This window comes from Streptomyces sp. NPDC006510, assembly GCF_040611955.1.
Lineage (GTDB): Bacteria > Actinomycetota > Actinomycetes > Streptomycetales > Streptomycetaceae > Streptomyces.
This window is the reverse complement of record NZ_JBEXPH010000008.1, coordinates 1-56522: the sequence shown is the minus strand read 5'-3', so window position 1 is coordinate 56522 and position 56522 is coordinate 1. Positions and strand designations below refer to the sequence as shown.

Genomic DNA, 56522 nt, shown 5'->3' with positions numbered 1-56522 from the left:
GCCGACCGGCTGCGTGCCGCCCCGCACAGCCGTCTGCAGCGCGGAGCCGCTGCCGAAGGGCTTGCCGCGGCCCGGGAACTGGCGCTGCGCGCCCAGCGGATCGAGGCGCCGGACCGGGAGCCGCACAGCATGCCGGACGCCGGGATCTTCTCGATCGGCGACCAACTCGCCGTGGCGGGGCGCGATCTGGCGGTGGCACTGGAAACGGCCCCGTCGGCGGAGCTGGACGAGGCCGTGCAATTCGTGAACGAGGCCGCCGCGCGCGCGTTCGCGTAGCGGCGGGCAGCAGTCCGGGATGGCGGTCCGGGGAGTCGGCCCGGAGGCGGCGGCCGGCGAGAGCCGCTGTGCCCGGATGCCGGGGTGTCAGAACGAGGCGATGACGCGGTCGGCGAGGATGTAGACGTTCTCCTTGCCGCAGGAGAAGGTCAGGGCGTACGCGCCGGAGACGCCGGAACCGCCCAGCAGTACCGGGTGCTCACCGGCGAGCAGCGAACCGGCCAGACGCTCGGCCGTCTCGCGGTGGCCGGGGGTCATGCAGAGCGTGGTGCCGTCGGCGAAGACATAGACGTCGAGCGTGCCGAGTGGGCCGGGGCGCACATCGGCGAGTTCCGTACGGCTGTCGGCGAGCTCTTCGAGACGGTTCACGGTGCGCTCGTGGTCGGTGACGACCGGGGTCTGCACCGGTACGAAGTCGGGGTGCGAGGGGTGCCGTCGACGGGCCGCGGCCAGCTCGGGGGAGTCCTCGGCGAACTCCGCCGGTCCGGGCAGCTCGGTCACGTCCGCCAGCTCCGTCAGTTCCGTCAGCTCGTCGAGGGCCTCGGTGGCGTCGAGGTCCATCGCGTCGAGGCCCGCGAAGTCGGCCTGGCGGGGCATGTAGAACGGGGCCTCCTCGCCCACCCCGGTCAGGCCGCCCAGCAGGGACGGGGCGTCGGCGGCATCGCGCGCTTCCTGGGTGGCCCAGAAGGCACGGGCCTCGGCGAGCTCGCGCTCCCGCTCCTCGGCGAGTGCCTCGGCGACGGCCGCGCGTATCTCGGCGACCGGGGTGGCGGTGCTGCGGCTCTGTGCGGGCACGGCGGCGCCGTGGGCGCGGGCCGCGGCCAGCTCGGTACGAAGGGCCGTGACCTGCTTGCGCAGCCCGTGAGCAGCGTGCAGAGCAGCGGCGCCCACGGCCGTGGCAGCGGCGGTGGTCAGCAACAGGGCAAGAGACATGGCGCTCACTGACATACTCCCGGTTTCAATCGATCCCCCGACTTCCTACATCAGCTTGTCCCCTACCTGCGCCCTGTGTCAGTGCATTACGTCACGAATTGGACAGGTCTTTGGGCCCGGGGTTTAACCCTGATGTGGGTGTGACCTGCGGAAATGACTCTCCCCCAGGAGATAGGTCACATCCTGGGGGAGATTCGGTCACGGTCGGGGCTCGGAACCGGCCACCGGGTGGGGTCAGCTCAGGCGCTCGATGACCATCGCCATGCCCTGGCCGCCGCCCACGCACATGGTTTCCAGGCCGAACTGCTTGTCGTGGAACTGCAGGCTGTTGATCAGCGTGCCGGTGATCCGGGCGCCCGTCATGCCGAAGGGGTGGCCGACGGCGATCGCGCCGCCGTTGACGTTGACCTTCTCCAGCGGCAGGCCGAGGTCGCGGTAGGAGGGGATCACCTGGGCGGCGAACGCCTCGTTGATCTCGGCCAGGTCGATGTCGTCGATGGTCAGCCCGGCCCGCTTCAGCGCCTGCCTGCTGGCCTCCACCGGCCCGTATCCCATGATCTCGGGGGAGAGGCCGGAGACGCCGGTCGAGACGATCCGGGCCAGCGGGGTCAGGCCCAGCTCGCGCGCCTTGGTGTCGGACATGATCACGAGTGCGGCGGCGCCGTCGTTGAGCGGGCAGCAGTTGCCCGCGGTGACCAGGCCGTCGGGGCGGAACACCGGCTTCAGACCCTGCACGCCCTCCAGGGTGACGCCCGCGCGCGGGCCGTCGTCCTTCGCGACGACCGTGCCGTCCGGGGTGGTGACCGGGGTGATCTCGCGCTCCCAGAAGCCGTTCTTGAGAGCTTCCTCGGCGAGGTTCTGCGAGCGGACGCCGAACTCGTCCATGTCCTGGCGGGTGACGCCCTTGAGGCGGGCCAGGTTCTCCGCGGTCTGCCCCATCGCGATGTACGCGTCCGGGACCAGGCCGTCCTCGCGCGGGTCGTGCCAGTCGTCGCCGCCCCGCTCGGCGCGGGCCGCGGTGCGGGCCTCGGCGTCGGCGAACAGCGGGTTGTGCGTGTCCGGCAGGCTGTCGGAGTTGCCCTTCACGAAGCGGGACACCATCTCGACACCGGCCGAGATGAAGACGTCGCCCTCGCCGGCCTTGATGGCGTGCAGTGCCATCCGGCTGGTCTGGAGGGAGGACGAGCAGTAGCGGGTGACCGTGCAGCCGGGAAGGTGGTCCATCCCCATCTGTACGGCGATGATGCGGCCCAGGTTGTTGCCCTGCTCGCCGCCGGGGAGGCCGCAGCCGAGCATCAGGTCGTCGATGTCCTTCGGGTCCAGCTCGGGAACCTTCGCCAGCGCCGTCCGGATGATCGTGGCGGTCAGGTCGTCCGCGCGCAGGTCCTTCAGTGAGCCCTTGAAGGCCCGGCCGATGGGAGAACGGGCTGCAGAGACGATCACGGCTTCGGGCATCACGCGGCTCCATGAGGGCTGGAAGGCGGGTTCTGGCAGGTGCTGACTTGGAAGTTACCTGTACGTAGACGCTGGGTCACCGGGCAGCCCATGTGACGCGGACCTCTTTTCTAAGCAACCGCTCAGTCGACTGCTTTCTCCCCCGTCCTCCCGGGTGCCGCCTCTGCCTCCCCGGGCGGCTCTCCCGCCGTCTTCCCGGGCCGGCCCCCGTCCGCCGTCGCGTGCGGAACCTCCTCCGCCGCCGCGTGCGACTCCGGGTGCGGGTGGGGCTCCGTGGCCGCGGGCAGACGCCGCCGCCTGCGGTGCTTGAGGAGTGCCCAGGGCGCCCGTGCCCCGGTGACCTCCGTACCGGCCTCCCTGGCCGCCTGGGAGGCCGCCTTGGCCACCGGCAGCATGTCCTCGCGCCGGGCCCCGTCCAGCCGGTCGGACTCCGGCCACAGCCCCAGCACCGCGCAGAGCGTGGGCAGCACCGCCATCGCCGCCGTGGCGTACCCCTCCGCCGACGGGTGGTAGTTGTCCGGCCCGAACAGCTCCCGCGGATTCGCCTCGAACTCCGGCCCGAGCAGATCGCCCAGCGAGACCGTGCGCCCGCCCTGCTCCACCGAACCGATGGTCTGGGCCGCGGCCAGCTGCCGGCTCACCCGCCGGGCCAGCCAGCGCAGCGGCTGATAGACCGGCTCGATCGTGCCCAGATCCGGGCAGGTGCCGACCACGACCTCCGCACCCGCCGTCCGCAGCCTGCGCACGGCGGTGGTCAGGCAGCGCACCGACTGGGTGGCCGGCATCCGGTGCGTCACATCGTTCGCACCGATCATGATCACGCAGACGTCGGGCGTACGGGAGGTGTCGGCGAGCAGCAGCGAGACCTGCCGCTCCAGATCGTCCGAACGGGCGCCCGGCTGCGCCACGTTGCGCAGATCCACCGGCCGCTCGGACACCGCGGCGAGCCCCGAGGCGAGCAGTGCCCCCGGGGTCTGCCCGGCCCGGTGCACCCCCTGCCCGGCCGCCGTCGAGTCGCCCAGCAACCCCAGCCGCAACGGGTCCGCGGGGCCGGTGAACGCCACCCCGTACCGCCCGTCCGCGCTCGGCGGGACCGGTGCGATCCCGCCGCCCACCTGCCGTTTCGCCAGCTGGACCTCCGCCAGCAGTACGCCCACCGCCGCCGCACCGAGCAACCCGATGCTGCCGCCGCCGTAGGCCGCGCCCGCCGCGATCCGCCGTGCCACCCTTGCCCTTGACACAGTCCGGTCCACCTCCTCGTTGCCGTACCGCCGTACATACAGCTAACTGCCCCGTGGTGACCGTTGCTCAATCGCTTCGCCCAATCTCGTGCCCGTACGCATACCCTTGCCGCACCATCTCGGAGACCCCGGAGTACACGGTGCAATTCCACGATTCGATGATCAGTCTCGTAGGCAATACCCCGCTGGTGAGGCTGCGCAGTGTGACGGCCGGCATCCAGGCGACGGTCCTGGCCAAGGTCGAGTACTTCAACCCCGGCGGTTCGGTCAAGGACCGGATCGCCCTGCGGATGATCGAGGCCGCCGAGCAGAGCGGCGAGCTGCAGCCCGGCGGCACCATCGTCGAGCCGACCAGTGGCAACACCGGCGTCGGCCTGGCGATCGTCGCCCAGCAGAAGGGGTACAAGTGCATCTTCGTCTGCCCGGACAAGGTGTCCACGGACAAGATCAATGTGCTGCGCGCCTACGGTGCCGAGGTCGTCGTCTGCCCGACGGCCGTTGACCCCGAGCACCCCGACTCGTACTACAACGTCTCAGACCGCCTGGTCCGCGAGACCCCGGGGGCCTGGAAGCCGGACCAGTACTCAAACCCCAACAACCCGCGTTCCCACTACGAGACCACCGGTCCCGAGCTGTGGGAGCAGACGGACGGGAAGATCACCCACTTCGTCGCGGGCGTCGGAACCGGCGGCACGATCAGCGGCACCGGCCGCTATCTGAAGGAGATCAGCGGCGGTTCGGTGCGGGTGGTCGGCGCGGACCCGGAGGGCTCGGTCTACTCCGGCGGCTCCGGGCGGCCCTACCTGGTCGAGGGCGTCGGCGAGGACTTCTGGCCGAGCGCCTACGACCGCACGGTCACGGACGAGATCGTCGCCGTGTCCGACAAGGACTCCTTCCAGATGACCCGCCGCCTCGCCAAGGAGGAGGGCCTGCTGGTCGGCGGCTCCTGCGGCATGGCCGTGGTCGCCGCTCTGGAGGTCGCCGAGCGGCTGGGCCCGGACGACGTGGTCGTCGTCCTGCTGCCCGACAGCGGCCGCGGCTACCTCAGCAAGATCTTCAACGACGAATGGATGGCCGACTACGGCTTCCTGGAGGACACCGGCCCGTCCGCGCGCGTCGCCGACGTGCTCGACTACAAGGACGGCCCGATCCCGACCCTCGTCCACATGCACCCGGAGGAGACCGTCGGCGAGGCGATCGACGTCCTGCGCGAGTACGGCGTCTCGCAGATGCCGATCGTGAAGCCGGGCGCCGGTCACCCGGACGTGATGGCCGCCGAGGTCATCGGTTCGGTGGTGGAGCGGGAGCTGCTGAACGCGCTGTTCGCCCAGCGCGCCTCGCTCTCCGACCCGCTGGAGAAGCACATGTCGCCGCCGCTGCCCCAGGTCGGCTCCGGCGAACCGGTCGAGGACCTGATGGCGGTGCTCGGCGGCACGAACACCGCGGACGCGGCGATCGTGCTGGTGGAGGGCAAGCCGAAGGGCGTGGTCAGCCGCCAGGACCTGCTGGCCTTCCTCGCCAAGGACGCGACGGCCGGCAAGGCGTAGCGCGGCTGACCCGGGCTTCGTGAAAACGGTACGAGCGCGACACGTTCGCGCAGCACCGGCTTAACACGGGTCCGGCAGATTGATGGGTGTCGGCAGGGGAACCCGCCGACACCCGATACGGCGACACGGACTACGGAGCGGCTCCCGGACCTCCATCGTCGCCAGGACGCGGTGACCGGCCCTGACCCGGACCGTGTCCCTCGCGGGGACCGCCGTCGTCCCGCCCCCCGGGCAACCGGGGGTGCGGCGGTCCCCGCGACACACCCGTCCGGGGGCCGGGTGTTCCCGGGGCCGTTCGGCAGCCCCGGCCGTCAGTCCTCCCAGTCGGAGTCCGCACGTCCGGTGCGGTGCGAGAACCACGGCCAGTTGCGGGCGGCGTGCACGGCGTTGACCGCGATGATCCCGAGCCAGGCGACGACCAGGCCGCCGGTGTCGGCGGCAGCGGCACCGATCGCCGACAGCGGGATGGCCAGGATCAGCGAGATGATCCCGAAGCCGTAGCGCTCGCCGAAGTTCCCCAGCGGCTGCGGCGGGCGCGCGCCCCTGGCCACGCTCACCCGCTGTTCGGCGAGATGGCGCCGGACCCGACGGTCGAGCGTGCTGTCCAGCTGCTGCTCGACCTTCTCCAGAAAAGACTCCACGAGCGCGGGCTCGTACTCCGAACCCAGCTCACTACGGGCATGCAGGGCGGCATCGAGCTCGCTCTTGAGCTCGGGGTCACGGGTTTTCATGTCCTTTACGGTACGAATCGCGGCCGCCGCGGTCAGTGGGGCTAACCCCCCTCTTTGGACCGGGCGGTTCTTCGGGCCGGGCGACCCGGCGACCCGTGCCTTCGCCGGGAAGGTCGCCGCGTACGGTCTCAAGTCCGGGCACGCCGCCCCGGCCGTGCGGGGACGGCCCGCGGCCCGGCTGCATATGGACATGCAGACGCCTTGCTGGCTGAATGGATTTGTCGGCGCCGGATCGCGGTGCGCCGGATCTACCGAGGGGACAGCATGAGCGGGAGCAGCCCGGCCACGCGGTTGCAGCAGCTCTTCGAGGGGCGCCGGCTCACACCGACCCAGCGGCGCATCGCGCACTCGATGGTGCGCCGGGCCGGGGACGTCCCGTTCCTGTCGAGCGTGGAGCTGGCCGAGCTCGCCGGGGTCAGCCAGCCGTCCGTCACCCGCTTCGCCGTGGCGCTCGGCTTCGACGGCTATCCGGCGCTCCGCAAGCACCTGCGGGAGGTCGCCCCCGCCGAGCCCGTGCCCGGGGGCGGGGACGACGCGTACAACGAGTACCAGCAGGCGGTGCTCGGCGAGATCGAGAATCTGCGGCATCTGGCCGAGCTGCTCGCCGACCCCGGGCCCGTCGAGCGGGCGGGCAGGCTGCTGGCGGCCTCGCGGCCGCTGCCGGTGCTCGGGCTGCGGGCCGCCTCCTCGCAGGCGCGGGGCTTCGGGTACTTCGCGGCCAAGGTCCACCCCGATGTCCGGGTGCTCGACGAGGGCGGCAGCATGCTGCGCGACCGGATCGACGCCGCGCGACGCGCGGGCGCGTCCGCGCTGATCTGCTTCGCGCTGCCCCGGCATCCGAAGGAGGTCGTCGACGCCCTCGCGTACGCGCAGGAGCAGGGGCTGGCCGTGGTGTCGGTGGCGGACTCCGCGTTCGCTCCCGTCGCCAAGTACAGCGACCTGCTGATCCCGGCCGCCGTCGGCACCGGGCTCGCCTTCGACACGGCATGCGCGCCGATGCTGCTGGGGCGGGTGCTGCTGGAGGCGATGTGCGACGACCTGCCCGACGCACAGGCGCGGCTGGAGGAGTTCGACGCGAGGGCGGCGGCGCGGGGACTGTTCGTGGAGTGACGGTCGCCGATTCTCAGGCACCGCTCATCTACGGCCACTAATCTCCGGGCCGGAAAGGCTCACGAGGAGCTGCGGAGAGGGGTGCGGACGTGGGACGCGGAGCGCAGTCGTTGGCGAGGGTGGCCGTGATCGTTCGGGCCGGAGCCGCACCGCTGTGGTGGCTGGGGCTGCTGGCCACGGCGATCGGCGCGCTGGTGCCGGGGCTCACCGGACGCCGGATCGGCCTGTTGTCCGGGGCCGCGCTGTTCCTGATCACCGCGGCCGTGGTGGCGCTCGTCCGGGGCCGGAGGTACGCGGAACTGGCCGGGGGCGCCACACGCGCCGGGCGGTCCGACTTCCTCCAGGACCGGGCCGTGACCGTACGCAACTGGCGGCGCGGGCACCGGTGGTGGCTGCTCGGGGCGTTCCTCGTGGCGGTGGCGAGCGCGTTCCTGCTGCCCGGGACCTGCGGGCTGGTGCTCGCCGGGGCGGGCGCCGGGCTCTGGCTCAAGGCCGTCCGGATCGGGCGGCGCGAGCAGGCGGACGACGCCCTGTACTGGGTACGGACCGACTGGGTGGAGCGTGGACGGCCCGCGGGCAAGCAGGTCAAGGGGTATCGGACGACCGGGCCGATGGCGGGGGACGCCGCGCCCGGCGGGGCGCGGCGCCGGCGCTGAATCCGCCCGCCGGACCTCCGGCCGTCAGGGGCGGTGCGGCGGCGGGCCGGGCCGTGGAGGCTGCTGGGGGGAGGGGAACGGAGGCGCCGGACGGGCGGCGCGGTGCGCTGCGGCGTCGATCAGCTCGCCGATCCGGCCCCCCGCCCGGCGGCCGGCGAGATGGAGGTCGCCGACATCGATCCGGTTCTCGGCCAGCAGTGTGAGAACGGCCGAGGGGCCCGCGGCGTACGACGCGATACAGCCGGACTCGCCCCGTACGAGAATCTCGCCGAAGCCGCCCCGGCCGGTCGCCTCCGTCATCCGTACCGCGACGCCGAGCGCGGCCGCGGTCAGCGCGGCGACCCGGTCGGGCTCCACCCCCGGGATGTCATGGGCCAGCACGAGACCGTCGGTACCGGCGACCAGGGCGCCGGACAGGAGCGGGACCCCGGTCCGTAATCGCTGGAGTTCGGCCAGTAGATCCTGTTCTTCGGCCTCGGGGGCCATCGGCTGTTTCGTCCCGGCGCGCAGTCTGAGTGCTCGGATCACAGGGGCCTCCCAGGTGTCTCTGAGTCGATGCGGCAGAGCGGCTGCGGGCACGCGCGGACGCCCCTCCCGGCTCGGTGTTCGGGTGTGCTCCCGAGGCTATTCAAGGTGCCTGCCCCGAGTGGGAGTTCAGATACTTTCCATCGGCACATGCCGGAGGCGTACGGAGGCGCGGGGAGGGCGCGCGGCGGGGGCGTCGGGAGGGCTTGTGCGCGGGCGGGCGCGGGTCGCCCGTCTCCGTGCGACGGTGCGGGACTGTTGACTACGAGTATTCAGGCCATCAGGATGTGAATAGAAGACTTACAGTCGCGAGGAGGCATTGCCATGTCAGGACCCCGCCCCGTACGGGCACCGCGCGGTACCGAACTGAGCGCCCTGGGATGGCAGCAGGAGGCCGCCCTGCGCATGCTGCAGAACAACCTCGACCCCGAGGTCGCCGAGCACCCCGACAAGCTCGTCGTCTACGGCGGCACCGGCAAGGCGGCCCGCGACTGGCGCTCGTTCGACGCGATGGTGCGCACGCTGCGGACGCTCAAGCAGGACGAGACGATGCTCGTCCAGTCCGGGCGCCCGGTCGGCGTCATGCAGACGCACGAGTGGGCGCCACGCGTCCTCATCGCCAACTCCAACCTGGTCGGCGACTGGGCGAACTGGGAGGAGTTCCGCCGCCTGGAGGCGCTCGGGCTCACCATGTACGGCCAGATGACCGCCGGATCGTGGATCTACATCGGTACGCAGGGCATCCTGCAGGGCACCTACGAGACGTTCGCCGCCGTCGCGGCGAAGAAGTTCGGCGGGACGCTGGCCGGCACCATCACCCTGACGGCCGGACTCGGCGGCATGGGCGGCGCCCAGCCGCTCGCCGTGACCATGAACGACGGCGTCGCGATCTGTATCGACTGCGACCCGCGCGCCATCGAGCGCCGGATCGAGCACCGCTACCTGGACGTGCGCGCCGACTCCCTGGAGCACGCGCTCCAGCTGGCCACCGAGGCGCGGGACGCCCGCAGGCCGCTCTCCATCGGTCTGCTCGGCAACGCGGCGGAGCTGCTGCCCCGGATGCTCGCCGAGGGCGCCCCGATCGACATCGTCACCGACCAGACCAGCGCACACGACCCGCTCTCGTACCTCCCGCTCGGGGTCGACTTCGACGACATGGCCTCGTACGCCGCCGAGAAGCCCGCCGACTTCACGCAGCGCGCACGGGAGTCGATGGCCAAGCACGTCGAGGCGATGGTCGGCTTCATGGACGCCGGGGCCGAGGTCTTCGACTACGGCAACTCGATCCGCGGCGAGGCCCGGCTCGCGGGCTACGACCGGGCGTTCGACTTCCCCGGGTTCGTGCCCGCGTACATCCGGCCGCTCTTCTGCGAGGGCAAGGGCCCGTTCCGCTGGGCCGCGCTCTCCGGCGAGGCGTCCGACATCCACAGGACCGACAAGGCGATGCTCGAACTCTTCCCGGAGAACGAGTCGCTGCACCGCTGGATCAGGATGGCCGGCGAGCGCGTCCACTTCCAGGGGCTGCCCGCCCGCATCTGCTGGCTCGGCTACGGCGAGCGCGACCGGGCCGGCGAGCGGTTCAACGACATGGTGGCGAGCGGCGAGCTGGCCGCGCCGCTGGCCATCGGGCGCGACCACCTGGACTGCGGCTCCGTGGCCTCCCCGTACCGGGAGACCGAGGCCATGCTCGACGGGTCCGACGCGATCGCCGACTGGCCGCTGCTGAACGCCATGGTCAACGTGGCGTCCGGGGCCTCCTGGGTCTCCATCCACCACGGCGGCGGCGTCGGGATGGGGCGCTCCATCCACGCCGGGCAGGTGACCGTCGCCGACGGCACGAAGCTGGCGGGCGAGAAGATCCGCCGGGTGCTCACCAACGACCCGGGCATGGGCGTCATCCGGCACGTCGACGCCGGGTACGACATCGCGGAGTCGGTCGCCGCGGACAAGGGCGTGCGTGTGCCGATGACAGAGGACGGACAGTGAGCCTTCCGACCGTGAACGGGACGGGGAACGGGGCTGTGAACGGGACCGGGAACGGGAGCAGCGCCGGGGCCGGTGCCGGCGCCCGGGGCGGCGGCTCGTCGTTCCAGGCCATGTGGCGGGAGCTCCTGCCGATCGGCCGGCACCAGGACAGCGGGGGCTACCGCCGCTACGCCTGGACCGGGGCCGACGCCGACTGCCGTGCCTGGTTCCGGACGCAGGCCGAGGCGCGCGGGCTCGCCTACGAGGTCGACCGGAACGGCAACCAGTGGGCCTGGCTCGGTGACCCCCTGGCCGGGGATGCCGTCGTCGCCGGATCGCATCTCGACTCCGTACCGGACGGCGGTGCCTTCGACGGGCCGCTCGGCGTGGTCTCCTCCTTCGCCGCGCTCGACGAACTCCGCGGCAGGGGGGCGGAGTTCACCCGGCCGCTGGCCATCAGCAACTTCGGCGACGAGGAGGGGGCCCGCTTCGGGCTCGCCTGTGTGGGCTCCCGGCTCGCCGCCGGACAGCTGACCGCCGAGGCGGCGCACCGGCTCCGCGACGGCGACGGCATCACGCTGCCGCAGGCCATGGAGGCCGCCGGATACGACCCCGACACCATCGGCCCGGACCCCGAACGGCTCGCCCGCATCGGCGCGTTCGTCGAACTCCATGTCGAGCAGGGGCGCGCCCTCGACCTCACCGGCGACCCGGTCGGCATCGCCTCCGCGATCTGGCCGCACGGACGCTGGAGGTTCGACTTCCGGGGCGAGGCCAACCACGCGGGCACCACCCGTCTCGCCGACCGGCGCGACCCGATGCTCACGTACGCCGAGACCGTGCTGGCCGCCCGCCGCGAGGCGGAACTCGCAGGCGCCCTCGCCACCTTCGGCAAGATCGCCGTCGAGCCGAACGGTGTCAACGCCATCCCCTCCCTCGTCCGCGGCTGGCTCGACTCCCGCGCCGCCGACCAGGAGTCCCTCGACGCCGTGGTCACCGGCGTCGAACGGTCCGCCAGGGAACACGCCGAGCGGGCCGGGATCGACCTCGATGTCGTACGGGAGTCCTTCACGCCCGTCGTCGAGTTCGAGCACGCCCTGCGCGACGAACTCGGCAAGATCCTCGCGGACCGGGGCGGCCGGGACGGCGGCGGCGCCGACCGGGCGGTACCCGTCCTGGGCACCGGCGCCGGACACGACGCGGGTATTTTGTCCGCTTCGGTGCCTACCGCCATGCTGTTCGTACGGAACCCCACCGGGATCTCGCACTCGCCGGCCGAGCACGCGGGCGAGGACGACTGCGTGGCCGGGGTGATCGCACTCGCCGACGTACTGGAAGGTCTCGCGTGCAGCTGACAACGGAACCGACGGGCAGGCCCGCCACCGTGACGTACTGGTTGTCCCATGCCTGGCTCGGCACCCATGTCGAGCCGGGCGTCGCCCTGGACGTCTCGGGCGGGCTGATCGCGGGCGTCCGCACCGGCGTCGCCACCCCGCCGCCGGGCGCCACCGTGCTGCGCGGGCTCACCCTCCCCGGGCTCGCCAACACCCATTCGCACGCCTTCCACCGCGCCCTGCGCTCGACCGTCCAGGTGGGCTCCGGCACCTTCTGGACCTGGCGCGAGACCATGTACCAGGTCGCCTCCCGGCTCACCCCCGACACCTACTACGACCTCGCCCGCGCCGTGTACGCCGAGATGGCGTTGGCGGGCATCACCGCGGCCGGTGAGTTCCACTATCTGCACCACGCGCCGGGCGGCACTCCGTACGACAACCCGAACGCGATGGGCGAGGCCCTGATCGCGGCGGCGGGCGAGGCCGGTATCCGGATCACGCTGCTGGACACCGCCTACCTCTCCGCCGGATTCGGCAAGCGCCCCACCCAGTACCAGCAGCCCGACCAGCACCAGCTGCGCTTCTCCGACACCACCGCGGACGCCTGGGCCGAACGCGCCTCCCTCCTCAAGAGCGGCGACCACGCCCTGATCGGCGCGGCCGTCCACTCCGTGCGCGCGGTGCCCGCCGGGCAGCTGGCCACCGTGGCCGCCTGGGCCGAGGAGCGGCGGGCCCCGCTCCACGTCCACCTCTCCGAACAGACCGCGGAGAACGACGCCTGCCTCGTCGTCCACGGCTGCACACCCACCCGGCTCCTCGCCGACCACGGGGTCCTCGGCCCGCGCACCACCGGCATCCACAACACCCACCTCACCGGCGAGGACATCGCACTGCTCGGCTCCTCGGGGACCGGCACCTGCATGTGCCCCACCACGGAACGCGACCTCGCCGACGGAATCGGCCCCGCCGTCGCCCTCCAGCGGGCCGGCTCGCCGCTCTCCCTCGGCAGCGACAGCCACGCCGTGATCGACCTCTTCGAAGAGGCCCGCGCGATGGAGTTGAACGAACGCCTGCGCACCCGGGCACGCGGCCACTGGACGGCGGCCGCCCTGCTGCGCGCCGCGAGCGTCGACGGACACGCGGCGCTCGGCCGGCCCGAGGCGGGTGTCATCGAACCCGGTGCGCCCGCCGATCTGGCGACCGTAGCCCTGGATTCGGTCAGAACAGCGGGGCCGGTGCCCAGACTCGCTGCCGAAGCGGCCGTATTCGCCGCCTCCGCCGCCGATGTGCGGCACACGGTCGTGGCAGGCCGGCACATCGTCCGCGACGGTCACCACGCACTCGTCGGGGACGTACCCGCAGCACTCGCCTCGGCCATCGCCGCCCTGCACGGCTGACGCCGGACCACCGCAAGGAGAGCAGCCCCCCGATGACGACGACCGCCATCACCAACATCGCCAGTCTGGTCACCAACGACCCCTCCCTGCGCACGGATTCCCCCCTGGGCACGATCCGGGACGCGGCCGTCGTCATCGAGGGCGACCGGGTCGTCTGGACCGGTGAATCAAGCAAAGCACCCGCCACTGACAACGTCGTCGACGCGGGCGGCCGGGCGGTGATCCCCGGCTTCGTCGACTCCCACTCCCACCTCGTGTTCGCGGGCGACCGCACCGAGGAGTTCAACGCCCGGATGTCCGGCCGCGCCTACAGCGCGGGCGGCATCAGGACCACGGTCGCCGCCACCCGCGCCGCCACCGACGAAGAGCTCGCCGCCAACGTCGCCCGCTACCTCGCCGAGGCGCTGCGCCAGGGCACCACCACCTTCGAGACCAAGTCCGGCTACGGCCTCACCGTCGAGGACGAGGCCCGCGCCCTGCGCATCGCCGCCCGGCACACCGAGGAGGTCACCTACCTCGGCGCCCACATCGTCTCCCCGGACTACGCCGACGATCCGGCCGGCTACGTCGACCTGGTCACCGGAGCGATGCTCGACGCCTGTGCCCCGTACGCCCGTTGGGTCGACGTCTTCTGCGAGAAGGGTGCCTTCGACGGCGACCAGGCCCGTGCGATCCTGACCGCGGGCATGGCGAAGGGCCTGCATCCCCGCGTCCACGCCAACCAGCTCGGCCACGGCCCCGGCGTCCAGCTAGCCGTCGAACTCGACGCCGCGTCCGCCGACCACTGCACCCACCTCACCGACGCCGACGTCGACGCCCTGGCCCAGGGCAACACCGTCGCCACCCTGCTCCCCGGCGCCGAGTTCTCCACCCGGGCCACCTGGCCCGACGCCCGCCGCATCCTCGACGCGGGCGCCACCGTCGCACTCTCCACGGACTGCAACCCGGGCTCGTCGTTCACCTCCTCCATGCCCTTCTGCATCGCGCTCGCCGTACGGGACATGGGCATGACGCCGGACGAGGCCCTCTGGTCCGCCACCGCGGGCGGCGCCGCGGCCCTGCGCCGTACGGACATCGGCCGCATCGCCCCCGGCGCCCGCGCCGACCTGGTGCTTCTCGACGCGCCCAGCCATGTCCACCTCGCCTACCGGCCGGGCGTTCCGCTGGTGCACGCGGTCTGGCGGCGCGGCGAACGCGTCGTCTGAGCGCCACCCGGAACCAACCACGGTCCGGCACGGCATCCGTGATCCGGCGTCAGACATGCGGAAGGACCCGCCCCTTGCCTCAGGGGTGGGTCCTTCCGCACGGGTTCGCGGTACGTCGCTCGGATGTTCCACGGGCACGCGATGCGCGCCCGTTCACTCCTCCAGAGTCAGGCCCTTGCGGAGCTTGACCAGAGTGCGCGAGAGCAGCCGCGACACATGCATCTGGGAGATGCCCAGCTCCTCGCCGATCTCCGACTGCGTCATGTTGGCGACGAACCGGAGCGAGAGGATCGTGCGGTCGCGGCGCGGCAACGAGGCGATCAGCGGTTTCAGGGACTCGACGTACTCGATGCCTTCGAGCCCGTGGTCCTCGTAGCCGATCCGGTCCGCCAGCGCGCCTTCGTGCTCGTCCTCCTCGGGCTTGGCGTCCAGCGAGCTCGCGGTGTACGCGTTGCTCGCGGCCATGCCCTCGACGACCTCGTCGTGGGTGATGCCGAGGCGGTCGGCGAGCTCGCCCACGGTGGGCGAGCGGTCCAGTCGCTGGGCGAGCTCGTCGCCCGCCTTGGCCAGGTCGAGCCGCAGCTCCTGCAGCCGGCGCGGGACGCGCACGGACCAGCTGGTGTCGCGGAAGAAGCGCTTGATCTCACCGACGATGGTCGGCATCGCGAACGTCGGGAACTCCACGCCCCGGCTGAGCTCGAAGCGGTCGATCGCCTTGATCAGGCCGATGGTGCCGACCTGGACGATGTCCTCCATCGGCTCGCTGCGGGAGCGGAACCGGGAGGCGGCGAACCTGACCAGGGCCAGGTTCAGTTCGACGAGCGTGTTGCGGACGTACGAGTACTCGTGGGTGCCCTCTTCGAGGGATTCGAGCCGCGCGAAGAGCGTCTTCGACAGTGCCCTGGCATCCAGCGGCCCCACTTCGTCATAGGGCGGGATCTCGGGAAGTCCTTCGAGACCGTCACCCACGCCGTGGTCGTCGGCGCCGATGCGGTCATGGCCACCGATGTGGCCGGTGCCACTCGTGTGGCCGGTGTCGCTGATGTTGCTGGTGGTACCTGTGCTGCTGCGGGTGCCGTCCTTGGCGATCGCGGCAGGGGAGTCTGAGTGGGTCAGTCCCTGAGGACATGCTGACGTCGCGTTGTGGGGACGCGGTCCGTCGAGCCGGGGTGACATGGTCTCCTCCATCGTTCTCGGCATATGGCTGCCGATGCCCATACGTGTTCCTGCGGTGAAGCGGCGCCTCCGAAGCCGGTCGTGTTTTGGGTGTCCCCCTACCCTTACCCGCTCCGGACGGACAGTTACAAGCGCCAATTGATGCTATATGTCCGGTTTGTTGAGGTCTTCGGGTATCGCGTGGCGCACAGACCGCGTACTGTTTCAAGAACGTCAGAGACAGCACATACGCATCTGCGCACGCAGAGACGCAGGCAGTGACGAGCGGCGAAGAGGGACGGGCATGGACCGCGGGACGGTCGGCAGTGCGAACCGGGGTCGGCTTCAGGTCGAGGTCCGGACCGAAGGGCGCAGCGAGGTCGTGACGCCGGTGGGTGAGCTGGATCACCACACGGCGGATCTGTTGCGAGAGCCTCTGGGGCGCGCGGTCGAGCAGGGGCGGGTGCGCCTGGTGGTCGACTGCTCGCGACTCGAATTCTGTGATTCCACCGGGCTCAATGTGCTGCTCGGTGCCCGCCTGAAGGCGGAGGCGGCCGGGGGAGGGGTCCATTTGGCCGGAATGCTGCCGGTGGTGGCGAGGGTCTTCGAGATCACCGGGGCCGAGGCGGTCTTCACCGTCCACGACTCCCTCGAAGCGGCCCTGGACACCTGACCGCGACGCGTGTCGCGGCCCCGGGCGCCCTATGTGTTGCCCGTGTCACGCGATCCGCGTAGACGAAGTGGGTGTTGTCACGATTCGGCCGGGCAGAAGACATCCGGCGGAGCCGTGGGCGACCAGCACACTCTGTATCTGCACTTGTAACTGTTCGATGGCGACATGGTGAATCGGTGAGGTGAAGCGCTGATGAGCACCACCCGGCAGCCCCCGCCGGGCGACCTCGGCCGTGAGCCGCAGGACGCCGGCGTGGACGCGGACGCGGGCGCGGCCTCCCCCGAGTCGGCCGAGCGGCAGTGGCGCACCCTGTCGCTGCGGGGTGTCGGCGGCATCGTGCCGACCGCCCGTGACTTCGCCCGCCAGGCGCTGCACGAATGGGGCTGGCTCCCCGCGTCGAGCGCCGACGGCCGGGCCGCCGCCGAGGACGTCCTGCTGGTCGTCTCCGAGCTGGTGACCAACGCCTGCCTGCATGCCGACGGGCCCGAGGAGATGCGTATCGCCTGCACGGCGAAGGTGCTGCGGGTGGAGGTCGCCGACTCGGGCGCGGGCCAGCCCGCGCCGCGTACCCCGCACCGGGCCGGACGGCCCGGCGGGCACGGCATGTTCATCGTGCAGCGGCTCTGCCTGGACTGGGGCGTCCTGCGGGTGCCCGGCCGGCCCGGGAAAACCGTCTGGGCGGAGCTGGCCGCCCCCGCGTAGGCCGTCGGCCGGACCCCCCGGGGCGCAGTGCCCCGCCATTCGCACCACCGAGGAGCGCGCCGGATCGGCGCGCTCTTTGTCTTCCCTCCACAAGGCACCGGGCGTACCTTGAGCGCCCGATCTGATGTGTCGTCAGTAACTTGCGTCGGTGCGAACCGGCGTGCGGCGACTTCCGGCATGAGGGGAACTCAGGTGTCCTACCAGAAGCGAACAGCTCTCGCGCTGGCGTCCGCGCTGGCGGGCACGGTGGTGCTGATGGCCGCGCCCGCCGCCCACGCCACGGTCGTGGACGTCAACTACCAGTGCAAGACCCCGATCGGTGACAAGGGTGCCGTGTCTCCCATCGACATCAAGAGCGTCAGGAGCGGCAGCGGCTACCGGCTCACGATGTCCTTCCAGAAGGGCGTCTCGTCCAGCCCCGTGGAACTGGGCAAGGGCGCGATGAGCCCCAGCGCGGTCATCAAGGTGGGGGGCGCGGACCCGGGTCAGGTCAATGTCTCCGGCCCGCCGAACTCCGCGGCCATACCCGCCAACACCCCCATCAAGATCAGTGACCTGTCGGGTACGTACACCCCGAAGAAGAGCGGCAAGGTCGACTTCACCGCCGGTGTGCTCACCATCAAGGCGCTCGGTACGACCACGACCTGCACCCCCTCCAACAACCCGGGACCTGCGCTCCGGCTCGACGTGACCGCCGCGGGCAACGGGCAGGGCGCCCCGGACGACGACGGCGGACAGCTGCCGAAGACCGGTCCGCTCGACTCGGCCGTGGCACTCGGCACGCTGGGCGGCACGGTGCTGCTGACCGGTGCGGCCGGGGTGCTCTGGCTGACCAGGCGCGGACAGGGGGCTGTTGGCCGATAGGGCGATTCCCGCCGGACCCAGCCGCCGCCGTCACGCACCAGGGAGCCGCCCATGCCGTCGCCGACCGGTCACGCCGCCCGACTCGCCCTCGCCGTACTGCTGTGCGCCCTCGCCATGACACCGGTGGCCGGTGCCGCGACGCGGCCTCCGTCGCAGCCGGGCGCCGCTTCGTGGACGGCGCGGCCCGCGGTGAGCGGTTCCGGCACGGACGGCAGACCGTACTTCTATCTGGAGGGCCCGCCCGGCACCGTTCTGCAGGACCGGATCTCGGTCACCAACTCCGGCCGGTCCCCGGTCACCGTGCGGCTGAGCGGCGCCGACGCGTACGACGCGAAGGGCAGCGGCTCCGGCGGCAAGGGCGCCACCGGGACCGGGCGCTGGCTGCGGACCGCCGCCACCGAGGTGACCGTCCCGGCCCGCACCCGGGCCGATGTGCCGTTCACCGTCACGGTGCCGGCCGGTGCGACGCCCGGTGACCATCCCGGAGCGATCGTCGTGCGCGGCGGCGACCGCTCGGTGGGCGTACGGATCCGGCTCCGGGTCGGCGGGCCGACGCTGGCCGCGCTCACCGTCGAGGACGTCAGCGTGTCCGGGCGGGCCATCCACTACACACTGGTCAACCGCGGCAACGCGGTCCTCGCCCCGCGGATCGCGGTCCGCGCCGACGGGGTGTTCGGGACGCTGCTGCGGCGCGGGGCCCGCGCCCTGCCGGTGGAGGTGCGGCCCGGACAGCGCGTCAGGCTCACCGAGCCGTGGCGGGACGTCCCCGCGCTCGACTCGGCGACCGTACGGCTGCGCGTCACGGCGGCGGGCGGGGCGCACGGCGAGGCGACGGCCCGTGCGGTCTTCGTCCCGTGGGCGCCGTTGACCGCCGGCGCACTGCTGGTCCTGGCCGCCGCCGGCGCGGGCACGTACGCGTACCGGCTCAGGCGGTCGTGCGACCGGCGGCCGGACGACGAGGAACGGCCCGGACGGTCACCGGGCAACCAACAGCACTCCGGGAGCAGGCACTTGGCGAAGGCGGGAGCGGAATCGTGACTGGACAGGCCGGACCGGCAGCACCCCGCAGCGGCGGCCCCCGGTGGGCCGGCGCGCTGTCCGTCGCGCTGCTCGTGGCCCTGCTGCCCGCCCTGCTGACGCTCTTCGCGACCGGGGCCGACGCGGCGGGTACGAGGGCCGCGGACGCGAAGCCCGTGGTCACCCTCTCCAAGCAGCAGGCGGGCAAGGGCGGTGAGATCACCGTGAAGGGCAGCGGCTGGCGCCCGAACGCGCTGCTGATGATGCTGATCTGCGGACGGTCCACGACGGACCGGGGCGTGATCGGCGGAACCAACTCCTGCGCCAACGCCGAGGGCCGGGCCGTCACCACCGACGGCCGGGGCGCCTTCCGCAAGAAGATGCCGGTCGCCGAACCGCCCGTGCCCTGCCCCTGCGTGGTGCACGTAGCCACCGTCACCGGTGAACAGGCCACCGCCGACGCCGTGTTCGTCGTCGCGGGCCACCCGCTCGCCCCGCTGCCGAAGGAGACCGGGGGCGGCAGGCTCGCGGTGCTCGCCACCACCAGGCTGGAGGGCGACAGCGGGATCCTCACCTGGTTCGGCGCCCCGCCCTCCCGGCAACTGGTCCTCACCGTGGGCAACCTCGGCTCCGCCCCCGTCAAGGACCCGGTCTTCGAGGTCGGCACCGCACACGGCGTCTTCGCCCCGCAGTGGGAGGAGCGGCAGTGGCGCGGCACCATCGGATCCGGCCGCAAGGCGCAGATCAAGCTCCCGGTCGAACTGACGGCGGGCGCCCACGGCGACTACCAGGTCTCGCTCAGGTACGGCGGCAAGGTGCTGGCCGAACAGCCGTGGGGGGTCGGCCGCCCCTGGGGCGTCACGCTCTTCTGGATCCTGCTGTGTGTCGTCGTACCGGCCGCCGTGTTCCGGATCGGCATGGCGATCGTCGACAAGGTGCGGCCCCGTACCTCGCGCGCCCCGGGCCGCGCCCGCCGCCGCCCCTCGCGAGGGGCGGACGCGACCGCGAGGACCCCGAAGCGGCGCCGTGCACCGGGGCCCGCCGAGGGCCCCGCGGCCGCGCCCGCCGACGGCCCGTCCACCGCCACGGCCGCGCTGCCGTGGTTCACACCCGATTCCGCACCGTCAGAGAACAGACCGACGACGAAGGGACATTCGTGAGTACGCAACGCAGGACGGTCGCGGCGGGAGTCGCGATGATGCTCGGCGGCGCGGGCATGCTGCTGGCCGCGAGTCCGGCCCGGGCCGCCGACGTCTCGTACCGGACGGAGTGCATTCCACCGCCCATCTCCGGGCTGCCGGCCGTGCAGGGCACCACCAAGGTGCAGCTGACCGCGCCCGCCGAGGCCAAGGTCGGGGACACCGTCGAGGTGGTGTGGAAGACGGTCGAGGCCGCTTCCAAGAACCCCGACGTGCTCGACCTGGACAAGGACACGGTCAAGCCGACCGGCACCCTCAAGGTGGGCGGCGCCGCCACCGGCACCGTACAGATGGAAGGACCGCGGCAGAACCCGCCGATCCCCAAGAACAGTGCCATGGTGCTGCCCGACATGAAGGGCACGCTGAAGCTGGAGAAGGCCGGTGAGATCACGCTGACGCCGGACGCGTACAACATCAACGTCTCCAAGCCGATCTCCACGGACACCAAGTGCAGTCCGAAGGAGACCGTGCAGCCGGGCGCGACCATCAAGGTCACGGACGGCGGCGGATCCACCACCTCGGGCGGCACGACGAGCGGCTCCACGAGCGGCTCGACGACCGGTTCCACCACCGCGGGCGGCACCACCTCCGGCTCCACCACCGCGGGCGGGACCACCGCGGGCGGTACGACCGCGGGCGGCAGCGACTCCGGCGGCGCCACCTCGGGCTCCGGAGGCGGCGGCGGACAGACCGACTTCCCCGGCAAGGAGGTCGCGGTCCACTTCACCTGTACGTCCCCCGGACCGGCCGGCATCGCCTCCAAGGTGACGATCAACGCCAAGAAGAACGGCGGGAGCTACGCCCTCACGGTCAAGACGGCCAAGGGCGTGATGGACAGCCCGGCCGCGCTGCCGGCCGGTGCGCTCAAGCCGTCCATGGACATCACCATCGGCGGCGCCGACAAGGGCTCGGTGAAGGTCACCGGACCGGCCAACGCCGAACCGCTGGAGCAGGGCAAGCCGGTCGACCTGTCCGACATGACCGGCACGTACAAGCCCGGCGCGTCCGGCAAGTCCACGCTCAGCCCCGGCACCCTGACGATCGATGTCACGCTGGGCGCCTCCAAGATCAACATCCCGTGCAAGGTCAAGGGCTCGGTGACCCCGTCGCTGGAGCTCGACACCACCGCCCAGGAGGGCGGCGCCTCCGGCTCCGCCACCTCGGGCTCCACGGGCGCCACCGGCTCCACGGGTGGCGGCACGGCCTCCGGCGGCGGACTGGCCGCCACCGGGGCCGAGGACAACGGCACCCTGCGCGCCCTCGGCCTGGTCGCGGGCACGGCGATCCTGCTGGGCGGCGCCGTGTTCACCTTCACCCCGTGGCGCAGGCTGCGCGGCACCAGGTGAGCCGGCTCCCGTAACAACGGCACGAGGGCCGCCCCACCGGTCGACGGTGCGGCGGCCCTCGTGTGCGGGCGGTACGCGTCCAGCTGTGCGGGCGGTACGCGTTCGGTGCGTCAGCGCATCCGCGCGCCGGCGCATCGGAACATCAGCGCACGTCGCCCATGAGCTGGGTGACCTTCTTGCGGTACATCCAGATCGCGAACGCGGCGACGATCGCGAGCGCCGCCTCCAGACCCACCATGCCGGTCTTGTTCAGGTCGACTCCCGCCAGCGACAGCAGGCTGGTGGTGCAGTCGCCCGCGGTGACCGCGAGGAACCAGACACCCATCATCTGGCTGCCGTACTTCGCGGGCGCCATCTTCGTGGTGACCGACAGGCCGACCGGGGAGAGGCAGAGCTCACCGACGGTCTGCAGGAAGTAGATCGACACCAGCCACATCGGGCTGACCTTGTCGCCGTCCGTCGTCATGGTCAGCGGCAGCATGAAGACGAGGAAGGAGACACCGACCAGGAAGAGGCCCGAGCCGAACTTGACGACCGTGCTCGGTTCCTTGCCGCGCCGGTTCAGCGCCAGCCATATCCAGGCGACGACCGGGGCCAGCGCCATGATGATGACCGGGTTGACCGACTGGTACCAGGAGGTCGGGAAGTGCAGGCCGAACAGGCTGTTGGTGGTGGAGGACTCACCGAAGAGCGACAGCGTGGAGCCGCCCTGGTCGTAGATCATCCAGAACACGGCCGCGGCGACGAAGAACCAGATGTAGCCGGACATCTTCGACTGCTCGGTCTTCGAGAGGTCCCGGTCCCGCTTGATCCGCACCAGCACCGCGACCGGGATGAGCAGACCGGCGACGGTGATCGGGACGAGCGCCCAGTTCAGCGTGTAGACATCGGTGGCGACGAGCACGCCGTAGAAGACGACGGCGGCTATCAGCCACAGCAGACCCTTGCGCAGGGTGGTACGGCGCTCCTCGGCCGACAGCGGCTTCGGGACGACGCTGCTGCGCTCGCTGAGGTGGCGCGTACCGATGAGGAACTGGGCCAGACCCAGCGCCATGCCGACCGCGGCGATGGCGAAGCCGAGGTGCCAGTTCACCTTCTCGCCGACCGTGCCGATGATCAGCGGCGCGGCGAAGGCACCGAGGTTGATGCCCATGTAGAAGACGGTGAAGCCACCGTCGCGACGCGGGTCGTCCGGACCGTTGTAGAGGTGGCCGACCATCGTCGAGATGTTGGCCTTCAGCAGACCGGATCCGAGCGCGACCAGCGCCAGACCGGCGAAGAAGGTGCCGGAGCCCGGCAGCGCGAGCGTCAGGTGGCCCAGCATGATGACGGCGGCCGAGATGGTGACCGTCTTGCGCGGCCCCCAGACCCGGTCGCCGAACCAGCCGCCGGGCATGGCGAGCAGATACACCATCGCCATGTAGATGGAGTAGATCGCGGTGGCCGTGGCCGCGTTCATGTGCAGGCCGGTACCGGAGACCAGGTAGAGCGGAAGCAGGGCCCGCATGCCGTAGAAGCTGAAGCGCTCCCACATCTCGGTCATGAAGAGAGTGGCCAGGCCGCGGGGGTGGCCGAAGAAGGTCTTCGCGGATCCAGAAGTACTGGCCGGGTCCTTCGTCAGGCTGGACGCCATGGTCGATCCTTGTGTGCTCGGGACGCGACGCCTTGTGAGCGTGGTGCGCCCGGTGGGGGGAGGCCGGCACCGGCAAGGGCGGGCCCCACCCCTCACGCCTGAGAGGGATTCGCCCCGACCGCCGGATCCACGAAGGAGCCGGCTGAAGGAGACGGGGACCGACCGCGTCGGGATCCACGCCCGGTGCGCATCCTCGCGCTCCGGGCCCGGCCACAGGTCATTCACTGAAGTTCGCGACTGGCGGGTACCAGTCGGCCAACAAAAGAGACCCTTGGCGCTAAAAGCTGCCCAAGGGTCCTTGAGTAGTGCAACAGGCGTCGAGCAACCATACGACACGACAGAACCGGATATGAATGGACTTGAGAGATGGATCACAGGTCCCGATGGGGTCGGGCTCCCATATTCAAAGGCGTCTGTCCATTTATTTCGCAGACCCGCAGGGCTTTTGGATCACCTCACGGCATCCGCTCCGCGCGGACTACCATCACTCCATGACCCGTGTACTGCTCGCCGAGGACGATGCATCCATCTCGGAGCCGCTGGCCCGCGCACTGCGTCGGGAGGGTTACGAGGTGGAGGTCCGCGAAGACGGTCCGACCGCACTCGACGCCGGCCTCCAGGGCGGAATCGACCTGGTCGTGCTCGACCTGGGTCTGCCCGGGATGGACGGCCTCGAAGTTGCCCGCAGGCTCCGTGCCGAGGGTCACACCGTGCCGATCCTGGTGCTGACCGCCCGCGCCGACGAGGTGGACACCGTCGTAGGCCTCGACGCGGGCGCCGACGACTACGTCACCAAGCCCTTCCGTCTCGCCGAACTGCTCGCCCGGGTCCGGGCCCTGCTGCGCCGCGGCGCCAGCGAGCCCGCGCCGCAGCCCGCGACGCACGGCGTCCGGATCGACGTCGAGTCGCACCGCGCCTGGATGGGCGAGGAGGAACTCCAGCTCACCGCCAAGGAGTTCGACCTGCTGCGGGTCCTGGTCCGCGACGCCGGCCGGGTCGTCACCCGCGACCAGTTGATGCGCGAGGTCTGGGACACCACCTGGTGGTCGTCGACGAAGACCCTCGACATGCACATCTCCTGGCTCCGCAAGAAGCTCGGCGACGACGCCGCCAACCCCCGCTACATCGCGACCGTACGGGGCGTCGGGTTCCGCTTCGAGAAGAGCTGACGTTCCGAGGGGGGCCGCCGTTCCGGGAAGAGCCGACGAGCAGAAGCATTCATGCGCCGCAGACTGATCAATTCCACCCTCGCCGTGGTGCTTGTGGTGATCGCCGTCTTCGGCGTCTCCCTCGTCATCGTCGAGACCCGCACCATCAGCAACAGCGCCCAGGAGAGCGTCGACTCCGAGGCGCTGAGGCTGATCAGCGTCGTCGAGAGCCGGCTGCTGGAGGACGAGCGGATCAACCCCGCACTGCTGTCCCAGCAGATCGACGGCAAGCGCTACGCGCTGATCAAGATCCCCGGCCGGGAGCCCCTCGAAGTCGGCAAGCGCCCCACCGGCAGGGTGATCAGGAGCACGGCCGAGGGGGAGCGCGGCGAGCGGGTCACCGTCGAGGAGTCCAGCTCCGCGGTCACCCGCGAGGTCGGCCGCACCTTCATGATCATCGGCGCTGTGGCGCTGCTGGCCATCGTCTCCGCCGTGCTCCTGGCCGTACGCCAGGCCAACAAGCTGACCTCACCGCTGACCGACCTGGCCGAGACCGCCGAACGCCTGGGCTCCGGCGACCCGCGGCCGCGCCACAAACGGTACGGAGTCCCGGAGCTGGACCGGGTCGCCGACGTCCTGGACTCCTCCGCCGAACGGATCGCCCGGATGCTGACCGCGGAACGCCGGCTGGCCGCCGACGCCTCGCACCAGCTCCGCACGCCGCTCACCGCGCTCTCCATGCGGATCGAGGAGATCTCGGTCACCGACGACCCGGACACGGTGAAGGAGGAGGCGAACATCGCCCTCACCCAGGTCGAGCGGCTCACCGACGTGGTGGAACGGCTGCTGACCAATGCCCGCGATCCGCGCACCGGCTCCGCCGTCGTCTTCGACCTCGACGAGGTCGTCAAGCAGCAGATCGAGGAGTGGCGTCCCGCCTACCGGAGCGCGGGCCGCGCCATCGTCCGCTCCGGCAAGCAGGGGCTGCGGGCCGTCGGCACACCGGGCGCGGTCGCCCAGGTGCTGGCCGCGCTGATCGAGAACTCACTGATGCACGGCGGCGGTACGGTCGCGCTGCGCACCCGGGTCACCGGCAACCAGGCGGTGATCGAGGTCACGGACGAGGGCCCGGGGGTTCCCCCCGACCTGGGTGCCCGGATCTTCGAGCGGACGATCAGCGGCCGCAACTCCACCGGCATCGGCCTCGCGGTGGCCAGGGACCTCGCGGAGGCGGACGGCGGCCGGCTCGAACTGCTCCAGCAGCAGCCCGCGGTCTTCGCCCTGTTCCTCAGCCGGGTGGCCCGGAAGAGGAAGGAACCGGAACGCCCGGTGCGCTGAGCGGCGGGCGCCGCGCGCGGTCGGCCAGGGCCTGTCCGGCAGATCATGGCCGGGGCCGCGACGCCTGGCACGGCACCTCGCGGCGTTGCCGGAACGTCCGAACAGCTCCTTCCCCAAGCTCTCAACTCCGTTCGAGCAGGGGAAACCCCACCTACGACGCTCCGGCGCCCTGCGATGCACCGCACCGGACGCCGCGCCCTGTCCGACCCTGATCCGCCGGACCGGCCCTAGCGCCGTACCGGATCCGCCTCGACCCGCGGCACCTGCTCCGTACGTGCCTGCCTCACGAACCCCTCGGTGCCGGGCACGTCCCCGCCCGGCACGGCCGCCCCGCCCGGCACGGGCTGCTCGATGGGCAGCGCCCTGAACACCCACGTCCGGTAGGACCAGAAGCGGAACAGGGTCGCGATGCCGATCCCGAGGATCTTGAAGACATTGCTCTGGACCGGGCTGTCCCATCCGAAGCCGTACGTCGCCGTGTACAGCACACCGGTCTCGATGACCGCGCCCACCGCGCTGAACAGCAGGAACAGTGTCAGCTCGCGGGTCCGTCCGCTCTTGTCGCGGTCCCGGTACGTCCAGTGGCGGAAGCCGATGTAGTTGCCGAGGATGGCGACGACGGTGGCCAGCAGACCGGCCCGTACCGTCGGGATGGTGGTGTAGCGCCAGAGCAGGTTCGACACCGCGATGTTGACCACCAGGCCGACCCCGCCGACCACGCCGAACTTTGCGACTTCCCGGGCCAGCGCCTCCAGCCGGGTCCGCAGTCCGCCCCGTTCGCTCATGGTGATCGCTCAGCCCGTCAGTCGGTTGTGTCAACCCGGTCATGCTAACCAGCCCGTCCCCGCGCCGCCCGTGGATGCCGTGGGCTGTGTGGCGATGCTGTGACAGGAACGCCCGGCCGGGGCGGCCGGAGGGCGTCGTCGGGAGCTGTCCGGGGCGGCGGATACCCTGGAGGAGTGACGTTCCCGGTAGTCGGCATGGTCGGTGGCGGTCAGCTCGCCCGAATGACCCACGAGGCGGGTATCCCCCTCGGCATCAAGTTCAAGCTCCTCAGCGACACCCCCCAGGACTCGGCGGCCCAGGTGGTGAGCGAAGTCGTCGTCGGCGACTATCGCGACCTGGACACGCTGCGTGCCTTCGCGCGCGGCTGTGACGTGATCACCTTCGATCACGAGCACGTACCGACCGAGCACCTGCGGGCCCTGGAGGCGGACGGTATCCCCGTGCGCCCGGGACCCGACGCGCTGGTGCACGCCCAGGACAAGGGGGTGATGCGCGCGAAGCTCACCGAGATCGGCGCGCCCTGCCCCCGCCACCGCATCGTGAAGGACCCGGCCGATGTCGCCGCCTTCGCCGAGGAGACCGGGGGCTTCCCCGTCGTCCTCAAGACGGTCCGCGGTGGCTACGACGGCAAGGGCGTCTGGGTGGTCCGCTCCGAGGCGGACGCGGCCGACCCCTTCCGGGCCGGCGTCGCGGTGCTCGCCGAGGAGAAGGTCGACTTCGTACGGGAGCTGGCGGCCAACATCGTCCGCTCACCGCACGGCCAGGCCGTCGCCTACCCGGTCGTCGAGTCGATCCAGGTCGACGGGGTCTGCGACACGGTGATCGCCCCGGCCCCCGAGCTGGACGAGCGGCTCGCCGGCGAGGCCCAGCAGCTCGCGCTCAAGATCGCCTCCGAGCTCGGTGCCGTCGGCCACCTCGCGGTCGAACTCTTCGAGACCCGTGGACCCGACGGGAAGCCCGGCATCCTGGTCAACGAGCTGGCCATGCGCCCGCACAACTCCGGCCACTGGACGCAGGACGGCGCGATCACCTCGCAGTTCGCCAACCACGTCCGGGCCGTGCTCGACCTGCCGCTCGGCGACCCCCGCCCGCGCGCCACCTGGACGGTCATGTCCAATGTGCTCGGCGGCGACTTCCCGGACATGTACCAGGCGTACCTGCACTGCATGGCCCGCGACCCGCAGCTCAAGATCCACATGTACGGCAAGGACGTGAAGCCCGGCCGCAAGGTCGGACACGTCAACACCTACGGCGACGACCTGGCGGACGTGCGGGAGCGCGCCCGGCACGCGGCCGACTACCTGCGAGGAACGATCACCGAATGACCTCCCCCGCCACCGCCGCGCCGCTCGTCGGCATCGTCATGGGGTCGGACTCCGACTGGCCCGTCATGGAAGCAGCGGCCAAGGCCCTCGACGAGTTCGAGATCCGCTACGAGATCGACGTCGTCTCCGCCCACCGCATGCCGCGCGAGATGATCGCGTACGGCGAGCAGGCGGCGGACCGCGGTCTCAAGGCGATCATCGCGGGCGCGGGCGGCGCCGCCCATCTGCCCGGCATGCTCGCCTCGGTCACCCCGCTGCCCGTCATCGGTGTGCCGGTCCCGCTGAAGTACCTCGACGGCATGGACAGCCTGCTCTCCATCGTGCAGATGCCCGCCGGTGTGCCGGTCGCGACCGTCTCGGTCGGCGGCGCGCGCAACGCGGGCCTGCTCGCCGCCCGTATCCTCGCCGCCCACGACAGCGAATTGCTGGCCCGGATGCGGGAGTTCCAGCAGGAGCTGAACGACCAGGCGACGGAGAAGGGCAAGCGGCTCCGCAGCAAGGTCCAGGGCGCCGACTCCTTCGGCTTCGGGAAGTAGGGGCCCGTGGAGCAGCTGGAGCGGGCGAGGGAACTCCTCGCCGAGTACCCCGTCGTCGACGGCCACAACGACCTGCCGTGGGCGCTGCGCGAACAGGTCGGCTACGACCTCGACGCCCGTGACATCGCCACCGACCAGTCCGCCCATCTGCACACCGACATTCCCCGGCTGCGCGCGGGCGGCGTCGGCGCGCAGTTCTGGTCCGTCTACGTACGGACCGACATGGCGGGCGACGAAGCCGTCAGCGCCACCCTGGAACAGATCGACGTGGTCGCCGAGCTGCTGGAGCGCCACCCCGCCGACCTGCGGCGCGCGCTGACCGCCGACGACATGGAGGCGGCCCGCGCCGAGGGGCGCATCGCCTCCCTGATGGGCGCCGAGGGCGGCCACTCCATCAACAACTCGCTGGGCACCCTGCGCGCCCTGCACGCCCTGGGCGTCCGCTACATGACGCTCACGCACAACGACAACATCGCGTGGGCGGACTCGGCGACCGACGAACCGGGCGTCGGCGGCCTCTCGCCGTTCGGCCACGAGGTCGTACGGGAGATGAACCGCACCGGCATGCTGGTCGACCTCTCCCACGTGGCGGCCACCACGATGCGCGCCGCGCTCGACACCTCCACGGCGCCGGTGATCTTCTCGCACTCCTCGTCGCGGGCGATCTGCGACCACCCGCGCAACATCCCCGACGACGTCCTCGGTCGGCTCCCGGCCAACGGTGGCATCGCGATGGCGACCTTCGTGCCGAAGTTCGTCCTGCCGGAGGCCGTCGCCTGGACCCTGGCCGCGGACGAGAACATCCGCGCGCACGGCCTGCACCACCTCGACACCACCGAGCGGGCCATGAAGATCCACGCCGCCTTCGAAGCGGCCAACCCGCGCCCGATGGCCACCGTGGCGACCATCGCCGACCACCTCGACCACATGCGCGAGGTCGCCGGCGTCGACCACATCGGCATCGGCGGCGACTACGACGGAACGGCCTTCCTCCCGGAGGGCCTCCAGGACGTCGCCGGCTACCCGAACCTGATCGCGGAGCTGCTCGGCCGCGGCTGGTCCACCGCCGATCTCGCCAAGCTCACCTGGCGGAACGCCGTACGGGTGCTGCGCGACGCCGAGGACGTGGCGCGCGAGCTGCGCACCCGCCGCGGCCCGTCGCACGCCACGATCGAGCAGCTGGACGGCCGGGCCGTCTGAGCCGTGACACATGCGTGGGGCGCCCCTTCCCTGCCGGGAGGGGGCGCCCCACGCGTCGTCCACTACCCCGCGCAGAGGCAGAACGGGTGCCCCGCGGGATCCGCGTACACCCGGAAGGTCCGCTCCCGGTCCGCCGCGTCCAGCACGGTGGCGCCCAGTGCGAGCACCTCCTTCTCCGCCGCGTCCAGATCCGCCACGGTCAGATCCAGATGGATCTGCTGCGAGCCGTCCGGACTCGGCCACCGCGGCGGTACGAAGCCCGGCGCGGCCTGGAACGCGAGGAGCGGGCCCCCGACCCCGGTCAGCTCCAGCCAGTCCTCCCCGCCGGACACGATCTCTCCGCCGAGCAGCCCCGCGTAGAAGCCCGCGAGCGCGGCCGGGTCGGGGCAGTCCAGTACGACGGACCCCAGGGTGGCGACAGCCATGACACATTCCTCCTCCGGACGAACGGTTACCCCTACATCGGCTCAACCGGTAACCGTTACTGCATGCTGCCGCATGGGAAGTAACGTCGCAACCATGAGTGAGAAGGAATCCGCGCCCGGGGAGCTCGCACTGATCGAGGCCCTGGTCAACACACTGGACGTCGAGACGGGCGTGGACACCCTCGACACGGCGGACGGGCGCGCCGCCTTCGGCCTCACCGAACCGGAGGTCCCGGAAGCCCGCGTCCTGCGCGAGGCGCTCCGTACCGCCTGCCTCGCCCACGCGGGCCACCGCCCGCCGGACGGCGCCGCGTCCCCGCTCGACCGGCTGCTCGCCGAGGCGCCCCTGCGCGTCACCGTGGACGCGGCGGGCGCCGCCGAACTGCGCCCCGCCACCGAACCGGCCGGGCTGACCGCCCGCGTCGCTGCGGCCATCGCCGGCGCGGCGGCCGACGGCACCTGGGCCCGGCTCAAGGCATGCGAGGCGGAGGACTGCCGCTGGGCCTACTACGACCGCAGCCCGGCGGGGCGCCGCCGCTGGTGCTCCATGTCGGTGTGCGGCGCCCGCGCCAAGATGCGTACCTACCGCGCGAAGCGCGCGTGACGCACCGGATCAGGCCGTCGGACGCCCCATCGCCCGGTACGTCCAGCCGGCCCCGCGCCACAGCTCGCTGTCGAGCGCGTTGCGGCCGTCCAGGATGATCCGGCGGGACGCGACCTCGCCGAGCGCCGCCGGGTCCAGTTCACGGAACTCGCGCCACTCCGTCAGATGCAGCACCACATCGGCGCCGCGCACCGCGTCCAGCGCCGTGTCCGCGTAACCGAGGGTGGGGAAGAGCCGCCGGGCGTTGTCCATGCCCTTCGGGTCGAAGACCGTGACCTGGCCGCCCTGCAGATGGATCTGCCCGGCCACGTTCAGCGCCGGCGAGTCCCGTACGTCGTCCGAGTCCGGCTTGAACGTCGCGCCCAGTACCGCCACCCGCTTGCCGAGGAACGAATCGCCGCCCACGGCCTCCCGGGCCAGCTCCACCATGTGGCCGCGGCGCCGCATGTTGATCGAGTCGACCTCGCGGAGGAAGGTCAGCGCCTGGTCCGCGCCCAGCTCACCGGCGCGCGCCATGAAGGCCCGGATGTCCTTCGGCAGACAGCCGCCGCCGAAACCGATCCCGGCCCGCAGGAACTTCGAGCCGATCCGCTCGTCGTGCCCGATCGCCTCGGCCAGCTTCTTCACATCGCCGTCGGCGGCCTCGCAGACCTCCGCCATGGCGTTGATGAACGAGATCTTCGTGGCCAGGAACGAATTGGCCGCGGTCTTCACCAGCTCGGCGGTCGGGAAGTCCGTCACCACGAACGGCGACCCCTCGGCGACCGGCGTCGCGTACACCTCGCGCAGCAGCTTCTCGGCCCGCTCGCTCGCCACACCGACGACGATCCGGTCCGGGTGCAGGGTGTCGTTCACGGCGAAGCCCTCGCGCAGGAACTCCGGGTTCCAGGCCAGCTCCGCATCGGCACCCGCCGGCGCCAGCTCCGCCAGCCGGGCCGCGAGCCGGGCCGCCGAGCCCACCGGGACGGTCGACTTCCCGACGACCAGCGTCGGCCGGGTCAGATGCGGTGCCAGCGACTCGAAGGCGGTGTCCACGTAGCTCATGTCGCAGGCGTACTCGCCGTGCTTCTGCGGAGTGTTCACGCAGACGAAGTGCACATCGCCGAAGGCCGCCACCTCCTCCGGGGAGGTGGTGAACCGCAGCCGCCCCGTGGACCCCTCGATGCCTTCGACGTGCTTGCGCAGCAGCTTCTCCAGGCCCGGTTCGTACATCGGGACCTTGCCGGTGCCGAGCATCTCGACCTTCTCGGGCACGACATCGAGGCCGAGCACCTCGAAGCCCAGTTCCGCCATGGCCGCGGCGTGGGTGGCGCCGAGGTAGCCGGTGCCGATCACAGTGATCCTGAGGGCCATGAAGTGCTCCTGGGAGATGCGGACAGACGTGCGGTGAACGAGCATAGTCGTGCTCCCGAAGGCCCGGTTTCCGGCCGCCCGCACAGCTCCGCCCACCCTGTCCCCGAACCCATTTCCCACCCTTTGCCCACCCCTGTCGCGAAGCTCACGCGGGCATTGCATAGGCCATTGCGGGAGCCGCGCTCTAAAATTGGGTTACTTAACGGTAGTTAGCGTCTTGGGGAGTGAGCGTCTTGGCGGGTTCGACCGATTTCGACCTGTACCGTCCGGCCGAGGAGCACGACATGCTCCGGGAGTCGGTGCGTGCGCTCGCCGAGGCGAAGATCGCCCCGCACGCGGCGGCGGTCGACGAGGAGGCGCGCTTCCCGCAGGAGGCGCTGGACGCCCTGACCGCGGCGGACCTGCACGCGGTGCACGTACCCGAGGAGTACGGCGGCGCGGGCGCCGACGCCCTCGCCACGGTCATCGTGATCGAGGAGGTGGCCCGGGTCTGCGCCTCCTCCTCCCTCATCCCGGCCGTGAACAAGCTCGGCTCCCTCCCGGTGATCCTCTCCGGCTCCGAGGACCTGAAGAAGAAGTACCTGGGCCCGCTCGCCAAGGGCGACGGCATGTTCTCGTACTGCCTCTCCGAGCCCGACGCGGGTTCCGACGCGGCCGGCATGAAGACCAAGGCCGTACGCGACGGCGACTTCTGGGTGCTCAACGGCGTGAAGCGCTGGATCACCAACGCGGGCGTCTCCGAGTACTACACGGTCATGGCCGTCACCGACCCGACCAAGCGCTCCAAGGGCATCTCGGCCTTCGTCGTCGAGAAGTCGGATGAGGGCGTCTCCTTCGGCGCCCCGGAGAAGAAGCTCGGCATCAAGGGCTCCCCGACCCGCGAGGTCTACTTCGACAACGTCCGCATCCCCGCCGACCGCATCATCGGCGAGGAGGGCACCGGCTTCGCCACCGCGATGAAGACCCTGGACCACACCCGCATCACCATCGCGGCCCAGGCCCTCGGCATCGCCCAGGGCGCCCTCGACTACGCCAAGGGCTACGTCCAGGAGCGCAAGCAGTTCGGCAAGCCGATCGCCGACTTCCAGGGCGTCCAGTTCATGCTCGCCGACATGGCCATGAAGCTGGAGGCGGCCCGCCAGCTCACCTACTCGGCCGCCGCCAAGTCCGAGCGCCTCGACGGCGACCTCACCTTCTTCGGCGCCGCGGCCAAGTGCTTCGCCTCCGACGTCGCGATGGAGATCACCACGGACGCGGTCCAGCTGCTCGGCGGCTACGGCTACACGCGGGACTACCCGGTGGAGCGGATGATGCGCGACGCGAAGATCACCCAGATTTATGAAGGTACGAATCAGGTTCAGCGCATCGTCATGGCGAGGAACCTGCCGTAACGGTTGTCGCTTCGGCGTCCGGCCCCCGATGCATGCGTCGGGGGCCGGACGTTTGTCCGGGGCGAGGAGACCGGGGCCGGATCACTCCCCGGCGAAAACCTCCTCGACCGAGGCGGCGGTGGCGGCGCGGTTGAGCCACACGTGCAGGAGCTCGGGGTCGTTGCAGTTGTCGATCTTCTCGCGGACCTTGTCGGTGACGGTGAGACCGCATGCTTCCAGGACCAGCCGGAGGCTTTCCGCACGGCCTTGTGCGCGGCCTTCGTCCCGGATTTCTTCCGACATGAAGGACTTGTAGAAAGACGTGTCCACGGCCACCAGGTTCCTCCACTGTTGTGCGGCCGGGCGGTTGCCCAGGCCCTGTGCGGTGAGTTCGACGATGGGGTCGGCGATTGCTTCCGGTGTGTCCCGCAGTGCGGCGGACAGGGGGATTTCTTGGGTCACGTCACTCAGCGTGGCCGCATGTGCGTACCGTGAACAGTGACGAGCCCCTTACGTACGGCGATTGTCCCGTGCTTGTCCGGTGCTGTCCCGGCTGTCCGGGGCGACGCGCCGGGGACATCAGGGGTTGGGCCAAGAGCGGCAAAACGCGTCGGAAGTGGGGTACGGATGAGCGTGGACGAGACCGGTACGGAACGCGGGGACACCGGGGCGGACGAGCCGGGCTGGGACGTCGATCCCGATGACGAGTCGGGGGCGGCCGTGGTCGCGGCGGTGGGCCGCCAGATCAAGGCGTGGCGGGAGGCGGCCGGGCTGCGGGCCGGCGAGTTCGGCGCCGCGATCGGGTACGGGGAAGACCAGATCTACAAGGTGGAGGGCGGCCGCCGCATCCCCCGCCCGGAGCTGCTGGACCGGGCGGACGAGGTCCTCGGAGCGCGCGGGAAGATCGCGGCGATGAAGCAGGACGTGGCGGAGGTTCGGTACCCGAAGAAGATCCGGGACCTGGCGAAGCTGGAGGCGCGGGCCGTCGAGCTGTCGGCATACGGCAATCACAACATCCACGGCCTGTTGCAGACCGAGGCATACATGGGCGCGCTACTCGCTACGCGTCGGCCTGCGTACTCGCAGGAAGAGCACCAGCGGATGGTCGATGCGCGCATGGCCCGGCACTCTATCTTCGCGCGGGAGCCCGCCCCAGAACTCAGCTTTGTCCAGGAAGAGGTGACGCTGCGCCGCCCCATCGGCGGGACAATGGTGATGCGCAAACAGCTCGAACACCTGCTGGAGGTAGGGCAGTTGCGAACGTAGAGATCCAGGTGATGCCGACGGACTGCGGGGATCACCCTGGAACGGGCGGGCGGATCCAGGTGTTGAAGTTCGGCGACGGCTCGGCGGTAGGGCGCACCGACAACGAGTTCGTCGGCCGCCCCGTCTCCGATCCGAAGCAACTCCGGATCCTCGAACTGAGGTATGGCATCATCCGGGCTCCCGGCTCTTTCGCCAGGAGAGTCACTGGCCTTCATCGAGCAAGTGCTGGGAGAGACATGATCCGCAAGAGCTCTGCAGAGGACGCCTCCGGCTTGGAGTGGTTCAAGAGCAGCTTCAGTGACAGCAGCGACGGCAACGACTGCATCGAGGTCGCCACTGCCCCCGGTGCGGTTCACGTCCGCGATTCCAAGAACGCCCAAGGCCCTCGCCTCGCCTTCGGCCCCAACGCCTGGGCAGGCTTCGTCTCCTACGCGGCCGAGCACTGATCCCGCTCGGCCGTCGGTCCGGACGGGGCGACTCCCGTCAGTCCTCCTCGAACTTCTCGTCCTCCCCGTCGAAGCGGTCGAAGGCCGCCTCCGTGCGGGCGCGGAACATCGCGGTCTGGTGGTCGTCGCGGAGGATGATCTCGTCGTGCGCGTACCAGCGTGAGCCCGGCTGGTGGCTGATCGGGTACTCCGGGAACGGCAGCCGCTGGAAGGTGGTGGTGATGTCCTCGGGCAGGCCCGTGTCTCTGTCGGGGGTCACCCATCCCATCAGGTCCTCATCGGCGCACAGGGCCTCGGACAGGACGATCTCGACGAACGCGACGCTGACCCGGCCCAGCCACGTGTCCCAGTCGTCGGCGGTGGGCCGGACGAGGTCGGCGCGGACCACGACGGGCGGGTCGTCCTGGTCGAGGTCCGTGACACGTATCCCCCAGTAGGCGCAGGACTGGTTCTCGACGCGGAAGATCAGTACACCGCGGTCCTCGTCGATGCGGAGGTCCTGCGGGGCGAGCAGCATGTCTTGATTGTCGGTCAGGTCGATGCGGTGCCCGAGCAGTTGGTATGCCTCGCGCAGCGCTGCGGGCAGAGGCAGGCCGAGCCGGGCCTGCGCCGCGTCGAGATCGGCGGGGGTGTGGCCGTCGGCCCCCGTGAGGGGGCGCGGGCTCCAGTCGCGGGCGAAGGCGTGGATGAAACGCCATGCCGCCTGTCTGTCGGGCTGCTCGCCGACGGCCGCGGCGAGTGCGTCGAGGTCGAGCATGAGGTTCGGGGGCTGTGGCTCCTGGGTCATGCGTGCGACTGTAGGCGCCGCCACTGACAAGGCTTGGCGCCTTCCTTCCCGTATATTCCCGACCAGGCCGGACCCCGGGACAGGCAAAGGGCCCGGATGGCGAACCGTCCGGGCCCTGCTGCCTGATGTCGTCAGTTCTCGGTGACGGTGACCTTCTCGTCGTTGTTGAGCTGCTCCACCAACTGCTTGACCTTGGCCTTGTCCCAGACCAGGTTGCTGCCGGTGGATCCGGAGATCGGCATGTTCATCGACTTGCCGTCGCCGCCCGTGACGTCCTTCATGGCGAAGAACATCTGGCTCAGGGACCAGAGCGACATGTCCTTGTCCACGACCAGGGTGTCCAGGCCGGCCCCCATCGTCGGGTACAGCTTGAACGGGTTGAGGATCGTGGAAGGCGTCGCCGTCTGGCTCGCCAGCGCCGCGAGGAACTTTTGCTGGTTCTTCGTACGGTCCAGGTCGCTGCTGAAGGCGTGCCGGGTACGCACGAAGGCCAGCGACTCCTCGCCGTTCAGCGTCTGCTTGCCCGCCTGGAAGTCGGCACCGGACCACTTGTCCTTGAACGCCTTGGGGATGTCCAGCTCCACCCCGCCGATCGCGTCCACGATCTTGGCGAAGCCGCCGAAGCCGATCTCGACGTAGTGGTCGATGTGCAGTCCGGTGTTGAACTCGACGGTACGGACGAGGAGTTCGGGTCCGTCCATGGCGTACGCGGCGTTCAGCTTGGTGAACCGGCCGCGGCCCGGGTAGAGCTTGCCGGAGTCGGACCCCTTGAACGAGGGGATCTCGACGTTCGAGTCGCGCGGCAGGGAGATCAGCGTCGGCCCGTTGGATCCGTCGTGCAGGATCATCATCGAGTCGGTCCGCTTGCCCTTGGCGGAGCCCGTGTGGAGCTTCTTCTTGTCCTCGGCCGTCATGCCCTCGCGGCTGTCGGAACCGACGATCAGGTAGTTGGTGCCGTCGCCGCTCTCCGGCCGCTCGATGACCTTGGAGAGGTCCACCTCGCGCTTGAGCTTGGAGTCGGCCCAGAAGTACGTGCCTATGGAGACCCCGAGGACCACGACCACCAGGGTCAGGGAGCCTATCTTGATGCGGCGGCGCCAGTCGGGAGCCGAGCGCCCCTGCGGGTAACCGCCACCGCCCTGGCCGCCGCCGTGGCCGTTGCCCCGGTCGCCGCCGCCGTAGACCTGGCCCGTGTTGTAACCGCTGTCGTACCCCGCGTTGTCGTTGTAGTCACCGGGGTACTGCTGCGGCCGGCGCTGCCGGGGCGGGGCCGGGGGGTGCTGGGGCGGGGCGGGAGGGCGCTGGACGTGCCGCATGACGCGGGCGCCCTCGGGCTGCTCGCCGGCGTTGCCCTGCCCGTAGCGGTTACCGCCGCGGCTGTCGTCGGACCATCCCTCGGGCCAATCGTTCATGCGGTCCAGTGTGCAGGCCAGGTGTGCTGGTATTACAGGGGGTGCGGGAAATCGCACCAGGGCTGTTGCGAAGCTGATGCATTGCCGCCGTGCGGAAGTCCCCGCATAAGGTGGACGGTATGACAGATCAGGCCCCGCGCCCGGAGGGCGACATCCCGGGCAAGCCGACCGCCGCCTCCCGGACCACCCTCAGCCACATCATGACCGGCAGCGACACCAATCTGCTGGGCACGGTGCACGGTGGCGTGATCATGAAACTGGTCGACGACGCGGCGGGCGCCGTGGCAGGCCGGCACTCCGGCGGACCCGCCGTGACGGCCTCGATGGACGAGATGGTCTTCCTGGAGCCGGTCCGCGTAGGTGACCTCGTTCACGTCCGCGCCCAGGTGAACTGGACCGGCCGCTCCTCGATGGAGGTCGGTGTCCGGGTCATGGCCGAGCGATGGAACGAATCCACCCCCGCCCAGCAGGTCGGCAGCGCCTATCTGGTGTTCGCCGCGGTCGACGCGGACGGCAAGCCGCGCCCCGTACCGCAGGTGATCCCGGAGACGGAGCGCGACAAGCGGCGCTACCAGGAGGCGCAGATCCGGCGCACCCACCGCCTCGCCCGCCGCCGCGCGATCAAGGAACTGCGCGAGAAGCGCGCGGCGGAAGGCATCGAGGACTGAGCGCACCCGGCAGCAGGCATCGCGGGCGCTCTGAGCCCCGGGGGCGGCGCCCCCGCGGTCACGGGCAGGCCACCTGGTCGCCCGTGACCGTGTCGAACTCGCCGTTGTTCGTCTCCTCGGCCCGGACCCGCTGCACCTTCTCGAAGTCCGCGCCCGCCGTCACTCGCATCGTGGCGCCCTGCCCCGGCACCGCCCGCAGCTCGGCCCCGGGCAGCGCGACGGCCAGCGACTTCGCGGACCGGTCCCAGCGCGGGTCGTAGGTGATCAGCGTGTGCTTGAGGCCGCGCAGCTCCCCGTTCAACGGGGCGTGCGTGGTGTCGAAGCCGGTGGCGCGCAGCGCGTCGTCGACCGTCTTGCCGAGCCCGTCCTGCGGAGTCCCGTTGTAGACCTGGACCCGGATCTGCCGGGGGGCGACGTCTACCTTCACCGCCTCCGGCTGCTTGGGCCGCACCGGGGCGAGCGGCTTGTCCTCGCGCAGCGCCCGGAAGAGCTTCTTCGACTTCGCCTCGTCCCACTTGACCGTCGAGCCGATGCCCTTGACCGGGTAGGAGACATTCCCCATCGGTACGGAGGTGAACTCGGACGAGGCCGGGGAGAAACCGCGCATGGCCTGGCCGAGATCCAGCATCTGCTCCGTACCGAACCCCTTGTCGGCCCGGACCGAGCTCAGCATCGTCGAGGCGACGTCCCGGAACTTCACCGGGTTCAGCAGCACACCGCTGCTGGTCGCCTGCTCGATCAGCGAGGCGAGGAACTTCTGCTGGCGCTGCATCCGGGCCAGGTCGGCGGCCCCGTCGATGTGCCGGGAGCGTACGTACTGGAGGGCCTGCCCGCCGTTCAGCTCATGGGTGCCCGCAGCGAGATCGAGACCGGTGTACGAGTCCTTCATCGGCCGGGCCGTGCAGATCTTCACCCCGCCCAGGGTGTCCACAGTCTTCATGAAGCTGGTGAAGTCGACCTCCAGGTAGTGGTCGACCTTGACGCCCGTCATGTGCTCGACGGTCCGCACGGTCAGACTCGGCCCGCCCTCGGCATAGGCGGCGTTCAGCTTCACCGGGTGCGCGGAGTGCTGCTTGCCGGTGTTCCGGTCATTGTGCTCGGGAACCTCGGCGTAGCTGTCGCGGGGCAGCGAGACGACGCTCGCGCGCTCCTTGTCCGCCGACAGATGCACCAGCATGATCGTGTCGGTGCAGTGGCAGGGCGCACCGCCCAGCCGGTACTTCTTCTTCTCCTCCGGGGTGATCCGGTCGCGGCCGTCGGTGCCCACGAGCAGCAGATTCATGCCGTTGCCCGCGCGCGGCCGGTTCTTCATGTCCTTGAACGGATCGATCCGGTCGATCCCGGACTCCAGATTGGTCACCACCGCATGACCGATCCCGCCGGCCCCCAGCACCAGCACGGAGAGACCGGTCGCCATCCGCATGCCCCAGCGTGGCCGTTCGTCCTGCTTTCTGGGCCTGCGCTGCGGCGGAACCGCGCGGGAACGCGACGAACGGGGGGAGCGGTGCGGTGTGGGCACGGGGGGAACCTCCGCGGTGCGAGGGGAACCGTTCGCACAGTAGGCCCATATGATCAACGGCCCGGGGTGCGACCCCGGCGGGGCGCGCCCGTGTCCCCCATTCGCGGTAACGTGGCGGCCGAATAACGCCGCCTGGTGGGGTGCGAACCCCCGGCGCCCCCGAGGACCACCCGAGGACCACCATGTCTGCCGCGCAGCACCCCGCCGTCTCCGTGATCATGCCGGTACTCAATGAGGAACGTCACCTCAGGAACTCCGTCCGGCACATCCTGGAGCAGGAGTACGCAGGTGAGATGGAGGTGGTCATCGCGCTGGGCCCCTCCACGGACCGTACGGACGAGATCGCCGCGGAGCTGGTGCGCGAGGACCCCCGGGTCCACACCGTCCCCAACCCGACCGGCCGCACCCCGGCCGCCCTCAACGCCGCGATCAAGGCCTCCCGTCACCCCATAGTGGTGCGGGTCGACGGACACGGCATGCTCTCGCCGAACTACATCGCGACCGCCGTCCGCCTCCTGGAGGAGACCGGCGCGCAGAACGTGGGCGGCATCATGCACGCCGAGGGCGAGAACGCCTGGGAGGACGCCGTCGCCGCGGCCATGACGTCGAAGATCGGCGTCGGCAACGCGGCCTTCCACACCGGGGGCCAGGCGGGCCCGGCGGAGACCGTCTACCTCGGCGTCTTCCGCCGCGAGGCGCTGGAGAAGGCGGACGGCTACAACGTGGAGTTCATCCGGGCCCAGGACTGGGAGCTGAACTTCCGCATCCGCGAGGCCGGCGGCCTGATCTGGTTCTCGCCCGAGCTGAAGGTGCAGTACCGGCCGCGCCCCTCGGTGCGGGAGCTGGCCAAGCAGTACAAGAACTACGGCCGCTGGCGGCATGTGGTCGCCCGCTACCACTCCGGCTCGATCAACCTGCGTTACCTGGCGCCGCCCACCGCCGTCTGCGCGATCGCGGCGGGCATCGTGGCCGGCGCTGCCGTCACCCCGTGGGCGTTCGTCGTCCCCGCCGGGTACGTCGCGGCGATCGTCGCCGGGTCCGTACCGGCGGGCAAGGGCCTGTCGCTGAAGGCGCGGGCACAGATCCCGGTGGCCCTCGCGACCATGCACATGTCGTGGGGGTACGGCTTCCTGACCAGCCCGCGCTCGCTCGCGAAGAAGGTCATCGCCAGCCGCCGCCCGGCCGTGACCGTCTGAGCACCGCAACCACGTGGGGGCCCTCCGAAGTGCCGGAGGGCCCCCACTGCGCGTCGTGCCCCGCTACCAGCCGAAGCCCGGCTGGATGTCCATGCAGGCCGTCTTGTCGTCGCCGTTGAGCGCCCGTGCGCTGTCCGGGGTCTTCTCCTTGGCGGCGGGGGCGTGATAGTCCCCGTCCTCGCGCCAGTCGGCTCCCACGGTCAGCGTGATGCCGGAGACATCGGTCGACTTCTTCACCGCCGACAGCGGGATGCCGAGCGCCTTGGCGACCGCCTGGGCGTTGCCCTCCATGTCCACGCTGGGGAAGAGCACCCGGGTCTGCTTCGCCGCTTCGGTGTTCTGCGTGTCGATCGCGGTCTGGGTGAAGCCCTTCCCGGTCAGCAGCTCCTTGACCGCCGAGGCGCGGCCCTTGACCGGGTAATCGATGTCGGTACGCGTTCCGTTGCGGACGGTCACCGGGATCTCGGCGGGGGACGCGGTGGGCTTCTTGGCGGCCGGTGCCTTGCGCTTGGACGCCTTGCCGTCGAGCGGGACGTCGTCGCGGACCATCTGGAAGAGCTGGTCGGCGTCGCCGGGCTTGGGGAGGACGCGCTCCTTGAGGGTGCCCGTCCCGTAGACGTTCGGCATCGTCGTCATGGTGATGCGCTTGGTGGGCACCTTCTTGAGTTCCTCCGCGAGGTCGTAGAGCTTGTTGACCGAGCCGAGGCCGTTGTCGCCCTTGTCGACCGTCAGCGCGTCCGTCGCCGCCTCGGCGAGGCTCATCAGCTTGCCCGGGTCGGTGAGCTTGGTGCCCTCGCGCAGCTCACGGACCATCGAGTTCATGTACATGTGCTGGGCGTGGGTACGGCCGAGGTCGGTGCCGTCCTCGAAGCCGTAGCGGGTGCGCAGCCACTGGAGGGCCTGCTTGCCCTTGATCTTCGTGGTGCCCTTCTCCAGCTTCAGACCGGAGCCCTTGCCGGTGCTGGTGTGCGAGTAGACGTTGCTCTTGACGCAGACCGGGACGCCGCCGATCGCGTCCGCCATCGAGACCACACCGGAGAAGTCGATCATCATGAAGTGGTCGATGGTGATGCCGGTGAGCTCGTACCAGGTGGCCACCGTGCAACCGGGGCCGCCGCGGCCGAGCGTCTCGTTGGTCATCTCCAGGCCGGTGGTCGCGGGGTAGACGTGTTTCGTCTCCGGGTCGGTGCACTTCGGGATCTTCAGCATCGTGTCGCGCGGCATGCTGATCACCGACATGTTGCTGCGGTCGGCGGAGAGGTGGAGCAGCATCTGCACGTCGGCCAGGGGCGGTGCACCGAAGGTGTCCTTGGCCCCGCCGAGCTTCTGGTTCTCCTTGGAGTCCCGTGCGTCCGAGCCTATGAGCAGGATGTTCATCGGGGTCTGACCGGCGGCGTTGGCCTTGTGATCGGCCATCTTCTTGTCGCCGAGGGTCAGATCGGCCTTCTTGAGATTGCCGTTGAGGTGCTCGATGTAGAGGTAACCGGCGCCCGCGCCGCCGATTATGAGCAGCGCGGTCACCGACGCGACCCAGCGCAGCACCCGGCGTTTGCCCTTCTTGCCGTGCCGCTTCGGGCCACCGCGCCGGTGACCGCCCTCCGCCGGGGCGGCCGGGCGGCCACCTCCGCCGGAGTCCGTCTCCTGTTCCGGCGTCTCCTCGTGGAGACCGCCGTCCCGGCCGGGTCGACCGGCCTGCCGGACGCGTGGCCGCGTCCCCTCCCCGGGCATACCGCTCCGTGCCACCAGGACCCCCCTGCTGCTCAGACTCGTGGTTCGGCGCAGTGACCCGGTGTCACTTGGCGCACTCTGCCTTGTCGGCGTTTGCCTGCTGAATGTCGTCCGGCACCTTCGCCGGTCCGGTGATGGGCGTGCCCGCGCCCTTGAAGTCGTCGCCCAGCGTCAGCACCATCGCCTGGAGCCCCGTGGCGTCCGTGCTGCCCTTCTTCATGGCCGAGCCGGGCAGGCCCATCATGGCGGCCAGCGCGCGTGCCTGGTCCGCCTGGTTCGGCGCGTACTCCAGCGTCGTCTTCTCGATCTTCGCCGGGGCGTTGGCCTTGTTCGTGGACTTGAGCACGCCCTGCTCGTTCTGCAGCCAGACGACCGTCGCCTGCGCGGCACCGGGGACCTTGCCGCCGTTGTACACGTCGACGCGTACGTCGCCCGCGGCGGCCTTGGGGCCCTTGAGGAGCGCGTCCTGCTTGCTCTTCGCGGCCTTCTTCTTCGACTTCACCTCGGTCAGTGAGGTGTCGTCGCGCATCATGGCGAACAGCGGGTCGGCCTTGGGCTTGTTCAGTACGACGGTGACCGGTGTCTTCTCGGCCGGGTTGTCGAGCACCGGCACCGTGGTGAAGGTGATGTTCTTCGTGTTGACCTTGCCGAGCTCCTGGGCCAGCGAGGCCAGCTTCTTCCCCGTGCCGATGCCGGTGTCGACGGTGAGTGCCTTGGTCGCCGCGTCCGCCAGTTTGAAGAGCTTGGTCGGGCTGGTCAGGGTGTCGTCCGACTGCATCTGCCGGATCATCGAGGCGATGAACTGCTGCTGGATCTTGATCCGGTCCAGGTCGCCATGGTTGCCGAAGCTGTGCCGGGTCCGTACGAACGCCAGGGCGTCCTCGCCCTGGATGCGGTGCTCGCCCGCCGGCAGGTCCAGGTGCGAGTCCGGGTCCTTGACCGGCTTGGCCAGGCAGATCTCGACCCCGCCGACTGCCGTGGACAGCTCCTTCACCGCGTTGAAGTCGACCATCATGAAGTGGTCGACCTTCAGGCCGGTGATCTCCTTGACCGTCTCCATGGTGCAGCCGGCGTTACGGCCCTCCTGACCGAGGCTCTGGTTGAAGCGGACGTTCTGCGTACCCCGGATGAGCTTCTCCGAGCCGTCCGGCTGCTTGGTTCTGCAGTCCGGGATGTTGGTGATCAGGTCGCGGGGGATGCTGAGCGCCGTCGCGTTGGTGCGGTCCTCGGAGACGTGGAAGAGGATGTTGGTGTCGGCGTGGCCCACGCTGCCCTTGTCGCCGTACCCCTCGTTGCCCTTGCCGGTGCGCTTGTCGGTACCGATGATCAGGATGTTGACCGGGGCGTCGGTGTCGAAGACGTTCTTGTTGCCGGCCCCGCCCACGTCGACCGTGTTCAGGTTGCCGTTGAAGTGCTGGTACAGCGCGTAGCCACCCACCGACAGGCCGACCAGCACGAACGCCATCGTGCCGCCCGTCCACAGCAGCGCCTTCTTGCGGCGGGCCTTGGGGGCCTTGCGGCTGCGGCGGCCCGCCGGCCCACCCGGACCGGAACTCTCCTGGCCGCGCGGGCCGTTGGCCGAACGGCGGCCGCGCTGGCCCGGCACCTCGCGGTTCGCACCGGACCCCTGACCCTCGCGGGCCGGATTCCGGCGCTCGCCCCTGCCGTCGCGGGAGCCGCCTCTGCGCCCGCCGGCACCGTCCCGGACCGGCCCTCTGCTCTTGGGGACACGCGTGCCGGAAGTACGGGAAGACTCGCCCGAATCCCCTCCGGAATTATTCAGTCGCAGTTCGTAATCGCCGGTGTGCGGGTTGAGTACCCACTGGTCTGCGGGGTCGATTCCGTCCGCCCGCCCACGGCTTTGCGCATCCACGGTTGCTTGAGTCCTCCGTCGGTGCCACGCGAGGCGCCTCCCCCGATCAGGCGCTCGTTCTTTCGCTCCAGAAGTGCGCGGCCTGATGGCCGGTAGCACCGGATCGCGTCACACTATCGGCCCTGTTCGGCGTCGAGCGACGTGCGTGACAAATTCCACGATCCTTACAACTGGTCATACTGCTCATTACACGCCGATCACCGGCCTCTGCTTGGGAATTGCTTTACTGCTTGCACAGGTCCGCCGCCGCGTTGTTGCCCGAATAGGTCGGTGTGGGGCTGGGGCCCGAAGCGTCCGGAGTATCGGCCGTCGCATTGTTTTTCCCGTTGTTCTTCTCGTCGTCACGCTTGAGCCGGTCCGCCGGGACCACGGCGACCGGATCGTCCTCGCGCAACCGCTTGAAGAGCCGGTTCGCATCGGGCTGCACGAGTTCGTCCCGATTCCGGTTGGCGGCGTACGGCTGCCGGGGCACAGTCAGGAACTGCACCTTGTCGGTCGGTACGTTGCGCATGCCGCGCACCAGCTCGTACAGGTCCTTGAGGCTGTCCAGCCCCGAGTCGGTGGTCAGCGCCTTGGTGGCCGCGTCCAGCACCGGGTAGAGGCGGGTCGGATTGAGCAGGACGCCGTCGCTCTGCACCTTGTTGACCAGCGCGCCCAGGAACTGCTGCTGGCGGTCCATCCGTTCGGTGTCACTGCCGTTGCCGATCGACTTGCGGGCCCGCACGTACCCCAGCGCCTGCTCGCCGTCGAGCGTCTGGCGCCCGGCGGGGAGCTTCAGATGGGCGTCGGCGTCGTCGACCGGCTTCTTGAGGCAGACCTCGACCCCGTCCACGGCGTCGACCATGTCCTTGAAGCCGTCGAAGTCGACGACCATGTGGTGGTCGATCCGAATGCCGGTCATCTTCTCGACCGTACGGATCGTGCAGGCGGTGCCGCCGAACTCGAAGGCCCAGTTGAACTGGGCGAATTGTTTCTTCGTGGTCGTGCCGTCCGCTTTGTGGCAGACCGGGATCTCCGTCATCAGATCGCGCGGCAGGGACATCGCGGTGGCGCTCTTCCGGTCCGCGGCGAGGTGGAGCAGGATCGTGGTGTCCGAGCGCTGGCTGCCGCCGTCGTCACGGCCGTACCTGCGGTTGTCACCGGCCCGGCTGTCCGAGCCGATGAGCAGGATGTTCTCCGCGTCGTGCACCACGGAGGCGGGCCGCTCCCGCTCGTACGCCTTGAGTTCGGCGGCCGCGGACGTGTCGGTCCTGATGTTGCCGTCGAGCTTCCTGTACAGCCACCAGCCGACGCCCGCCGCGACCAGGACGACGAACGAGGCGCCGAGCGCGGTCCAGCGCAGCCAGTGGCGCCGGTGGCCGGCTCCGGTTACCGGGGCGGCGCCGGATCCGTCTTCGGACCGCGCCCTGTCCCCGCCCGCCGCCGAGTCGTCGGAGTCGTCCGGCGGGCCGGCGCTTTCGCTCACGTCTGCGTCCATCCTTAACGTTCGGCGGCGCGTCGGGCCGCCGGTCGCAGGAGTAGACGGCTGAACGTCACGCTTGGTTGTGTCCCAGGTGGTCTGTACCGCCGATCATGTACCGGAGTTGACGCGAAGCCCCGAGGACTCGGCCCGGTTTGGGCCGGACGAGTGGCCCTCAGGGTGCTTGTCATACCGCGCTGTTGGTGACCCGTTCACTCTCGACGCGCTTCGCGAGACCTTCTTCGCCCAACTGCCCCAGGTGCCGGCACAGGACCACGGACCCTCCGGCCGCCAGCGGCGCGAACAGCCCCGCGCTCAGCCCCTCCCAGGTGTCGTACGTACGTCCCGTGAGCAACCGAGATCCGGCGGCCAGGCCGAGCCCGGCCGCGTCCTCGCGGGCCCGCGCCACCAGTCGCGCCGCCGTCAGTTCGACGCCGTCCACCGCCAGCGCGGGGGCGTCCGGGTCCACGGGGGCGAACGGTGTGAACCGGTCGCCCTGGCTCGGCACCTCGACCGCGTAGTCGGCGAAGCCCTCGGGCGGCTGCGGGAACCTGCCGCCCAGCGGGCGCAGCGCCAGCGCGACCCGCTCGCCGCGGCAGGCGCGGGCGGCCTCCAGCGTGTCCGGGCCGCTGACGACGAGATCGGCGTCGGCCGGGTCGCCCTGCACATCGGCGATCACGCCGACCGAGGAACAGGCGAGCAGCCAGACCGCGGACTGCCAGTGCGCGGGCAGCAGGAGCGCGAGCCGGTCGCCGGGGGCGGCGGCGAGATCGCCCTGCAGGAGGTTGGCGGTCTTGGCCACCCAATTGGCGAAGGTGGCCACCGACAGTTCGACGCGTTCTCCGGTGGCGTCGTCGTAGAAAGTGACCAAGGGGCGGGCCGGGTCCGCGGCGAGCGCGGAACGCAGCAGGTCGGCAGGGGTGCGGTCGGTGGCGTTCATCCGCGCAAGGGTACGCGGCGGCGCCGGGCCCGGTGGGGCAGAAGAGTGGCCGCTGCACCGGTTCGGCAGACGGGCCGTCAATTGCGCGGGGACACACCGGTGGCCGGAGTTGCCGGGATATGCCCAGGATTATTCGCATGCGTGCCTTCATTGCAACCTCGATCAGTGTCACCTGCGCGGCCGTTCTCGCACTGCCGCTGGCCGCGCCCGCGGGCGCCGCCCCGGACACTCCCACTGCCCCTGCCGACTCCGCCGAGCCCGTCGATGTGCCGGGCTCGACGCAGTCCCTCCCGATGCAGACCCTGTCGGCACCGTCCGACCGGGCCACCGACGAACCCACCCGGACCGCGGACGCCCCCGAACAGGGGCTGCCCGAACGCGAGGTCGACCCCTTCTCCCTGGTCGGCGTCGTCTGGGACGACGCGGACGCCGAACTCCACGGCACCGTCCAGGTCCGCGCCCGCGCGACCGCCACCGGCGACTGGTCGGACTGGCAGGACCTGGAGACGCACAACGCCGAACACTCCGCCGACCCCGGCACCGCCGAGCGCGAATCCGGCACCGTCCGGGGCTCCACCGCCCCGCTCTGGGTCGGCGACTCGGACGGCGTCGCGGTCCGGGTACGCCCCGAGGCCCCGGACCCGCAGGACCGCACCGACACCGCCGTACAACTGCCCAGAGGGCTGCGCCTCGAACTCGTCGACCCCGGCAAGGACCCGCAGCAGCTCCCCGCGACCGGCGCCGAGGCCGCGGCCGGCACCCAGACCGGGACCGAGACCGAGACCGGCACCGGGACCGAGGCGGGTGCGGAGGCCGCGGCAGGTGCGGAGGCCGCGGACGGGCGCACCGCACCCCTTGCCCCGAGCGTGCTCCCCGCCCTGGGCAAGACCGAGTCCGAGGCGCTGGGCGAGGCGGAGGCCGGCCTCGCCCCCGGCGCCCGGCCGTACATCGGTCCCCGTCCGCGCATCATCACCCGCAAGGGCTGGGGCGCCGACGAGAAGCTCAGGGAAAGCAAATTCGTCTACACCAGCACGGTCAAGGCCGCCTTCATCCACCACAGTGCCACGGGCAACAACTACAAGTGCTCCCAGGCGCCCTCGGTCCTGCGCGGCATCTACCGCTACCACGTCAAGAGCAGCGGCTGGCGCGACTTCGGCTACAACTTCGCCGTCGACAAGTGCGGAAACATCTACGAAGGACGGGCGGGAGGCGTGACCAGGGCCGTCCTGGGAGCGCACACGCTCGGCTTCAACAGCGACAGCATGGGCATCGCGGTCCTCGGGACCTTCACCCAATCGAACCCGCCCGCCGCCGCGGTGAGCGCCGTCGCGAAGCTCACCGCCTGGAAGCTCGGCCTGTTCGGCGCCAACCCGCGCGGCAAGGCCACGCTCGTCTCGGGCGGCGGGAACAAGTACAAGAAGGGCAAGAAGGTCAAACTCAACGTCATCTCCGGTCATCGGGACGGCTTCGCAACCGAATGCCCCGGAGCGCGTCTCTACAAGAAGCTCGGCTCGGCCCGGACCAGCTCCGCCCAGCTCCAGGGCCGCTGAACGCAACCACGCGAAACGCCGCCTCGGACCGCTGTGGGCCGCTGACCGGGGACGACCGAACCGGTCTGCATACACTGGCCAGCCGAAACCAGGACAGGCCCCAGCAGGAAGCAGAGTCAGTGCTGTGACAGAGGCAAGAGAAGCGATCCTCCTGGTCGGCGGAAAGGGAACCCGGCTGCGCCCGCTCACGGTGCACACGCCCAAGCCCATGGTTCCGGCAGCGGGCGTTCCGTTCCTCACCCACCAGCTGGCGCGCGCCCGTGCCGCCGGGGTCGAGCACATCGTGCTCGCGACGTCGTACCTGGCAGAGGTCTTCGAACCGTACTTCGGCGACGGCGCGTCGCTCGGCCTCCACATCGAGTACGTCACCGAACGCGAACCGCTCGGCACCGGCGGAGCGATACGCAACGTCGCGTCCCGGCTGACCGCGGGCCCGGACGACCCGGTTCTCGTCTTCAACGGAGACATCCTCACCGGCCTGGACATCCGGTCGCTGGTCGCCTCGCACACGAGCTCCGGAGCGGATGTCTCCCTCCATCTCACCCGCGTCGAGGACCCGCGCGCCTTCGGCCTCGTGCCGACGGACGGCAGCGGCAGGGTCACCGCGTTCCTGGAGAAGCCCGAGACGCCCGAGGAGATCGTCACCGACCAGATCAACGCCGGGGCGTACATCTTCCGCAGGTCGGTCATCGACACCATCCCGGCCGGCCGTCCCGTCTCCGTCGAGCGCGAGACCTTCCCCGGACTGCTCGCCTCCGGAGCGCACCTCCAGGGCATGGTCGACTCCACCTACTGGCTGGACCTCGGCACCCCGCAGGCCTTCGTACGCGGCTCCGCCGATCTGGTCCTGGGCCGCGCCCCGTCCCCGGCCGTCCCCGGCCGGTGCGGCGACGGGCTCGTGCTGCCGACGGCCTCCGTCGCCGACGACGCCAAGATCAGCGGCGGTACGGTGGTCGGAGAGGGCGCCCTGATCGGCGAAGGGGCCCGGATCGACGGCTCCGCGATACTGGCCGGCGCGGTCGTCGAGCCGGGCGCCGTGATCAAGGACTCGCTGGTCGGAGCCGGTGCCCGGATCGGCAGCCGTACGGTGCTCACGGGCGCGGTCGTCGGGGACGGGGCCCAGGTCGGCGCCGACAACGAACTGCGCGACGGCATCCGCGTCTGGTGCGGGGCGGTCCTCCCGGACGCGGCAGTGCGCTTCTCCTCCGACGAATAGCGGGGCGCGGTCCGGTGGACAGCCGGGCGGCTCGTCCGGTGGACGCCCCGGCTCACCCGGCGAACACCCCCGGCACCAAGCCGCAGCGCTTACCCTCGACAGGCACCCCGACGACCGAGGACCTCACCGTGGCAGGACGATTCGCACCCCGCAGCACCCCCCGCGCGGCCGTCCCGCACCAGGCGGCGGCTCGGGCGGCGGACGCGCTGACCCGTGAGTGGACCCCGCCCGGCCCCTTCGACCTGCGCCTGGTCGTCGGCCCCCTGCGCCGGGGCCCCGCCGACCCCACGTTCCGGATGACCGGGGACGGCACGGCCTGGCGGGCCAGCCGCACGCCCGGAGGCCCCGGCACCCTCCGGCTCACCGCCCGGGGCGGCCGGATCGAGGCGGCGGCGTGGGGACCCGGCGCCCCGTGGCTGCTGGACCGGCTCCCGACGCTGCTCGGCGCGACGGACGACCCGGACGCCTTCCGGCCGCGCCACCGGCTGCTCGCCCTGACCCGGCACCGCCGCCCCGGCCTGCGTCTGCTGCGCACCGGCCTGGTCATGGAGTCGCTGATCCCGTCGATCCTGGAACAGAAGGTCACCACGGACGAGGCCTACCGCGCCTGGCGTCTCCTGGTCCGCAAGCACGGCACCCCGGCGCCCGGCCCCACGGACCACGCCGCGTTCACCGCGCTGGGCCTGCACGTCATGCCGGACGCCCGCACCTGGTCCTTGATCCCGTCCTGGGAATGGCACCGCGCGGGCGTCGACGCCAAACGCTCGGGCACGATCCTGCGCGCGGTACGCGTGGCCCGCCGCCTGGAGGAGGCGGCGGCCATGGAGCTCCCGGAGGCCATGGCCCGCCTGGAACTGATCCCCGGCATCGGCCCCTGGACCTCGGCCGAGACGCTCCAGCGCTCGAACGGTGCCGCGGACGCGGTCACGGTCGGTGATCTCCACCTGCCCGGCATCGTCGGCCATGCCCTGGCGGGCAACAGGGACGCCGACGACGAGGAGATGCTGGCCCTGCTCGCCCCCTACGAGGGCCAGCGCCACCGGGCGGTCCGCCTCATCCTGCTGTCGGGCCACATCCCGGCCCGCCGGGCCCCGCGCATGACCCGAGGCGACATCGCACGCCTGTAGGCCCTCCCGTCCGCATCACCCCGGCCACGGCGGCCCCGGGCCCCCGCCCCGCCTCAGCGCACCTCGACGAACCCCTCCGCGTCCCGCTCCGCCCGAGCCGCGGGCGGAGCCGCCGTACGCCCCACCGCCACCGCACCCAGCGGATCCCAGGTCCCCGGCAGGTCCAGCACCTCGCGCACCACGGCACGGCAGAACATCGTCGACGACACCCACGCCGAGCCCAGCTGCTCGCCGGCCAGGGCCACCAGGAAGTTCTGGATGCCGGCCCCCGCGGCGACCACGAACATCTCGCGCTCCGCCGTGTCCCGCCGCTCGTCCCCGTACGTGTGGGAGCCGTCCATCACCAGACACGGCACCACCAGATACGGCGCCCGGCGCAGCACATCGCCCCGCCGCACCCGCTTGGCGATCGACTCCTCGCTCCTGCCGTCCCGCCGCAGATCCGCGACCCACGCGTCCCGCATCGCGTCGAGCAGCCGGGTCCGCGACCGCTCGGACTCCAGCAGGACGAACCGCCACGGCGTCGTGTGATGCGGCGCGGGCGCCGTCACCGCCGCGGCCACGGCCCGCCGCACCGCCCCCGGGTCCACCGGATCGTCGGTGAACTCGCGCACCGTACGCCGCAGGGTCACCGCTTCCCGTACCGCCTCCGACGTGCCGAGCCGGAACATGTCGTCGGCCGCGACCCGCACCAACTCGCGGGCGCCGCCCGCCGCATCCGCCGGGTCCACCACATGACCGAGCCCCCGCACCACCGCGACCGGCAACCCCGAGGCCTTGCCCTTGACGAGATCACCGGCCGAGGCCAGCTCGTCGGCGGTGGCGACCACGGTGGCGCTCAGCGGATTGCCGTACGCGTCGGTGCCGCCGCGCAGATCGTCCAGTACCCGGACCCCGGCCGCCCCGATCGCCACATCGGTCAGCCCGTTGCGCCACGGGCGCCCGAAGGTGTCCGTGACCAGGACCCCGACCTCGACGCCGAGCGCGTCCCGCAGTCCGTCGCGGATCGCACGCGCCGAGGCGTCGGGGTCCTCGGGCAGCAACAGCACCGTGCCGACGGCGGTGTTAGAGGCATCGACCCCGGCCGCGGCCATGACCAGACCCTGCCGGTTCTCGACGATCCGCAGCGTGCCGCGCCGCGCCACCACCCGTACCGTCTCGGCGTCGATCGCCGCCTCGCGGTCGGTGGCCTCGACGATCCGGCCCTCCGCCTTGGAGACGATCTTCGAGGTGACCAGCAGGACGTCACCGTCGACCAGCCCCGGCCCGGTCGCGGCGATCAGCTTCGCCAGGTCGTCCCCGGCCCGCACCTCGGGCATCCCGGGCAGCGCCCAGACCCGGTACGAGGGGGCCTCGCCGACGCTCACGCCCGTACCTCCTCGGCCAGCGCCAGGGCCTGCCGGGCCATCTCCGCCGTCGCGTCGACATCGGTCATCATCAGCGGCACGGAACGGCAGCGGATACCCGCGGCCTCCACCTCGCCGACCACCCCGGCGTCCACCGTGTCGACGAGCCATCCGTCGAGCAGCCCGGAGCCGTAGTGCGTGGCCACGGCCGACGCCGTCGACTCGACGCCCACCGCGGCGAGCACCTTGTCCGCCATGCCGCGCACGGGCGCGTCGCCGACGATGGGGGAGAGGCCGACGACCGGCACCCCTGCCTCGGCGATGGCCTCCCGGATCCCGGGCACGGCAAGAATGGTCCCCACCGAAACGACGGGGTTGGACGGCGGGAAGAGGATCACGTCGGCCTCGGCGATGGCCTCCAGCACTCCCGGAGCCGGCTTGGCCTGCTCGGCGCCGACCGGCACGATCGCCCGAGCCTGGACCGAGGCACGCAGCTTCACCCAGTACTCCTGGAAGTGGATCGCCCTGCGCTCGCCGTCCAGGTCGACCGCGACATGCGTCTCGACCCGGTCGTCGGACATCGGCAGCAGCCGGACCCCCGGCTTCCAGCGCGCGCAGAGCGCCTCGGTGACGGCGCTCAGCGGATAGCCCGCGCCCAGCATCTGCGTACGGACGATGTGCGTCGCGAAGTCACGGTCGCCGAGCCCGAACCACTCCGGCCCCACGCCGTACGCCGCGAGCTCCTCCTTGACGTGGAAGCTCTCGTCCGTACGCCCCCAGCCCTGCTCCTCGTTGATGCCACCGCCGAGGGTGTACATCACGGTGTCGAGGTCGGGGCAGACCTTCAGCCCGAACAGATGGATGTCGTCACCGGTGTTGCCGATCACCGTGATGTCCGCGTCGGGCGCGGCCTGCTTGAGGCCACGCAGAAAACGAGCACCACCGATACCGCCGGCCAGAACCACAATGCGCATGCAGACAGTCTGTCAGGCGGAGCCTGATCCTTGTCGGGGCGGTGGTGGGCGACGGGTGGGCTGTCAGGCGGGTACGACATCCACGGCCGCCGGGGCGCACTGCGCAGCGTGCATCGGCATCTCGGTCAGTCCCGGGTAGTAGATGTGCAGGCTGACGGCCGGTTCGAGGGAGTCGTTGACCACTTCGTGCACATAGCCGGGCGCGAAGACCCGCTGCGCACCGGAGTCCAGCACCCGGTCGGTGCGCTCGGTGCGCTCGGTCAACCGGCCTTCCAGGACGGTCAGTACGCCGGAGGACGGACCGTGGTCGTGGCGCCCGCTGCCCTGGCCGGGCACCCAGCTGAGCAGCCAGACCTCGTATCCGAGTGGGGCCTCCCCTGCTCGGGCGGAGCCGAGAGCTTGGGGAACGGTGCGCAGCCGGTGGTACCAGCGGGTGGTGGTGTCGTACCGGACGAGCGGCGCCCACTGCGCACGGTCGGCGGCGATGCTGCGGGCGAGCCCGACGAACTCGGAGACGGTGGAGGGGTGCTCGCGGGCCGGCTGGAGGAGGTGCTGGACCTCAAGGATGTCGCCGGCGATCTGAAGGTCGCTGTCGCTGTTCATGGATGCGGTGGTTCCTCGGCATGGGAGGTGCATGTGCGGGGTGTCGCGGAGACCGGAGAGCCTCGGCCGCGCGGAGGAGGAAGTCCTGCGAAAGCGCTGCGGAGAGGTTCTGCGAAAGGAGCTGGATCAGAGCCGGCGCCCTGGGGGCATCAACAGCTGTGACAGCTGGAACAGCAACAGCGAGCCTGGACAGCGGTGCGGAACCCACGGGCGTGGGTGGCGTACATCGCGGTGGTCGCTGGCATGCAGTCAAGGAGACCGGCTGGATCCTCCACTGTCAACCTGATGCCCGATTTGGGGGTAATGTTTCACCTCATCCGGTTACTGGGAGCGGAGAAAGGTTTGTGCGGCCATCGCGGCGGAGATGTGGCGCATCAGCCGTGCCCGCAAACCATGTTGAGGCTCCGTGACCCGAATGTGATCTTGATCGCTTCGGTGATCGAATCGCAACATCGGGGTGACTCAATTCGTCTCACCCAGTGAGAAGCGGGGGCGCGGCGGACGCGATGGCATATGTCAGGTTTTTGGTGATTTGCACACTTTCCGCATAGGCTTGGTTCCGCAGAGTGAATACCTGGGCCAATAGCAGATCTTCGCTTGACTGGCCTGGAGCTACACACTTGTAATTTCACTCGTGTCGTTCGGCCGCAATCAGCAACGGCTGCATCACGGGGACGCAAGAGACAGACGAGGGGCGCACATGACCGAGCTGTTCCAGCAACTGCTGGTCGAGGACGCGGACGAGGAACTCGGCTGGCAGGAGCGCGCACTGTGCGCCCAGACCGATCCCGAGTCCTTCTTCCCCGAGAAGGGCGGATCCACCCGCGAGGCCAAGAAGGTCTGTCTCGCCTGTGAGGTCCGGTCCGAATGCCTTGAATATGCCCTTTCCAATGACGAACGCTTCGGGATCTGGGGCGGTCTCTCGGAACGTGAACGACGACGGCTGAAGAAGGCCGCCGTCTGACCGCGGAACACCGCGCCGACGGAACGCCTCATCACCGGAACTTCCGGGATACCCCCAACACCCGGAACATACTGACAACCGAAGATCCGGACATCCGGACCGCGACCGACCATGGCCCGCCGCCTGCATCCTGCCCGCAGACGACGGGCCATCGCCGTACCCGCCGCGGCTCCACCCCCGCCCGGTCGCGGCCCCGTTCGAGCGCTCGGCGCCATCGCGGTAATCCGTACCGTTAGTGTGGGGCCCCGTCCGAGACACGCCAACGCCCCGACAGGACGCGCGTGTACACCGATGCAGCCCCCGGGGGGACGCCCCCCGGACCCGGCCGGAGGGCCCGTACCTCGATGTCCGTGCACAGCCAATCGGCGGCGCCGTACGCGGCCGCCGCCGCCCCAGAGTTCCCCCGGCATGTCGTCACCGCCGTGCTCGTCTCCCACGACGGCGCACGCTGGCTGCCCGACGCGCTCTCCGGGCTGCTCGGGCAGGAACGCCCCGTACAGAACGTCGTCGCCGCCGACACCGGCAGCGCCGACGACTCCGCGCGCCTGGTCACCGAGGCGCTCGGCGCCGAACGGGTCCTGCACCTCGCGCGGCGTACGAGCTTCGGTACCGCCGTCGACGAGGCGACCCGCACGGCCGGCGTCCTCACCCCCGAGGACCTGCCGTACCTGAAGCGCCCCAGCAGCTGGGACCCCGTCAGCAGGAGCTGGCGCGACGACGCCTACGACCTGCCCGAACTGCCGCACGGCGAACCGGTGCAGTGGCTCTGGCTGCTCCACGACGACTGCGCACCCGAGCCCGACGCGCTCGCCGAACTGCTGCGCGTCGTCGACGCCGACCCGCACGCCGCGATCGTCGGCCCCAAGCTCCGCGGCTGGTACGACCGCAAGCAACTGCTCGAAGTCGGCGTCTCCATCGCCAACAGCGGACGCCGCTGGACCGGGCTCGACCGGCGCGAGCAGGACCAGGGCCAGCACGACCAGGTCCGTACCGTGCTCTCCGTCTCCACCGCCGGGATGCTGATCCGCCGTGACATCTGGGAGGAGCTGGGCGGGTTCGACCGCAGGCTCCCGCTGATGCGTGACGACGTCGACCTGTGCTGGCGCGCGCACACCGCGGGACACCGGGTGCTCGTCGCCCCCGACGCCGTCCTCCGGCACGCCGAGGCCTCCGCCCGCGAGCGTCGCCCCATCGACTGCGCGGGGCGTTCGGTCGCCTCCCCGCACCGCGTCGACAAGGCCGGTGCCGTCTACACGATGCTGGTCAACGCCCGCGCCAAGGCGCTGCCCTGGGTGATGCTCAGGCTCGTCGTCGGCACCCTGCTGCGCACCCTCGCCTATCTCGTCGGCAAGGTGCCCGGCCAGGCCCTCGACGAGGTCGCCGGGTTCTTCGGCACCCTGTTGCGTCCCGGCCGGATCCTGTCGGCCCGGCGCAGCCGCGGCAAGGGCGTCGTGGACCAGGCCGAACTGCGCGGCCTCTTCCCGCCGCCCGGTGCCACCGTCCGCGCCACCGTGGAGCAGGTCGCCGGAAACTTCGGCAGCGGTTCCGACGCCGACTCGGGTGGCTCCCGGCACGGCGCCGTGGAGTCCGGCCCCGGCGGCGACGACGCCGACTTCCTGGAGATCGAGCAGTTCGCGCGGCTCAAGCGGATCGGGCGCAAGCCGGGCCCGGTGCTCTTCGCCGTCCTGCTCCTCGTCTCGCTCGTCGCCTGCCGCGGCCTCCTCGGCGGCGGAGCGCTGACCGGCGGCGCACTGCTGCCCGCACCCGCCGACGTCGCCGACCTGTGGAGCAAGTACGCGGACGGCTGGCACACGGTCGGCACCGGCGGCACGCAGACCGCGCCGCCCTACCTCGCCGTGATCTCGGCCCTCTCCGCGCTGTTCCTCGGCTCGACCGGCTTCGCGCTCACGCTCCTGCTGGTCTGCTCGGTCCCGCTCGCCGGACTCACCGCGTACTTCGTCTCCCGGCCGCTGCTCGAATCGAGGCTGCTGCGGGCCTGGGCGAGCGTCGCGTACGCCTTCCTGCCCGCCGCGACCGGCGCCCTGGCGACCGGCCGCCTCGGCACCGCCGTACTGGCCGTGCTGCTCCCGCTGATCGCCCGCGCCGCCGTCTCCGCGCACGGCATGCGCGCCGCCGGTGACGCCCGCGGCAGCTGGCGTGCCACCTGGGCGTACACCCTGCTCCTCACCTTCGCGATGGCGTTCACGCCGATCGTGTGGCCGCTCGCCGTGGTCCTCGGCATCGGCGTGCTCGTCCTGCGCCGCGGTGACATCACCGCGTACGGGCTCCGTTTCCTCGCCGCGATCGGCACCCCGCTGCTGGTGCTCGCGCCCTGGTCGCTCTCGCTCCTCACCAGCCCGTCCGGCTTCCTGAAGGAAGCGGGCCTGGACATCGGTAAG

49 protein-coding genes and 2 pseudogenes (1 of these 51 running past the window's edge) are annotated in these 56522 nt (G+C 70.9%); 30 read left to right on the top strand and 21 right to left on the bottom strand.

What is annotated here, in order from left to right; all coding sequences use genetic code 11:
• Window positions 1-276, top strand: partial view of a hypothetical protein gene (locus tag ABZY11_RS04600; protein WP_356477703.1) — the 3' portion only. It extends 42 nt beyond the left edge of the window; 276 of the gene's 318 nt are visible here — the last part of the coding sequence; the start codon falls outside the window, past its left edge; its stop codon occupies window positions 274-276.
• An 87-nt stretch (window positions 277-363) separates the two neighbouring features.
• Here the strand turns inward: ABZY11_RS04600 and ABZY11_RS04595 are convergent, their stop codons facing one another.
• The 3 genes from ABZY11_RS04595 to ABZY11_RS04585 form a co-directional block, all read right to left on the bottom strand.
• Window positions 364-1224 (bottom strand): hypothetical protein, encoded by an 861-nt coding sequence (locus tag ABZY11_RS04595; protein ID WP_356477702.1) that lies wholly within the window; start codon window positions 1222-1224, stop codon window positions 364-366.
• Window positions 1225-1443: 219 nt separating this feature from the next.
• Window positions 1444-2664 (bottom strand): acetyl-CoA C-acetyltransferase, encoded by a 1221-nt coding sequence (locus tag ABZY11_RS04590; protein WP_356477701.1) that lies wholly within the window; start codon window positions 2662-2664, stop codon window positions 1444-1446.
• Between the two features lie 122 nt (window positions 2665-2786).
• The gene (locus ABZY11_RS04585) at window positions 2787-3890 is read right to left on the bottom strand and encodes an SGNH/GDSL hydrolase family protein (RefSeq protein ID WP_356477748.1); all 1104 of its coding nucleotides are present in this window, start codon (window positions 3888-3890) and stop codon (window positions 2787-2789) included.
• A 155-nt stretch (window positions 3891-4045) separates the two neighbouring features.
• On the opposite strand from ABZY11_RS04585, the gene ABZY11_RS04580 reads away from it, so the two are divergent.
• Window positions 4046-5452: a cystathionine beta-synthase gene (locus ABZY11_RS04580; RefSeq protein WP_356477700.1), complete on the top strand. Its 1407-nt coding sequence runs from the start codon at window positions 4046-4048 to the stop codon at window positions 5450-5452.
• 311 nt (window positions 5453-5763) lie between these two features.
• Here the strand turns inward: ABZY11_RS04580 and ABZY11_RS04575 are convergent, their stop codons facing one another.
• Window positions 5764-6183 carry a hypothetical protein gene (locus ABZY11_RS04575; protein ID WP_356477699.1) on the bottom strand — a complete coding sequence of 140 codons (420 nt, stop codon included), beginning with the start codon at window positions 6181-6183 and terminating at the stop codon, window positions 5764-5766.
• 264 nt (window positions 6184-6447) lie between these two features.
• On the opposite strand from ABZY11_RS04575, the gene ABZY11_RS04570 reads away from it, so the two are divergent.
• Window positions 6448-7293: a MurR/RpiR family transcriptional regulator gene (locus ABZY11_RS04570; RefSeq protein WP_356477698.1), complete on the top strand. Its 846-nt coding sequence runs from the start codon at window positions 6448-6450 to the stop codon at window positions 7291-7293.
• 119 nt (window positions 7294-7412) lie between these two features.
• Window positions 7413-7949 (top strand): hypothetical protein, encoded by a 537-nt coding sequence (locus ABZY11_RS04565; protein ID WP_356477697.1) that lies wholly within the window; start codon window positions 7413-7415, stop codon window positions 7947-7949.
• 24 nt (window positions 7950-7973) lie between these two features.
• On the opposite strand, the gene ABZY11_RS04560 is transcribed toward ABZY11_RS04565, so the two are convergent.
• Window positions 7974-8435 (bottom strand): roadblock/LC7 domain-containing protein, encoded by a 462-nt coding sequence (locus ABZY11_RS04560; RefSeq protein ID WP_356477747.1) that lies wholly within the window; start codon window positions 8433-8435, stop codon window positions 7974-7976.
• Between the two features lie 363 nt (window positions 8436-8798).
• Between ABZY11_RS04560 and hutU the strand changes: the two genes are divergently transcribed.
• The 4 genes from hutU to hutI all read left to right on the top strand — a co-directional run bounded on the left by hutU (window position 8799) and on the right by hutI (window position 14375).
• A complete protein-coding gene (gene hutU / locus ABZY11_RS04555) occupies window positions 8799-10460 on the top strand; it encodes a urocanate hydratase (RefSeq protein WP_356477696.1) in 1662 nt (553 codons plus the stop codon).
• A 110-nt stretch (window positions 10461-10570) separates the two neighbouring features.
• Window positions 10571-11794, top strand: a complete 1224-nt coding sequence (locus tag ABZY11_RS04550; RefSeq protein ID WP_356477746.1) for an allantoate amidohydrolase — start codon at window positions 10571-10573, stop codon at window positions 11792-11794.
• Window positions 11785-13170: a formimidoylglutamate deiminase gene (locus ABZY11_RS04545; protein ID WP_356477695.1), complete on the top strand. Its 1386-nt coding sequence runs from the start codon at window positions 11785-11787 to the stop codon at window positions 13168-13170. Before ABZY11_RS04550 ends, ABZY11_RS04545 begins: the two co-directional genes overlap by 10 nt.
• A gap of 32 nt (window positions 13171-13202) precedes the next feature.
• Window positions 13203-14375 carry an imidazolonepropionase gene (gene hutI / locus ABZY11_RS04540; protein WP_356477694.1) on the top strand — a complete coding sequence of 391 codons (1173 nt, stop codon included), beginning with the start codon at window positions 13203-13205 and terminating at the stop codon, window positions 14373-14375.
• A 153-nt stretch (window positions 14376-14528) separates the two neighbouring features.
• Here the strand turns inward: hutI and ABZY11_RS04535 are convergent, their stop codons facing one another.
• Complete coding sequence (locus tag ABZY11_RS04535; protein WP_356477745.1) at window positions 14529-15551, bottom strand: RNA polymerase sigma factor SigF; 1023 nt, start codon at window positions 15549-15551, stop codon at window positions 14529-14531.
• Between the two features lie 283 nt (window positions 15552-15834).
• Between ABZY11_RS04535 and ABZY11_RS04530 the strand changes: the two genes are divergently transcribed.
• The 6 genes from ABZY11_RS04530 to ABZY11_RS04505 all read left to right on the top strand — a co-directional run bounded on the left by ABZY11_RS04530 (window position 15835) and on the right by ABZY11_RS04505 (window position 21331).
• Window positions 15835-16203: an STAS domain-containing protein gene (locus tag ABZY11_RS04530; RefSeq protein WP_356477693.1), complete on the top strand. Its 369-nt coding sequence runs from the start codon at window positions 15835-15837 to the stop codon at window positions 16201-16203.
• 192 nt (window positions 16204-16395) lie between these two features.
• The gene (locus ABZY11_RS04525; protein ID WP_356477692.1) at window positions 16396-16905 is read left to right on the top strand and encodes an ATP-binding protein; all 510 of its coding nucleotides are present in this window, start codon (window positions 16396-16398) and stop codon (window positions 16903-16905) included.
• Window positions 16906-17097: 192 nt separating this feature from the next.
• Window positions 17098-17769, top strand: a complete 672-nt coding sequence (locus ABZY11_RS04520; RefSeq protein ID WP_356477744.1) for a peptidase — start codon at window positions 17098-17100, stop codon at window positions 17767-17769.
• Between the two features lie 114 nt (window positions 17770-17883).
• Complete coding sequence (locus tag ABZY11_RS04515; protein WP_356477743.1) at window positions 17884-18807, top strand: hypothetical protein; 924 nt, start codon at window positions 17884-17886, stop codon at window positions 18805-18807.
• Window positions 18808-18863: 56 nt separating this feature from the next.
• Complete coding sequence (locus ABZY11_RS04510; protein WP_356477742.1) at window positions 18864-19946, top strand: hypothetical protein; 1083 nt, start codon at window positions 18864-18866, stop codon at window positions 19944-19946.
• Between the two features lie 38 nt (window positions 19947-19984).
• Window positions 19985-21331, top strand: coding sequence for a hypothetical protein (locus ABZY11_RS04505; protein WP_356477741.1), 1347 nt, complete (start codon window positions 19985-19987; stop codon window positions 21329-21331).
• A 142-nt stretch (window positions 21332-21473) separates the two neighbouring features.
• Here ABZY11_RS04505 and ABZY11_RS04500 read toward each other — a convergent pair whose 3' ends face one another.
• Window positions 21474-22964, bottom strand: coding sequence for an oligopeptide:H+ symporter (locus tag ABZY11_RS04500; protein WP_356477691.1), 1491 nt, complete (start codon window positions 22962-22964; stop codon window positions 21474-21476).
• Window positions 22965-23455: 491 nt separating this feature from the next.
• Here ABZY11_RS04500 and ABZY11_RS04495 point away from each other — a divergent pair, with 491 nt between their 5' ends.
• Together ABZY11_RS04495 and ABZY11_RS04490 are read left to right on the top strand one after the other, a co-directional pair.
• Entirely contained in the window at window positions 23456-24133 is a 678-nt protein-coding gene (locus tag ABZY11_RS04495) for a response regulator transcription factor (RefSeq protein ID WP_093539847.1), read from the top strand.
• A gap of 51 nt (window positions 24134-24184) precedes the next feature.
• Entirely contained in the window at window positions 24185-25450 is a 1266-nt protein-coding gene (locus ABZY11_RS04490; RefSeq protein WP_356477690.1) for an ATP-binding protein, read from the top strand.
• Between the two features lie 227 nt (window positions 25451-25677).
• Here the strand turns inward: ABZY11_RS04490 and ABZY11_RS04485 are convergent, their stop codons facing one another.
• Window positions 25678-26235 carry a GtrA family protein gene (locus ABZY11_RS04485; protein WP_356477689.1) on the bottom strand — a complete coding sequence of 186 codons (558 nt, stop codon included), beginning with the start codon at window positions 26233-26235 and terminating at the stop codon, window positions 25678-25680.
• 174 nt (window positions 26236-26409) lie between these two features.
• Here ABZY11_RS04485 and ABZY11_RS04480 point away from each other — a divergent pair, with 174 nt between their 5' ends.
• From ABZY11_RS04480 to ABZY11_RS04470, 3 genes are read left to right on the top strand one after another with little or no spacing between them, the layout of a single operon-like run.
• The gene (locus ABZY11_RS04480; protein WP_356477688.1) at window positions 26410-27561 is read left to right on the top strand and encodes a 5-(carboxyamino)imidazole ribonucleotide synthase; all 1152 of its coding nucleotides are present in this window, start codon (window positions 26410-26412) and stop codon (window positions 27559-27561) included.
• Window positions 27558-28097 (top strand): 5-(carboxyamino)imidazole ribonucleotide mutase, encoded by a 540-nt coding sequence (purE, locus tag ABZY11_RS04475; RefSeq protein ID WP_356477687.1) that lies wholly within the window; start codon window positions 27558-27560, stop codon window positions 28095-28097. The genes ABZY11_RS04480 and purE overlap by 4 nt, the downstream gene beginning before the upstream one ends.
• 6 nt (window positions 28098-28103) lie before the next feature.
• The gene (locus ABZY11_RS04470; protein ID WP_356477686.1) at window positions 28104-29297 is read left to right on the top strand and encodes a dipeptidase; all 1194 of its coding nucleotides are present in this window, start codon (window positions 28104-28106) and stop codon (window positions 29295-29297) included.
• 62 nt (window positions 29298-29359) lie between these two features.
• Here ABZY11_RS04470 and ABZY11_RS04465 read toward each other — a convergent pair whose 3' ends face one another.
• Window positions 29360-29722: a VOC family protein gene (locus ABZY11_RS04465; RefSeq protein ID WP_356477685.1), complete on the bottom strand. Its 363-nt coding sequence runs from the start codon at window positions 29720-29722 to the stop codon at window positions 29360-29362.
• Window positions 29723-29816: 94 nt separating this feature from the next.
• Here ABZY11_RS04465 and ABZY11_RS04460 point away from each other — a divergent pair, with 94 nt between their 5' ends.
• Window positions 29817-30326 carry a CGNR zinc finger domain-containing protein gene (locus ABZY11_RS04460; RefSeq protein WP_356477684.1) on the top strand — a complete coding sequence of 170 codons (510 nt, stop codon included), beginning with the start codon at window positions 29817-29819 and terminating at the stop codon, window positions 30324-30326.
• 9 nt (window positions 30327-30335) lie between these two features.
• On the opposite strand, the gene ABZY11_RS04455 is transcribed toward ABZY11_RS04460, so the two are convergent.
• Window positions 30336-31679: a UDP-glucose/GDP-mannose dehydrogenase family protein gene (locus tag ABZY11_RS04455; RefSeq protein ID WP_356477683.1), complete on the bottom strand. Its 1344-nt coding sequence runs from the start codon at window positions 31677-31679 to the stop codon at window positions 30336-30338.
• Window positions 31680-31912: 233 nt separating this feature from the next.
• Here ABZY11_RS04455 and ABZY11_RS04450 point away from each other — a divergent pair, with 233 nt between their 5' ends.
• Window positions 31913-33070, top strand: coding sequence for an acyl-CoA dehydrogenase (locus ABZY11_RS04450; protein WP_356477740.1), 1158 nt, complete (start codon window positions 31913-31915; stop codon window positions 33068-33070).
• A gap of 81 nt (window positions 33071-33151) precedes the next feature.
• Here ABZY11_RS04450 and ABZY11_RS04445 read toward each other — a convergent pair.
• Window positions 33152-33493, bottom strand: a pseudogene (locus ABZY11_RS04445) (hypothetical protein); the annotation flags it as partial.
• Between the two features lie 183 nt (window positions 33494-33676).
• On the opposite strand from ABZY11_RS04445, the pseudogene ABZY11_RS04440 reads away from it, so the two are divergent.
• Together ABZY11_RS04440 and ABZY11_RS04435 are read left to right on the top strand one after the other, a co-directional pair.
• A pseudogene (locus tag ABZY11_RS04440) lies at window positions 33677-34555 on the top strand (helix-turn-helix transcriptional regulator).
• Window positions 34552-34761 (top strand): DUF397 domain-containing protein, encoded by a 210-nt coding sequence (locus tag ABZY11_RS04435; RefSeq protein WP_356477682.1) that lies wholly within the window; start codon window positions 34552-34554, stop codon window positions 34759-34761. The pseudogene ABZY11_RS04440 and the gene ABZY11_RS04435 overlap by 4 nt, the downstream one beginning before the upstream one ends.
• A gap of 37 nt (window positions 34762-34798) precedes the next feature.
• On the opposite strand, the gene ABZY11_RS04430 is transcribed toward ABZY11_RS04435, so the two are convergent.
• On the bottom strand, window positions 34799-35548 hold the full coding sequence (locus ABZY11_RS04430; RefSeq protein ID WP_356477681.1) for an SMI1/KNR4 family protein: 750 nt from the start codon (window positions 35546-35548) through the stop codon (window positions 34799-34801).
• Window positions 35549-35679: 131 nt separating this feature from the next.
• Window positions 35680-36960 carry an LCP family protein gene (locus ABZY11_RS04425; RefSeq protein ID WP_356477680.1) on the bottom strand — a complete coding sequence of 427 codons (1281 nt, stop codon included), beginning with the start codon at window positions 36958-36960 and terminating at the stop codon, window positions 35680-35682.
• Between the two features lie 119 nt (window positions 36961-37079).
• Here ABZY11_RS04425 and ABZY11_RS04420 point away from each other — a divergent pair, with 119 nt between their 5' ends.
• Complete coding sequence (locus ABZY11_RS04420; RefSeq protein WP_329591807.1) at window positions 37080-37628, top strand: acyl-CoA thioesterase; 549 nt, start codon at window positions 37080-37082, stop codon at window positions 37626-37628.
• 58 nt (window positions 37629-37686) lie between these two features.
• Here the strand turns inward: ABZY11_RS04420 and ABZY11_RS04415 are convergent, their stop codons facing one another.
• Entirely contained in the window at window positions 37687-39051 is a 1365-nt protein-coding gene (locus ABZY11_RS04415; RefSeq protein ID WP_356477679.1) for an LCP family protein, read from the bottom strand.
• 278 nt (window positions 39052-39329) lie between these two features.
• On the opposite strand from ABZY11_RS04415, the gene ABZY11_RS04410 reads away from it, so the two are divergent.
• Complete coding sequence (locus tag ABZY11_RS04410; RefSeq protein WP_356477678.1) at window positions 39330-40343, top strand: glycosyltransferase family 2 protein; 1014 nt, start codon at window positions 39330-39332, stop codon at window positions 40341-40343.
• 63 nt (window positions 40344-40406) lie between these two features.
• Here the strand turns inward: ABZY11_RS04410 and ABZY11_RS04405 are convergent, their stop codons facing one another.
• The 4 genes from ABZY11_RS04405 to ABZY11_RS04390 all read right to left on the bottom strand — a co-directional run bounded on the left by ABZY11_RS04405 (window position 40407) and on the right by ABZY11_RS04390 (window position 46343).
• A complete protein-coding gene (locus tag ABZY11_RS04405; RefSeq protein ID WP_356477677.1) occupies window positions 40407-42071 on the bottom strand; it encodes an LCP family protein in 1665 nt (554 codons plus the stop codon).
• Between the two features lie 64 nt (window positions 42072-42135).
• A complete protein-coding gene (locus tag ABZY11_RS04400; RefSeq protein WP_356477676.1) occupies window positions 42136-43944 on the bottom strand; it encodes an LCP family protein in 1809 nt (602 codons plus the stop codon).
• 223 nt (window positions 43945-44167) lie between these two features.
• Complete coding sequence (locus ABZY11_RS04395; protein ID WP_356477675.1) at window positions 44168-45409, bottom strand: LCP family protein; 1242 nt, start codon at window positions 45407-45409, stop codon at window positions 44168-44170.
• Window positions 45410-45590: 181 nt separating this feature from the next.
• Entirely contained in the window at window positions 45591-46343 is a 753-nt protein-coding gene (locus ABZY11_RS04390; RefSeq protein ID WP_356477674.1) for a TIGR03089 family protein, read from the bottom strand.
• A 137-nt stretch (window positions 46344-46480) separates the two neighbouring features.
• On the opposite strand from ABZY11_RS04390, the gene ABZY11_RS04385 reads away from it, so the two are divergent.
• From ABZY11_RS04385 to ABZY11_RS04375, 3 genes are all read left to right on the top strand, one after another.
• Window positions 46481-47893 (top strand): peptidoglycan recognition protein, encoded by a 1413-nt coding sequence (locus ABZY11_RS04385; RefSeq protein ID WP_356477673.1) that lies wholly within the window; start codon window positions 46481-46483, stop codon window positions 47891-47893.
• A 124-nt stretch (window positions 47894-48017) separates the two neighbouring features.
• Window positions 48018-49109 (top strand): NDP-sugar synthase, encoded by a 1092-nt coding sequence (locus tag ABZY11_RS04380; protein ID WP_356477672.1) that lies wholly within the window; start codon window positions 48018-48020, stop codon window positions 49107-49109.
• 128 nt (window positions 49110-49237) lie between these two features.
• Window positions 49238-50236, top strand: coding sequence for a DNA-3-methyladenine glycosylase 2 family protein (locus ABZY11_RS04375; RefSeq protein ID WP_356477671.1), 999 nt, complete (start codon window positions 49238-49240; stop codon window positions 50234-50236).
• A 53-nt stretch (window positions 50237-50289) separates the two neighbouring features.
• On the opposite strand, the gene ABZY11_RS04370 is transcribed toward ABZY11_RS04375, so the two are convergent.
• From ABZY11_RS04370 to ABZY11_RS04360, 3 genes are all read right to left on the bottom strand, one after another.
• Window positions 50290-51603 carry a coenzyme F420-0:L-glutamate ligase gene (locus ABZY11_RS04370; RefSeq protein WP_356477670.1) on the bottom strand — a complete coding sequence of 438 codons (1314 nt, stop codon included), beginning with the start codon at window positions 51601-51603 and terminating at the stop codon, window positions 50290-50292.
• Window positions 51600-52556: a 2-phospho-L-lactate transferase gene (gene cofD / locus ABZY11_RS04365; protein ID WP_356477669.1), complete on the bottom strand. Its 957-nt coding sequence runs from the start codon at window positions 52554-52556 to the stop codon at window positions 51600-51602. The genes ABZY11_RS04370 and cofD overlap by 4 nt, the downstream gene beginning before the upstream one ends.
• A gap of 63 nt (window positions 52557-52619) precedes the next feature.
• Window positions 52620-53159 (bottom strand): cysteine dioxygenase family protein, encoded by a 540-nt coding sequence (locus ABZY11_RS04360; protein WP_356477668.1) that lies wholly within the window; start codon window positions 53157-53159, stop codon window positions 52620-52622.
• 700 nt (window positions 53160-53859) lie between these two features.
• Here ABZY11_RS04360 and ABZY11_RS04355 point away from each other — a divergent pair.
• Together ABZY11_RS04355 and ABZY11_RS04350 are read left to right on the top strand one after the other, a co-directional pair.
• A complete protein-coding gene (locus ABZY11_RS04355) occupies window positions 53860-54123 on the top strand; it encodes a WhiB family transcriptional regulator (RefSeq protein WP_030927001.1) in 264 nt (87 codons plus the stop codon).
• 344 nt (window positions 54124-54467) lie between these two features.
• Window positions 54468-56522 (top strand): glycosyltransferase family 2 protein (locus ABZY11_RS04350; protein WP_356477667.1); only part of this gene is annotated, 2055 nt, incomplete at its 3' end.

Excerpts from the sequence above, each read along its gene's own strand:
- ABZY11_RS04595 (WP_356477702.1), bottom strand. The coding sequence starts at position 1,224 with ATGTCAGTGAGCGCCATGTCTCTTGCCCTGTTGCTGACCACCGCCGCT.
- ABZY11_RS04590 (WP_356477701.1), bottom strand. The coding sequence starts at position 2,664 with ATGCCCGAAGCCGTGATCGTCTCTGCAGCCCGTTCTCCCATCGGCCGG.
- ABZY11_RS04575 (WP_356477699.1), bottom strand. The coding sequence starts at position 6,183 with ATGAAAACCCGTGACCCCGAGCTCAAGAGCGAGCTCGATGCCGCCCTG.
- ABZY11_RS04570 (WP_356477698.1), top strand. The coding sequence starts at position 6,448 with ATGAGCGGGAGCAGCCCGGCCACGCGGTTGCAGCAGCTCTTCGAGGGG.
- ABZY11_RS04560 (WP_356477747.1), bottom strand. The coding sequence starts at position 8,435 with ATGGCCCCCGAGGCCGAAGAACAGGATCTACTGGCCGAACTCCAGCGA.
- hutU (WP_356477696.1), top strand. The coding sequence starts at position 8,799 with ATGTCAGGACCCCGCCCCGTACGGGCACCGCGCGGTACCGAACTGAGC.
- ABZY11_RS04550 (WP_356477746.1), top strand. The coding sequence starts at position 10,571 with ATGTGGCGGGAGCTCCTGCCGATCGGCCGGCACCAGGACAGCGGGGGC.
- hutI (WP_356477694.1), top strand. The coding sequence starts at position 13,203 with ATGACGACGACCGCCATCACCAACATCGCCAGTCTGGTCACCAACGAC.
- ABZY11_RS04535 (WP_356477745.1), bottom strand. The coding sequence starts at position 15,551 with ATGTCACCCCGGCTCGACGGACCGCGTCCCCACAACGCGACGTCAGCA.
- ABZY11_RS04530 (WP_356477693.1), top strand. The coding sequence starts at position 15,835 with ATGGACCGCGGGACGGTCGGCAGTGCGAACCGGGGTCGGCTTCAGGTC.
- ABZY11_RS04525 (WP_356477692.1), top strand. The coding sequence starts at position 16,396 with ATGAGCACCACCCGGCAGCCCCCGCCGGGCGACCTCGGCCGTGAGCCG.
- ABZY11_RS04515 (WP_356477743.1), top strand. The coding sequence starts at position 17,884 with ATGACACCGGTGGCCGGTGCCGCGACGCGGCCTCCGTCGCAGCCGGGC.
- ABZY11_RS04505 (WP_356477741.1), top strand. The coding sequence starts at position 19,985 with ATGCTCGGCGGCGCGGGCATGCTGCTGGCCGCGAGTCCGGCCCGGGCC.
- ABZY11_RS04500 (WP_356477691.1), bottom strand. The coding sequence starts at position 22,964 with ATGGCGTCCAGCCTGACGAAGGACCCGGCCAGTACTTCTGGATCCGCG.
- ABZY11_RS04495 (WP_093539847.1), top strand. The coding sequence starts at position 23,456 with ATGACCCGTGTACTGCTCGCCGAGGACGATGCATCCATCTCGGAGCCG.
- ABZY11_RS04490 (WP_356477690.1), top strand. The coding sequence starts at position 24,185 with ATGCGCCGCAGACTGATCAATTCCACCCTCGCCGTGGTGCTTGTGGTG.
- ABZY11_RS04485 (WP_356477689.1), bottom strand. The coding sequence starts at position 26,235 with ATGAGCGAACGGGGCGGACTGCGGACCCGGCTGGAGGCGCTGGCCCGG.
- purE (WP_356477687.1), top strand. The coding sequence starts at position 27,558 with ATGACCTCCCCCGCCACCGCCGCGCCGCTCGTCGGCATCGTCATGGGG.
- ABZY11_RS04465 (WP_356477685.1), bottom strand. The coding sequence starts at position 29,722 with ATGGCTGTCGCCACCCTGGGGTCCGTCGTACTGGACTGCCCCGACCCG.
- ABZY11_RS04460 (WP_356477684.1), top strand. The coding sequence starts at position 29,817 with ATGAGTGAGAAGGAATCCGCGCCCGGGGAGCTCGCACTGATCGAGGCC.
- ABZY11_RS04455 (WP_356477683.1), bottom strand. The coding sequence starts at position 31,679 with ATGGCCCTCAGGATCACTGTGATCGGCACCGGCTACCTCGGCGCCACC.
- ABZY11_RS04435 (WP_356477682.1), top strand. The coding sequence starts at position 34,552 with ATGATCCGCAAGAGCTCTGCAGAGGACGCCTCCGGCTTGGAGTGGTTC.
- ABZY11_RS04430 (WP_356477681.1), bottom strand. The coding sequence starts at position 35,548 with ATGACCCAGGAGCCACAGCCCCCGAACCTCATGCTCGACCTCGACGCA.
- ABZY11_RS04425 (WP_356477680.1), bottom strand. The coding sequence starts at position 36,960 with ATGAACGATTGGCCCGAGGGATGGTCCGACGACAGCCGCGGCGGTAAC.
- ABZY11_RS04420 (WP_329591807.1), top strand. The coding sequence starts at position 37,080 with ATGACAGATCAGGCCCCGCGCCCGGAGGGCGACATCCCGGGCAAGCCG.
- ABZY11_RS04415 (WP_356477679.1), bottom strand. The coding sequence starts at position 39,051 with ATGCGGATGGCGACCGGTCTCTCCGTGCTGGTGCTGGGGGCCGGCGGG.
- ABZY11_RS04410 (WP_356477678.1), top strand. The coding sequence starts at position 39,330 with ATGTCTGCCGCGCAGCACCCCGCCGTCTCCGTGATCATGCCGGTACTC.
- ABZY11_RS04405 (WP_356477677.1), bottom strand. The coding sequence starts at position 42,071 with ATGCCCGGGGAGGGGACGCGGCCACGCGTCCGGCAGGCCGGTCGACCC.
- ABZY11_RS04390 (WP_356477674.1), bottom strand. The coding sequence starts at position 46,343 with ATGAACGCCACCGACCGCACCCCTGCCGACCTGCTGCGTTCCGCGCTC.
- ABZY11_RS04385 (WP_356477673.1), top strand. The coding sequence starts at position 46,481 with ATGCGTGCCTTCATTGCAACCTCGATCAGTGTCACCTGCGCGGCCGTT.
- cofD (WP_356477669.1), bottom strand. The coding sequence starts at position 52,556 with ATGCGCATTGTGGTTCTGGCCGGCGGTATCGGTGGTGCTCGTTTTCTG.
- ABZY11_RS04360 (WP_356477668.1), bottom strand. The coding sequence starts at position 53,159 with ATGAACAGCGACAGCGACCTTCAGATCGCCGGCGACATCCTTGAGGTC.
- ABZY11_RS04355 (WP_030927001.1), top strand. The coding sequence starts at position 53,860 with ATGACCGAGCTGTTCCAGCAACTGCTGGTCGAGGACGCGGACGAGGAA.